The organism is Sporosarcina sp. P20a, from assembly GCF_002743175.1.
Lineage (GTDB): Bacteria > Bacillota > Bacilli > Bacillales_A > Planococcaceae > Sporosarcina.
The window spans coordinates 1-56,821 of the sequence record NZ_PDYT01000019.1 but is presented as its reverse complement, the minus strand read 5'-3'; the positions used below and the strand labels follow the sequence as shown (position 1 = coordinate 56,821).

Sequence of the window (56,821 nt, the reverse complement as noted above, 5' to 3'; positions counted from 1 at the left end):
AGTTCGCTCGACTTGCATGTATTAGGCATGCCGCCAGCGTTCGTCCTGAGCCAGGATCAAACTCTCCATAAGAGAAATTCGATTAGCTCGAGTTTCATTTGCTGGCATCAATTAAGATACTCATTTTGTTTGTGCCACCGGCAAGCCGACACACAAACTGTATTTCGTTAACGTTTTGCTGTTCAGTTTTCAAGGTTCGTGTTTTGTGCTTCTTGTAAAAGCAACTTCTCTAATATAACTCATCTTGCATTCATTCGTCAAGTCTTTTTTAAAATTCTTTTTTTCGAATGTGTTGTGCGCGTTGTTAGAACGTTTCTCCCAAGCGACATTTACTATAATAACATGACGCCAAAGAATAAGTCAACAACTATTTCAATAAAAGTTATAGAGCGATCTTGGAATCGCTCTACGACAGCTACCGAGCCCTTATAATACGGTACTCTCTATGGAATAGCAACTCATTTTTAGATGGTACTTGCGTAATTTCAATTAAATGCTTATCTACCAAATACTCGATAAAGAACTCTAGGTCCGAGGAATACAACGCTAACTCGTCCTGTTCATGCAATTGCTGGACGGTCCATGATTCCTTTTCACTCATGATAGTCAGCAAATGTACCGCAGCTTCATTTGTATAGTTATGGATGAAGAACTCACTTGCCAAGAACACTAAATCCAAACGTTTCCCTAGTTCCTCTTCACTGCCTATCAATTCTTCATATAACTTAAAAACAGCGGGATCTATTTTTTTCATTTGTGCCCAGACGGTATTTTCAGGTAAGACGTTGCGTTTAACGGCCACGAACCTTGCTAAGTGATGTAATGTATTGATCGCGTAAAGATAAGAATCCATATGTTGTTTTCTTTCGAAATGAATTTTCCCTTCATTATAAGCGCGAATCATTTTAGCCATTTCCATCCCCATCTTAATGCCCCTACCAAACAGCGGTTCTTCGGATAAACGTTCTTTCAGTCGTTCCGCATATTCATCACGGTCAAAGAATACTTTTCCGAGGATGAGCCAATCAATGATTTTCTTGTTTGTTCCTACAAGCAACCAATGTGTTAGTTGTCGTTCGCTAATGATGTGCATAGCCGCCTTACGTTTACCATCTGTATAGTGTTTGGTCTGAATGGGTATCTCATTGTTTGAGGTAATTATAAATAAGATTTCATCAAAGGTATCAGTTATCGGGTCGTCTTCTCTTTGATTGCCAATGAGGAGCACACTTAATGTCTCAGGTAAACTAGCTCTCTCTTGGTACACTGGCCGTAGCATTTGTTCCACTATCTCGCCTCCCAGCTTTCTATAAGATCATCTCGAATACTCTATTTCGACGAATTTCACACAAAATCCTTTATTTTAAAGGGAGTTTATACTGCAATTAAATAATAATATGATATATTAGGTGAGGATAGCGTTAGGAGGAAACTTAAGATGAAGCCTTACAAAAATAAAATAAATCGTATTCGATCATTTGCCTTAGCACTTATTTTCATTGGGGTTGTCATTATGTATGTCGGGATCTTTTTCCGTTCCAATGAAATTGTCATGTTGATCTTTATGTTCTTGGGAATGCTTGCAATTATCGGTAGTACAGTGGTGTACGCGTGGATCGGTACCTTGTCGACACGGGCTGTACGAGTACAATGTCCGAATTGCGGCAAGCATACTAAAGTGCTTGGACGGGTTGATATGTGTGGACATTGCCGCGAGCCATTAACACTTGATCCAAATCTTGAAGGTAAAGAATTCGACATCGCGTATAATAAAAAAGTGAAGCAAGAAAAATAATACAAAATAAAAGAGTGTAACCCATTAGGGGTTACACTCTTTTATTTCGCTTCAGTTTGTTGTGTTGCTGCGCAGTCAGGACATGTTCCATACACTTCTAGGCGATGTGAATTTACTTGGAAACCCGTTACATGCGCTGCAAGACGTTCTACTTCTTCCAGACCAGGATGGTAGAAATCTACAATCTTTCCGCAATCGTCACATATAATATGGTAATGATCATGTGTCACGAAATCAAAACGACTTGACGCATCTCCATATGTTAACTCCTTTACTAATCCAGAGTTTTGGAATACACGCAAGTTGTTATAAACTGTCGCCACACTCATATTAGGAAAGTCTTCTTCTAGCGCTTTATAGATTTCATCAGCAGTTGGATGTGAATGAGATGTGATTAAATACTCGAGAATCGCATGTCGTTGCGGAGTAATTCTCACACCACTTTCTTTCAATGTCACTAACGCATCTTTTAAGAATACTCCAGGCATCGTAATGCACCTCACTTCATAAGGATTACTTCTTTATAATCATTATAATTAGTTTACTCAACTATGAGGTGTATTGTCAACTATTCTGCCGATAACGCTATATTAATAGCCTTTTGCTAAATCCACTTGGTTGATGAGATCTCTGTTTCCCGCCACCCATTTCTCAAGATTAATATCCATAATATCTAAGGAACGTTTAATGTATTGATCGGAAAGACTGGTCATATGCGGGGATACCGTACAGTTCGGCAACTCCCAAAAAGGGCTATCTTTAGGTAATGGCTCTGTTTCAAAGACATCCAGTACCGCATGGCGGATTTCATGTTGTTTTAACGCGTCTAACACATACTGCTCTCTTACTGCGTCCCCCCTGCCCACGTTCATAAAGACAGCTGTCTCCTTCATTGCGCGGAAATGCTCTGGCTGATAAATCCATCGCGTTTGAGGAGTGCTTGGCAATATGGAAATCACATAATCGACATGAGGAAGCTTTTCGAGAATTTCATTCAAGGAAATCGTTTCTTTCATATAAGGATTTGAATGCCCTGAACGGTTACATCCGATCGTATGTACATGAAACGCTTGCAAAAGTCTTCCGATTTCTTCGCCAATCGCTCCAGTTCCTACTATTAATGCAGTGGAGTGATTCACTTCACCTGGTAAAGAGTCTAGCTCCCACTCTTTTTCAGCTTCTCTCTTATAAATACCTGGTAAACCCCTTTCAAGGGATAATAAATGAGCCAATACAGATTCGGCTAACGGCATTTTATGAACACCATGAGAATTGGTGACTAGAACATCTTGCGCCTGAAGTGCTTCAATCGGCAATGTATCGACTCCTACAGCCGCAACCATGACCCATTTCAGTTCAGTAGCTTTTTCGACATGTTCTGCTTTCAAATCTCCACCATCAGTCACGATTACTTCTATATCTTCTAACGACACTTCATCAATATTGGTTGTATACAGGAATTCGACATTTGAATACTTCTCTTTTAATTGCTCTTTAAATGAAGTTTTGATCTTAAATGTAAATAATATCTTCATAGTGATTGCCTCCTAGTTCGTCAGTTGCTCAAGTGTCGTAAGTGCATCTTCCACATGACCTTTCACACGAACTTTCCGCCATTCTCTCACTACGGTACCTGTTGGATCAATCAGGAATGTAGATCGTTCTATTCCCATATACTCTTTTCCGAAGTTCTTCTTTAGCTTCCAAACACCATACTTTTCAGCTACCGCATGATCTTCATCCACAAGCAAAGAAAATGGCAAGCAGTGCTTCGCGATAAACTTTTGGTGAGAAGCTTCATGATCAGGACTGACACCAAGTACTACCGCATTCAGCCCTTCAAAATCCGACTGTGCATCACGAAAATCACAAGCCTCTGTCGTACAGCCAGGTGTTGAGTCTTTCGGATAAAAATACAATACTACATAACTTTTCCCTTTGAATTGATTCAATGAAACCATTTCGCCATTTTCATTTGCTAGCGAAAATGCAGGTGCTTGTTTTCCTTCTAATTTTTCCATTAAGAATCCTCCTCTAATAAAAATGAATAGTACACTTCGATCTCTCTTTACTTATCGTATAGGAAGTTTTTGAATTTTACAATTTACCTATACTTCACTCTGAAGGTAGAGACTTCACTCCGATTAATGTTAAAATGGATAACGTATAATTGATTTGGAGGAATTAACTAATGAACCGAAAAAATTCAGAAGCAATCTACGCAGAAGCATGTGAACATATTGTGGGTGGCGTCAATAGCCCAGCCCGAGCTTACGGAGCGGTTGGCGGAGGTGCACCTACTGTTATGGAACGTGCAGAAGGCGCTTATTTCTATGATGTAGATGGTAATCGTTATATTGACTACTTAGGAGCATACGGCCCGATCATTACAGGACACGCGCATCCTCACATAACAAAAGCCATTACGAAGGCAGCGGAAACAGGTGTACTCTATGGAACGCCTACACGCCACGAAGTACAATTTGCAAAAATGTTAAAAGAAGCTATTCCAGGAATGGACAAAGTTCGTTTCGTTAACTCCGGTACAGAAGCTGTTATGACAACAATTCGTGTAGCAAGAGCATATACTGGTCGTACAAAGATTATGAAGTTCGCTGGTTGCTATCACGGTCACTCGGATCTTGTATTAGTAGCTGCTGGATCTGGTCCCGCTACTTTAGGCACACCAGATTCTGCAGGCGTCCCTTCTTCTATCGCGAAAGAGGTCATTACGATTCCGTTCAATGATCCAGATAGCTATAAAGAAGCGATGAAACAATGGGGCGATGAACTTGCTTGTATTCTCATCGAACCGATTGTCGGGAACTTTGGAATCGTCGAGCCGAATGAAGGGTTCTTGGAACTCGTTCATGAGTTAGCTAAAGAACAAGGCGTTTTGACTGTTTACGACGAGGTCATTACAGCATTCCGTTTTCATTATGGTGCAGCGCAGACATTACTCGGTCTTCAACCGGATTTAACAGCATTCGGAAAGATTATCGGCGGTGGCTTACCAATTGGCGCTTATGGCGGTAAAAAAGAAATCATGGAACAAGTTGCTCCATTAGGCCCCGCTTATCAAGCAGGAACAATGGCTGGAAATCCTGCATCTATGCTTTCAGGAATTGCTTGTCTGGAAGTGCTTCAAGAACCAGGCATCTATGAAGAGATGGATCGCTTAGGCGGTTTACTTGAAGATGGTATTCTGAAACTGGCTGAAAAACACAGTATCCAATTGACGATCAATCGTCTCGGAGGCGCACTTACATTGTTCTTCACAGATGTCAAAGTGGAAAACTACAAGCAAGCTGAAGCAACAGACGGTGAAATTTTCGGTCGTTTCTTTAAAGAGATGCTGAAAAACGGTGTCAACTTGGCGCCATCTAAGTATGAAGCATGGTTCTTAACTTCTGCTCATACAGAATCCGATATAAACGAAACTCTTGCAGCAGTAGATCGCGCATTTAAGGCGCTTTGAAATAGAACAATTGACCGTTTTATGCGTATATTGTAAAGTAAGCATAAAAGAGCTTTTAGGAAAGGAATTACCCAATGAAACTTGGTGCCCGCGTCTTTAAGACGGGTATTGCGATTGTATTTGCTCTGTTTCTCGCAAATTTATTAGAATTACCTACAGCAGTGTTCGCAGGTATTGCAGCTATTTTCGCAATCCAACCCTCTATTTACAGATCATACTTAACAATAGTAGAACAATTGCAAGGTAATTTAATCGGTGCCACTATAGCAGTCTTATTCACTCTCATCTTCGGGCCTCAACTAATCATTGTCGGTTTGGCAGCTGTCATCGTCATGACCATTATGTTGAAACTCGGCCTCGAAAAATCTATGTCACTTGCACTCGTTACGATGATTGCGGTGATGGAGGTTAAAGATGATGCCTTCTTAACATTTGCCCTTCTTCGTGTAGGTACAATTTTGGTAGGTGTACTAGCGGCATTCATTGTGAATCTAGTGTTCATGCCACCGAAATATGAAACGAAACTGTTTCAGGCGATTCATCAGGCACAGGACGAAATTATTCGTTGGACGCGTCTAGCTGGTCGTCAAGTGTCTGAACATACTGCTATGAAGAAATCGTTGAGTAAGTTAAAGGAACGTCTGATACAAATTGATCAGTTGTACTTATTATTTAAAGAAGAGCGCAGCTATTTCAAGAAAACTACTGCCGCAAAAGCGAGACGGCTTGTTGTCTATCGACAATTGATCGCTACAACTAGGAGTAGTTATGACGTTCTTAAAAGGATGCATATGTATGAAAATGAACTCATCAATCTTCCGGAGCATTTCCGAATGATGATTCAGGAGCGTCTAGAGTCATTACTCGTCTATCATGAACAACTTCATCTGAAATTCGTTGGTAAGCTAAAAGCGGATTTCGACGACGATGAAACACATAGTGAGTTTATGCAACGACAAGAAGTGATGAATATTTTCGTGAAGGAAATTGCGATCACCAATGAAGAAGAAGAGTTTTCTTCTTATCATTTACTTCATGTCCTCTCGTCCATCCTGAATTACGAGGAACAGCTAGAACATCTGGATACGCTGATCACTTCTTATCAAACGCGGTATGAAGATGAAGAGAACATTTTAGAAGATGAATTCTATTAATAAAACGGCACAAGACTATAATAGTCTTGTGCCGTTTTTATTTGTATAAATAGTTGAAGTTCATTTACCGAATGGTTCGCATTTCCGTTACAGTACACACGCTGATCCTGCCCATGTTCACCTTTCTACTTATCCCCCAAGTTCTTGACGATTGTATAAACCAGCGTATGTACCGTTTAGTTTCATCAATTCCTTATGGGTACCTGATTCTTTTAAATCACCGTGATCTATCACATAAATACAATCCGCATGCGTAATGGTAGATAGTCGATGAGCGACGATTAGTGTAGTACGATCGTGTGCTAAGCGTTCTAATGAATCCTGGATAAGTGCTTCACTTTCTAAATCCAAGGCGGAAGTCGCTTCATCCAAGATGAGCAATGCCGGGTTCTTTAGGAAGACGCGGGCAATGGAGATACGTTGCTTCTGTCCACCTGACAACTTCACACCCCGTTCACCGACCCTTGTATCATATCCTTCACTCAATGTTTCGATAAAGTCATGCGCATTTGCGGCTTTTGCTGCAGCGATGACTTCTTCATCAGTGGCATCCGGCTTCCCCATCAAAATATTACTTTTGACAGAATCACTAAACAGAATTGAATCTTGAAGTACCATACCGATCTGATCACGAAGCGATTTAACCTTTACGTCGCGGATATCATGGCCGTCGATGCGAATAGCGCCAGACGTCACGTCGTAAAATCGCGGGATCAAACTGATAATAGTCGATTTCCCACCACCACTCATACCAACAAGTGCGGCTGTTTCACCAGGGCGGATCTTCAAACTAATATTTGTCAGTACTTTCTCTTCTTCATATGCAAAGCTGACACGATCAAACTCGATCTTCCCAGCAATCGACGGTAATGCTTTTGCATCCTCTTTATCGACAACATCATACTTTTCATTCATTAATTCTAGTACTCTGTCCATCGAAGCAAATGATTGCGTTAATGAAGTGGATGAGTTAACTAGACGACGTAAAGGTGAGTATAGTCTTTCTATAAATGCAATGAAAGCGACCATCGTTCCGACAGTTAATGAACCGTTGATTACTTGGTAGCCTGCATAGCCAATGACGAGTAAAGGAGCCACATCGGTAATCGTATTGACGACTGCAAACGCTTTGGCATTCCAGCGTGTATGTTCAATTGCTCGGTCAAGGAATTTATTATTCACTTCATCAAAACGTTCCTGCTCTTTGTCTTCGATTGCAAAACTCTTAATAATACTTACTCCCGCCACACGCTCATGCAAATAACTTTGTACATCAGCGAGCGCTTGGGATCGTTTACGTGTTAATTGACGCAATTTCCCGAAGAAATGTTTGACACTGAATGCATAAAACGGAAATGCCAGCAATGTGACGAGTGTTAGCTCCACATCCAAAGTCAACATGATAGCAATTGCAATAATAATAGTGGCCAAGTCGAGCCAAACATTCATCAAACCAATCATGACGAAGTTTTTCGTCTGCTCTACGTCATTGATCACTCGCGAAATCACTTCACCCGCACGTGTATTGGAATAAAAGCGCAGTCCAAGCTTTTGTAAATGACTATACAGTGATTTGCGGATATCGAACAAAATTTTATTACTTACCAATTGTGCATAGTATTGACGATAATATTCCACAGGCGGACGGATCAAGAAAAACACAATGATCGTGCCGCCGAGCCAATAAAATAATTGCTGCGTTTTATCCGAATCACTCAACTTCGGGGAACCGATAATATCATCAATCACAATTTTAATTAATAATGGTAAAAATAGTGGAATAGCAAACTTCACAACACCAATGAGAACAGTGAAGACAATTTGCCAGTTATAAGGCTTTACAAATTGAAGATAACGTTTAATGCTTTCGCCCATCGTGTTCCTCCTACTAAAAAAACCTGACTTGCACGAGTGCAAGCAGGTCTAGATTTGTTCTTCTTGGATTTGCTTATAAAATTCAAAACGTGATGTCCAAACATCAATGAAATCAGGAGCAAATGGACCTTTCCTTTGTTTGATCCAACCAAGAAGCTTCTTTAAGTTATCCTGCAAGATTAAATCGATGACTTCTGGATAATTCATTTGACGTTTATGATCTGAATATTCGTCTTCATCGAGAATCAAATAGCTCATATCAGGAAACACTTTAACGTCCAAGTCATAATCGATATACTTCAAGTACTTTTCATCGTAAACGAATGGTGAACTCATATTAACGTAATAGTAGACACCATCTTCACGCAACATACAAATGATGTTAAACCAGTTTTCCGCATGAAAATAGCAGATGGATGGTTCACGTGTCAGCCACGTGCGACCATCTGACTCAGTCACGAGCGTGCGTTCATTACCACCGATGATAATATTGCGTGTGCCTTTTAATACGAGTGTCTCTTGCCAGACACGGTGAATTTTGCCGTTATGTTTGTAGCTGTGTATCTGTACTGTTTCTCCTTCTTTTGGAATCGCCATTTTTATACCACCTTTGAGCCTTGCCGCTCTTGCTATCTGTTCATTATACCAACAGCTTTCCTAAATTTAAAACGATTCAACCATCTATTTCGTAATTGTTTTAATACAGTAGGCCTACAGCTTGTTTTTTCACACAAGAAAACCGGTAGAAATGGCTTATAATAGCCTTTTCTACCGGTCGGTGATGCCCACGCTTAGTATGAACCTTTATTTTTGTTCGCACGTGCTCCTGAAGCATTTTGTTTGTTTGCTTCTGCTTTGTTAATTTGTTTCTTCACTTCATTAACATCTGTTTCAGATCCGAACTCCTCATTCATAGAGGACTGCATCGCGGATGAAGAAGACTGCATGTTCATCGCAGATTGCGCGTTTTGCTGACGTACTTGATTGACGTCCGTCTCGGAAGCGAACTCTTCATTCATCGATTGTTGCGCATTCTGTTTTTTCACTTGGTTCGCATCTGTTATAGATGGATCTTGCTGTGAATTACGTTTTGATTGATTTGGCATGTTTTATTCACCTCCGTACTCACTATGATGTCCTGTTAGTCGGAGTTTTATTCACGGTAGGTTATAAAGTTTTTACCATTCAAGCAAATCGATAATTTTTAGAACTGGCTTTGACTTTGGTAGTGCCAGAACTTCCTGTTTAGTGAAGAACTGCAAATCGCCTTCTGTATGTTCCTCTTCCAATTGTGCACGATATACATGAATATCCCATGTTATATGTGAAAAGACATGTAGGACATGTGGTAATTCTTGAAGTTTTTTTAATTTTAATCCATTCTCTTTTTCAAATGCTTCCACTGCAGAAGCTTCTTGAAGTTCAATCATTGGAAATTCCCAAAGACTGGCTAGCAGCCCGGTGCTGGGACGTTTCTGCAACAACCAATTGCCTTCTTCATTTTGAATCGCAAAGGCAGCTAGCGAAACATGCTTCATTTTCTGCTTTTTTATCTTAATTGGCAATTGTTGTTGTTTTCCCTCTTCAAAGGCGATACAAAATTCCCTAACAGGGCACAATAAACAGTGTGGATTCGGTGTACATATCGTTGCACCCAATTCCATGAGCGCTTGGTTGAAGGAAGATGGATCCTCTTCCGATATTAATTCCATCACGGCTTGTTCAAATATTTTTTTATTACGAGGCAAGGCGATATCTTCTTCAATTAATAAAATTCTCGACAACACCCGCATAACATTTCCGTCTACTGCATGTTCGGGTACTCCATAGGCAATACTCAATATAGCACCTGCCGTGTATGGCCCGACTCCTTTTAATGTAGAAATTTCTTTTCGGCTATTAGGAACTTTCCCACCATAGGTTTCTACGACTTCTCTTACACCTGACTGTAGGTTACGCACCCTGGAGTAATAGCCAAGTCCTTCCCACATTTTCAAAATCTCTTCTTCTGGTGCATTTGAAAGATCTTGCATCGTGGGGAACTTTTTAATAAAACGCTCATAATACGGTATGACAGTATCCACTCTTGTCTGTTGTAACATAACTTCAGAAATCCAGATATAGTATGGATTGTCTGTTCTTCTCCAAGGCAAGTCTCGTTTTTCAGCTTCATACCAAGTCAATAACGCATCTTGGAATGCTTTCTTTTGTTCAATAATTTGCATATGGACCTCGCTTCTTCATGTAAATACTTTTAGTTATAATAATAAAGGGTATATAATTATAAGTAGCATATAACTCTTTCGATTAAGGAGTGATAATTTGGATACAGGTACACATATCGCTATGGGTGTTGCGATCAGTGGATTAGCTCTTGCCGATTCAGTCGTGGCAACTGAACCTGCCACAATGGGCGCTGTTTTCGCAGGAATTATGGTCGGATCTTTAATTCCCGATATAGATACGGTATTGAAACTTCGAAACAATGCTGTCTATTTACGTAATCATCGCGGTATCACGCATTCGGTTCCAGCTGTTATGCTATGGCCGTTGCTGATTTCCATACTGCTGAATTTCTTTGTTCCCGGAGCCATATTCTTTCATGTCTGGGCTTGGACATTTTTAGCAGTGTTTACACATGTATTTGTTGATATTTTCAACTCATATGGAACACAAGCCCTTCGTCCATTTTCTCATAAGTGGGTAGCCATAGGAGTCATTAATACATTTGACCCCATTATATTTGGGCTCCATGTAATTGCAATCATGGCATGGGTGTTCGGCGCAGATCCCGTCTTTACAATGTCCACATTATATGTCGTCATCTTCTTCTATTACCTATTGCGCTTCGCAGTGAAGAGCGCAGTGAAGAATGCAGTCAAGAAGACGATTCCTAACGCGACGCATATATTTACCGCACCTACGATGAACTTCTTTCAGTGGCGAGTTGCTGCCACGACAGATGTAGACCATTATGTAGGACGAGCATACGGACGTTCCATTACTATTTACGAACGATTCGAGCGCGAAGTCATGCCGATGTCACCTCAAGTTGAAGCGGCACTAGAAGATCCGAACATGCAAGCTTTCACTTCATTTTCGCCTCTTTATCGTTGGTCGATTTCAGAAAAAGGACATATCTACGAAGTCCGTTTAATTGATTTGCGTTATCGAAGCAAAGGTTACTACCCATTCGTTGCAGTAGCACACGTCAATGAAGACTTAGAGGTAGTCAATTCTTATACAGGATGGATATTCTCAGAAGAAAAACTTCGTAAAAAGCTTAATTTTGCCCCAAATAACTAAAGAACGTTCGTGCATAATGCACGAGCGCTCTTTTTTGTTTATTTCCCGCTTTTTATATCTTTCAACATAGCAAGCGGCAATGCTTCTTCAGCTCTCTCGCCGCCTAAGCGATATCCCCATGCGAACAATCCTTTAAGGTAATCTACTTGAAAGAAGACCCCATCGTCTCCTTCAATTCGGTACATCTCGCCTGGCTTAATACTAGCCGGGTCTACAAGATAAGATTGTACAAGAACTGCCTTTCTTTGGTGAACTGCATATTCGCTAATCATCCCCATCTGTTCGGCTTTACGCGCTTTTTCCATTAGGTTAGCAATTTCACTACGCAGCTCGTTTTCATTCATATCACTATAACGTTTTTCAGTATCCATCTTCTTCATTCCTTTTCTGTTCAATAAATTGATCGATTTGACTGAGTGGAATGCCTTTTTGATACATTGATTGCTTCACACGTTGTCTAAGGTCGGATCCTGAGTATTTACTTTGGTATCGTCTCCATGCTTTCTCACCGAATGCAGACGTAATGTCGGACCATTCTTCTTCATCCCGCTCGATTGTTAAATTGCTGAGAACTTCTGAAATTTGCTGATAAGAAAAACCTTTTCTAGCCAATGAATTCTGTATTTTTTGCTTAACTTGTGCTGGTGGTTGTGAACTATTCGATCGCATCGTTTTTTCAGCCAGTTTCATGGCATTAGCCATTTGATCTTCCATTGTATATTCCTCCAATGCTTGAGTTTGCAGTTCTTTGGGTATACCTTTTTTATAGAGAGATTGTTGAATAGCTCTTGGACCCTTTAACGTACTATTTTTTTCCGTACGTACAAGCGCTTCCGAAAATGCTTCATCATTCAAGAAGCCGAGTCGTTTTAATTTCACGATAGCTTCTAGAACAACAGCTTCTCCATATTCTTTTTCAAGCAATTTCTTTTTAACTTCCATCTCACTCCGCATACGAAATGACAAAAAGTGTAATGCTCGGTTAAATGCTTTTTCAATTTGGTCTGAATATACAATCTCATCCGTAGACCAATCGTCCAATTCCATGCCTTTCGTGAGTTCAAATTTCACTAGGACTGTTTCATGGACACTAAATGCATATTGATCATCAAGGAAAATATTATAACGTTCGCTATCTCGTTTTTGTTGTGATATTTTGGTAATAAGCGGCACGTTTCCATCACCTACTTTATCTTAGTATACCGCTTCTAGTGGTGCTGGTCAGCAATAGTGTATTAATTTTCAAGAGAATGGAGGGAAACCATTATGAAAGTGGTTATTACAGGGGGAACTGGATTCATTGGCAGCATCTTAACAAAGAAGCTGCAGGATAATGGTCATGAAGTAGTGGTCTTAACACGTAAGCCTTCATCGCAGCATAATGGAGTTCACCATGTTCAATGGTTGACGGATCACGCCTCACCTGAGAATGAAATCGGGCAAGCAGATGCATTCGTTAATTTAGCAGGAGTGTCTATAGATGACGGCCGATGGTCTGAAGAACGAAAAAAGCAAATTTATGATAGCCGAATAACAGCTACACAAGAAGTGTTGCGTATGATACGAACACTCCCAAAGAAACCCCGTGTCCTAGTGAATGCAAGTGCGATCGGCATTTATCCTACATCGCTTACCGCTGAATATACCGAAAACTCCACTGCAGTAGGCGATGATTTTCTAGCCAAAACCGTCTATGACTGGGAACAACTTGCGGGACAGGCGAATGAAATGGGCGTACGCACTGTATATACCCGATTCGGCATTGTATTAGGTAAAGATGGCGGAGCACTTCCACTTATTAAGCTTCCTTATCAATTATTTGCCGGTGGAAAAATTGGTTCAGGCAATCAATGGTTCTCTTGGGTTCACGTGGAAGACGTAGCCAATGCCATTCTCTTCTCTATAGAGAATGATGATGTAGAAGGTCCTGTTAACGTAGTGGCACCGAGTCCAATGCATATGAATGCTTTCGGAAAAACGATTGGAAAAGTATTGCACCGTCCGCATTGGTTCCCGGTACCAAGTTTTGCAATGGAAGCTACATTGGGAGAAAAGAGTATTGTCGTTCTGCAAGGTCAACATGTAATACCGGAAAAGTTGTTGGCTAATGGATTTACATTTGATTACCCTTCCTTACGACCGGCGCTTGAAAACCTTTTAAAATAATATCAAATGTTTGTTGAGACGTTTTCACGTTTTGACAAACATTTTTTCATTACATACATACAAAAAGCGGATTGACACATGCTTAGTAAAAAGGAGTGACGCTTAATGACTCATCATTTGTCAGGAATTTTACTGGCATCTTGTTTGCTGATAGTTGGAGTGGTGATGAATCCCTTTACTGTCCAAGCAGAAGCTTTACATTGGGGTTTCAAGAAGGCTACTGAAGGAGTTCCCCCTTCTGCAGGAGCCGAACTGGATCAATTGCTTGATGATTACGGTGCAATCTATAAAGGGAAAGATGATAAAAAAGTCGTCTATCTAACATTCGATAACGGATATGAGAACGGCTACACGGAAAGCATTTTAGATACACTAAAGAAAGAGAAAGCACCCGCCACATTTTTCTTGACTGGTCATTATGTAAAAAGCGCCGGTGATTTAGTAAAACGCATGGTGAAAGACGGTCATGGTATCGGAAATCATTCATATGACCACCCGAACATGGCGAACTTAACTGAACAACAGATGGAAAATGAGTGGAAGAGGTTGGATGAAGTTGTCTATGCTACTACTGGACAAAAGAGAACAATCTACGCGAGGCCGCCAGAGGGGACATTTAATGCGAAGTTACTGCAAAAAGGAAATGACCTTGGGTACAGGCATATTTTCTGGTCTGTTGCATTCATTGACTGGCACCGAGATCAACGTAAAGGAAAAGCATATGCCTATAACGAATTGATGAATCAATTACATCCGGGTGCACTCATTCTCATGCATACCGTATCTCCTGATAATGCAGAGGCACTCCCCGATTTCATTCGTGATGCCAAGAAGCAAGGCTATGAATTCCATTCGCTGGATCAGTTAGTGAAGGAATATGAGAAAGGAAATGCGATTACACAATAAATGAGAGACCTTATCTGTATGTACACTACCAACAGATAAGGTCTCTAATTATTTGATTCATCTTCAGTTTGCATGTTTACATTCGTAGTTATCCAACGTGTTCACCGATGTTGGATTGTTACGGATCCCCTCCTTCGTTGTTATGTGTCTAGGATTCGATTCGTCTCTATAACTACGACCTCCTTTTCTTTTGATTAGACTTACTATAACAACTATTCTGTTAATTGTAAAGTGTTTTAATGAAAATTCTATTATTTTCTTTTTCTTTTGCTGTTTGCAGTACGTGCAACAAAATCAGATTGAAAAAGATAGTGTTTTCGTATACGATATCAATGATAGAAAGAGGTGTACGTATGGATAACTCACAAAATAACGAACAAGTCGTCGAACTGAAGAATCGATTCAATCAATTCATTGAAACATTAGAAGCGATTGAACCTGAACACACGGACCTCCAAGATATAGATCGTCTAATCATGTTACTCGATGAATTAGAAGAACAAATGGATAGTTCGAAAAAATAACATATACTAACGGGGGATTTTGAGATGTACATAGAGACAATTGAGAAGAGTATTTATGAACTGGTTTGTGAAACGTCCACAAACTTGCCAAAAGACGTTAGACGCGCAATCCTTTCTGCAAAAGAAAACGAAAATAAAGGCACAAGTGCTGCAATGAGTTTGGATACGATCGCAAATAATATCAATATGGCAGATGATAAACTATCTCCAATTTGTCAGGATACAGGCCTTCCTACATTCAAGATCAAAACTCCAATTGGGATAAACCAATTGGAAATCAAAGCGGCTATTGTACGCGCTTTGGAGTTAGCTACTGAAAAAGGAAAGCTTCGTCCGAACGCTGTAGATTCATTAACTGGCGATAATAGCGGCAATAACTTAGGAATCGGTCTACCGGTTGTTAAGTTTGAACAATGGGAAGAAGATTATATAGAAGTGAAGTTAATCCTAAAGGGCGGCGGATGTGAGAACAAAAACATTCAATACAGCCTCCCTACTGAATTAGAGGGCCTTGGCCGTGCAGGACGCGATTTAGATGGTATTCGTAAGTGTATCCTTCACTCGGTTTACCAAGCACAAGGACAAGGTTGTTCTGCTGGATTTATCGGTGTCGGAATCGGCGGCGATCGTTCATCCGGATATGATCTGGCGAAAGAACAACTTTTCCGCGATGTAACGGACGTTAATCCAATTCCTGATCTTGCGCAATTGGAAGAGTACGTATTAGAAAAAGCCAATCTTCTTGGAATCGGGACAATGGGCTTCGGCGGCGAAGCTACATTATTAGGATGTAAAATCGGTGTCATGCACCGCATTCCCGCAAGCTTCTATGTATCTGTAGCGTATAACTGCTGGGCATATCGCCGTATGGCAGTGAACATCAATGCAACAACCGGCGAAATCATGGATTGGCACTATAATGAAGGCGAGAAAATTGCATTCGAACAGCCAGCTGAAGAAGCAAAATCCACTGCACGTATCGTACACTTGCAAGCACCCATTTCAGAAGAAGACGTTCGTGACCTTCATGTTGGCGATGTGGTGAAAATTTCGGGCCGTATGTACACAGGCCGTGACGCAATCCACAAGCACTTAATGGACAATGACGCACCAGTTGATTTGAATGGACAAGTCATCTATCACTGTGGACCAGTTGTTCTAAAGAACGATGAAGGTAAGTATGAGATTAAAGCTGCGGGACCCACAACTTCTATGCGTGAAGAACCGTACCAGGGCGATATCATGAAGAAGTTCGGTATCCGTGCGGTGATCGGTAAAGGCGGAATGGGACCTAGAACACTTGCGGCTCTTAAAGAGCACGGCGGTGTGTACTTGAATGGTATAGGCGGGGCGGCACAGTATTATGCTGACTGTATTAAAGAGGTAGAAGGCGTCGACTTACTGGAGTTCGGTATTCCAGAAGCACTATGGCATTTACGCGTAGAGGACTTCACTGCAGTTGTCACGATGGACTCTCACGGTAACAGCTTACATGCTGATATTGACAAGTCTTCATTAGAGAAGCTTTCTCAGTTCAAAGAAAAAGTATTTAACTAATAAGCAAGCAGCGAATGTGAACTATCATTCGCTGCTTTTTTATGTAAATAAATAGATTGGCATGGATAAGTGATGGTGCGGTTATCCATCGTTACGCTGCGTTCCAGGCGGACGCGTTCGGGAGGGCTCGCGGTGAGCCAACTAGTCACTACGTTCCTTTAGTTGTCTCACCTGTCGAGCTGATCCTCCCCGAGTCGCCGCCTTCCACTCCGCTTCACTTTTGACTCGTTTTTAAATTGGAAAGTGTAGTTCAAATCTATTCTTGTACTTGATTTTGAACTCAAATTGTATTTGCACTTGAGCTTAACTTATTTAGAAGTGTGATCAAATTACAAATCTAACTTCAATACACAACAATAAGTATTATCTATTTACATTGCAAGGGATTGGAGCGGCAGGCGGCGACTCCCGATGGATCAGCCCGATTAGGTGAGACAACCGAAGAGAGTGCAACGAACTGGTTGGCTCACCGCGGGCCCATGGGAAAGCGTCCGCCTAGAGCGAGAGCCGTAGCGTAGGACGGCTTTTGCGAGCATAAGCGGAGCGTTGGGAGCACATCTTTGTACTAGAAATCCCCTCCTCAACACTAATGATAGCCTTACCCTTATAACTTTTAGCCCAATTTTCATTAATTAGCCATTTAAGTAACACTTCTCATTGAGAAATGATATACTGTAGATAATAACTATTACAACTTCATATTCATTCTATTTAGACGCCCGAAAAGTCGATTCTACTACTGTAGAGTCGACTTTACTGCTTTAATAAGAGCTTTGAAATTGAAATTCATTATCAATTAGGAGGAGAATACATGACAACATTTGCAAAAGAACAACCGCAACAGACGATTGACTGGTCTGCACGTCTTGAACTGATTGCGGCTATAGTATCTGGAATTATCATACTTGCCGCTTGGATTTTAGGGAAAAATGGAACAGAGTCCTTTTCTGTAACTCTGTATATTATAGCGTTTTTGATTGGTGGTTACGCTAAAGCGAAGGAAGGTATTGAAGAGACGATAAAAAACAAAGAACTGAATGTCGAGATGCTCATGATTTTCGCGGCCATTGGTTCAGGTATTATCGGATACTGGGCTGAAGGTGCAATCCTGATCTTCATCTTCGCAATAAGTGGAGCACTAGAAACCTATACACTTAAAAAAAGCCATAATGAAATATCTTCTTTGATGGAATTGCAACCTGAAGAAGCTTGGTTAATCCTTGAAGATGGTAGCGAGAAAAAAGTATCTACAGATTCTCTATCCATTGGAGCTATATTGCTCGTTAAACCTGGTGAACGAATTCCGGTTGATGGTGAAATCCTGAGCGGCATCACTTCGATCGATATGTCAGCCATCAACGGGGAATCAATCCCCGTGACGAAACAGGAAAATGATGAATTATTTGCAGGGACAGTTAATATTAGCGGCGCGATTCGCATGACGATGACGAAACCTAGTTCTGAGACATTATTCCAAAAGATTATTACGATGGTGCAAAATGCACAAAGCGAGAAGTCTCCTTCTCAACAATTTATCGAGCGCTTTGAAGGATCTTATGTAAAGATTGTGCTCGCTGCAGTTGTCATTATGATGTTCCTCCCCCACTTCTTATTTAACTGGGACTGGACTACAACCTTCTACCGTGCGATTGTCTTGCTAGTAGTCGCCTCCCCTTGTGCATTGATGGCTTCCATTATGCCCGCTACATTAGCGGCTGTTTCTAACGGTGCCAGAAAAGGGGTATTATTTAAAGGCGGAGTCCATTTAGAACACTTAAGTACATTGCAAGCATTTGCTTTTGATAAAACAGGTACTTTGACTAATGGAAAACCTATTGTGATGGATTTTATCGTTCGTGAAGGTGCTGACGTGAAAGAGACGCTTGCTTTATTTGCAGGTGCGGAGTCACTTTCCAATCATCCGTTGGCAAAGGCCATCATCAATTACGCGACAGAGCATGGTGTAGAACCTAAACGCAATCTTCATATTGAAGACGTTCCTGGATTCGGTATTAAAGCAGAAACTGATCAAGGGGACATTTTAATCGGTAAACCGAAATTTGTTGGCGAAGAGTTAGTAGAAGAATTTCAGGACAATGTGGCAGTATCACTTGCGAATGAAGGAAAAACGGTCATCTTCATGAGAGATGAACAAGGAATTGTAGCTCTAGCAGCTTTACAGGATACTTTGCGAAAAGAAGCTATTTCTGCGATTAAATCGCTGCAGTCTTTAGGTCTCCATACCGTCATGTTAACTGGGGATAATGAAAAGACCGCACAAGCCATCGCAAACGAAGTAGGTGTGGATTCCTACGTAGCGGAATGTCTACCTGAGGAGAAAGTGGTTCAGCTTAAGCAACTATTGAAGAAGCACGGTATGGTCGGTATGGTGGGAGATGGAATCAATGATGCCCCAGCCCTTGCTACCGCTACTTCCGGTATCGCGATGGGTGAAGGTACAGATGTGGCATTAGAGACAGCTGATGTTGTTCTCATGCAAAACGACTTGAATCGCTTATCATACGCTATTAAGCTTTCACGAAAAATGCAAAGAATCGTTAAACAAAATGTATTCTTTTCGATAGCGGTCATCTCGATCCTCATTATCGCAAACTTCATGCAAGTAGTGGATTTACCTCTTGGTGTCATCGGACACGAAGGAAGTACGATATTGGTTATATTAAACGGTTTGCGGATGCTTAATAAAATAGAGTAAAAAAAGTGAAGAAAGGAAATCCCTTTCTTCACTTTTTTTATACAATTTGTTGTTTATGTTCTTGACGATTTTTCACGACTGAATTGATTGTACCTCCAAGTATCAAAATGATAGCTGATAAGTATAACCACATAATTAATATGATAATTCCAGCGATACTACCGTACGTATTGGCATAGCTTCCAAAGTTACTAATATAGAAAGAGAATCCTAGTGAAGTAACGATCCATCCTATTGTTGCAAATATAGCACCTGGAAGTATTTCTTTAAAATGCAATTTCACACTTGGTACTAGCCAATATAGTAAAGAGAATACTGCAAAGATCAGGAATGGTGGAATGAGGAAACGTATCAAGTTCCATACAGTCAGGAACGTTTCTTCCAATCCTAGGAACGTGAAGATCACTTGCCCGATTGGTTGACCAAATATAGGTAACACTAATGCGATAATTACCGTCACAACTAACATAATAGTAAACGCAATGGACAATCCTTTAGAAACTAAAAAATTTCTATCATCTTCAACTTCATATGCATCATTCAAGCCTTTTGTTACTGCGCCCATACCTTTAGACGCGGACCAGATAGTAGCCAAGATTCCGACTGACAGCAAACCTCCACTTTTATTATCTAGTACCTCAGAAAGCGTCCCTTCAATTAGAGAAGCTGTACTTTCCGGCGCGTACTCACGGATAAACAAGAAGATTTGGCTTTGGTCTAACTGTAAGTAAGGTAGTAATGTGAAAAGAAAGATTAATAGAGGGAATAATGACAATAGAAAAAAGAACGCTAATTGCGAACCAGCTGCTGAAATATCCAATTCTTTCACTCGGATAATCAATTGTTTGAAAAAACCGCTCGTAGTAGTTGGATCAAAATCATCTTCTTCTCCGTCTTTTACATCTTTAATGAATCCTTTTACTCTTTCTCTTTGGGACTCCTCTTCATTTTCAGCATCAGAAGAAGGGGCACTTTTTTGTTTATCCAACTGATGTGTCCCCCTTTCATTTACTGATTCTACTGTTATGCTTTCTCTAATGATATTATGTTTTTTTTTTGAACCATCGGAGGCAACGAAGCGTTTCCTTCTGTTGAAACAGAAGATGCAGCTGTAGAATCGTTCTCGATAATATGCTGATAATCTGATTTGGAATCAGCAAGTGCTTCTTTTGTATCCGCAAACATTTCTTTAACTTGCGGAGTCAATGTCTTGATTTCATCGACCTGTGACTTGATGTAATTTACATCACCTTTCACTTGATCAACAAGAGTTTGTACTTTTTCTTTTTTCTGTTGGAACTCATTTTTCACGATATCCGGATTTTCTTTGTAATACAATGCTTTTTCATACGAGGATCTTGCCGTAGTGATCGTCTGCTGTCTTGTTGCTCTATCCAACATACTCACTGCAGCTCCAAGTAGCGCCCCGCCTAATACATATCTTCCAAATTTACTAGAACCCATACATGTTTCGCCTCCTTATTCACGATTACGTCTCACTTCATTATACCCATATTGCAACTTACCAAACAATCTTTGTTACACTTTATTCAAAAAAAGCTTGACGAATCGTTCTATTTTTTAGATTATTAACAATAACATGTTAATATCAGAATCTACTGAAAGGGGTTGGTCCTCGTAATCTTGGGAACATATACAAACATCACAGAGAAATTGGGGGGATGAAATGGAGAATATCGAGAAGTTCTTGACTACCGCGTCCGATTTAATATGGGGACCGCCGTTGCTCATTTTATTAATTGGTACCGGAATTTATTTAACACTGCGTTTAACATTCATTCAATTACGATTACTGCCCTATTCACTGAAACAAGTTTTTTCACGGAAGCATGATAAAAAAGCAGATGGTGACATTTCACAGTTCCAGGCTCTAATGACTGCGATGGCCGCCACAGTTGGTGTTGGTAATATCGTCGGAGTTGCATCCGCTGTTGTAGCTGGTGGACCGGGTGCGATTTTCTGGATGTGGCTAGCTGGATTCTTCGGTATGGCTACAAAATACAGTGAGGCAATCCTTGCCGTTAAATACCGCGTTAAAGATTCCAATGGATTAATGGCCGGTGGACCGATGTACTATCTTGAACATGGTCTAAAGCAAAAGTGGCTTGGTGTACTATTTGCGATATTTGGCGCACTAGCTGCGTTCGGAATCGGTAACGGAACACAATCTAAAGCAGTAGCAGACGTAATGAAAAGCACATTTGAAGTACCCCATTATATTACAGGGATCGCTTTGGTTTTATTCGGCGCACTTGTTATTCTTGGAGGTATCAAATCAATCGGTCGTGTAACGGCATTTTTCGTACCGATCATGGCATTATTCTATTTCATTGCCGGAGCGATCGTTATGGTATTGAACTTTGAACAAGTTCCAGCTGCATTCGGCCTTATCTTCACAGATGCATTCACTGGCCAGGCAGTTGCAGGTGGTGCTATCGGTACAGTGATTCGATTTGGCGTTGCACGTGGGCTCTTCTCCAACGAAGCGGGTCTCGGTTCTGCACCAATCGCTGCAGCAGCTGCACGTACAGATATGCCCGGACGTCAGGCTCTTGTTTCGATGACGCAAGTATTATTCGATACGTTGATCATTTGTTCAATTACAGGTGTTACTATTGTTATGAGTAATCAATGGCAAGATAAGTCAATTGACGCGGGTGCTTTGACGGCCCAAGCATTTGGCTCCTTCCTCGGTAATACAGGACCCATTTTAGTCTCTATTGGACTAGTATTCTTTGCCACTTCCACTATTTTAGGATGGAGTTATTACGGCGAGAAATGCTTCCAGTATCTATTCCCTAATCGTGTGGCTGTACTAGCATATCGTGTAGTATTTGTAGCATTTATTTATGTGGGGGCCACTGCATCACTTGATCTAGTATGGATCTTAGCGGATGTATTGAACGGATTAATGGCGATTCCAAACTTAATTGGATTGCTAGGCTTGTCCGGAGTAGTTATTATGGAAACTAAACGTTTCAAGAAGAAAATTGACGAAGAACGCGAAGAAGCTCGCAAGTAACACTTCGCAGTGCAGTTGACAGCTTACCGCTTTCATGAAATGATAGTTTTCATAAGAGGAAAGGCGGTAAGAATATGGATTTGTCTGCTAAATCACCTGAGAATGTCTCATACATGATTGAAAAGATTAAAGAAAAACTACGCATGGTAAATGTCGATGCGATGAAACCCGAAAACTTTAGTACAGAACAGTATGATGATTTGTACTATATGTACGAAATGGTTATGAAACGTGAAAATATCACGCCGAATGAAATGCAAGCAATTGCCACAGAACTTGGTTCTATGCGCAATTAAAAAAGCGACTCCACTTGGAGTCGCTTTTTTATTGCGCTGTGATCTGCGTGCCATCTTTTAAAACAAGTGGTTGAATGAGCACTTCTACTCTTCGGTTTTTACTGCGATTTTCTATCGTATCGTTCGGAACAATCGGCTTATACTCTCCATATCCTTTCGCACTGAAAAGATTCGGATCGACTTCATTGTCCGCGACAATGATTTTCAGGAACTCTACAGCACGCATAACGCTTAATTCCCAGTTAGATGAATACTCTGCATTGTTGATAGGAATGTCGTCTGTATGACCCGTAATGACCACCTGACGCGGTCTATCAAGTGTCAGCAGCTGAGAAATATCGTTCGCCAGTCTTTTATACTCAGGATTGATCGTTGATCTGCCGGATTTAAACAATACACTGTCTCGAATCGTTAACAACAAGCCTTCATTTGTCATTTCAGTATCAAATTGATTTTCTAGTTCATTCACGGCAATATACTCGTCCAAATCATCTTGCGTTTCCCCCAAGGATTGCTGATCTTCCATATAGGAGGAGTTTTCATCTTGCTCCCCTACCGAGTCATCCGGAACCGGGGTAGTGGTTGGCGCGCTCTCACTCATGATCCCACTACCACTTTCAAATATTTCACTAAATACTTTAGAGACTTCAGCAAATCGTCCCTCGTCTACTGAACTAGTAGCAAATAATACGATGAATAATGCCAGTAATAATGTCAGTAGATCGGCGTAAGGTAATAGCCAGGACTCATTAATATGTTCTATTTCATGTTTCTTTTTCTTACGCTTCTTCGCCAACTTTACCAGCTCCTTCGCTGCCATCAATAGCTAGCTTCTTCCGGTCTTCTACAGAAAGATAAGATGCCAATTTTTGTTCGATGACACGCGGTGCTTCCCCTTCCAATACGGAAAGAATTCCTTCGATTACCATGGTTCTCTGGCGGACTTCTTCTTTTGACTTACGTACAAGTTTATTGGAAAATGGATGCCATAAAACGTATCCTGTGAAAATACCAAGCAATGTCGCAATGAATGCAGCAGAAATCGCATGTCCTAACGCATCGATATTATTCATATCTTTTAGTGCGGCAATCAGACCTACAACAGCTCCTAGAACTCCAAGTGTAGGGGCATATGTACCAGCTTGTGAGAAGATTAGTGCTCCGACTGAATGCCGCTCTTGCATAGCCTCAACTTCTTCGCTTAATACATCACGAATATAGTCGGCATTCTGTCCGTCAATTGCCAAACTCAATCCATTTTTCAAAAACGGATCATCAATTTCATCTGTTTTTGCTTCCAAAGCAAGTAGCCCTTCCCGACGAGCAATATCAGCCCAAGAAGAAAATAGACGAATTAATTCTGCATCGGATGCAAGCTTTTGCTGCGTAAAAATAATTTTAAATAATTTGGGTATCTTTTTTAATTCATTCATCGGAAATGCGATGACTACAGCGGCAATCGTTCCTGCTATGATGATTAGGATCGCAGCCGGGTTAAGTAACGCATCGGGTGTAACCCCTTTTAGCGTCATTCCAATGAGGAGTGCTGCAAATCCTAATACTAAACCTATAATTGTGGACAAATCCATGTATAAAGCCTCCAAATACTGCATTCTTCTTATTATTTCGGTCATTTTATGACGTTGTTTAGGGATTACTGCCGACTATTCTTAGGCAGTCACTAGTATTTCATCCTATTTCAATTGCTTTATCGTTGCGAACTGTGATCTTCACTTGTTAGAATTGTCACAATACGTAAAAAGGAGATGTCATGATGAATCAATTTCAAGATCAACTTTCCAATTATGCCGACTTAGCTGTTAAGGTGGGTGTAAATATTCAACAGGACCAATATCTATTCATCAGCGCTTCTACAGAAAATACTTCATTTGTTCGATTGATCGTTGAAAAAGCGTATGAGGCAGGTGCACGACAAGTCTTCGTAGACTGGGCTGATGATGTAGTCACACGTCTGCGTTATGAAAAAGCACCAGCGGATTCTTTTTCCGAGTTCCCTACGTGGAAACAGATGGAACGTGAACAGCTAGCAGAAAAAGGTGCCGCTTTCATGTCAATCGTATCTCAAGACCCTGACTTATTAAACGGTATCGAATCTAGCAGAATACGCGATAATCAAAAAGCCGCTAGTACTGCTCTTAGCAAGTTCCGCCAAGCTATGCAGGCAGATAAATTCAGTTGGACAGTCATTGCTGCACCTTCAGCAGCATGGGCAGCTAAAATCTTCCCTGAACTATCTACGGAAGAACAAGTTCCTGCTCTATGGGATTCTATTATACGTGCTGTAAGGGCTGATCAGCCTGATCCAGTGCAAGCATGGAAAAAGCACAATGAAAACTTGCATGAAAAAGTAGATTATTTGAATGGTAAACATTACCGCAAACTTCAGTATACAGCTCCAGGCACTGACTTAACAATAGAATTACCAGAAAAGCACTTATGGTGTGGAGCTGGTAGTGTCAACCAAGCTGGGCATGAGTTCATGGCGAATATGCCGACCGAAGAAGTCTTTACGGCACCATTAAAAACTGGAGTGAATGGCTCTGTTACTAGCACTAAACCACTTAGCTATGCAGGAACAATCATTGATAACTTCACGATTCAATTTAAAGAAGGTAAAATCACAAACGTTACAGCTGATCAAGGCGAGGAAATACTGAAACAACTTGTCGATACGGATGGAGGCTCACAATACCTTGGCGAAGTGGCATTAGTACCGCATGACTCACCTATTTCCAATTCAAATGTGTTATTCTATAATACATTGTTCGATGAAAATGCTTCGAATCACTTGGCTATTGGAAGTGCCTATGCATTCTGTCTTGACGGTGGGAAAGAAATGGATTCCGAACAACTTCAAGCTAACGGGTTGAATCAAAGCTTGACACATGTCGACTTCATGATTGGATCTGAAAAGATGGATATTGATGGGATACTTGAAGACGGAACAGTAGAGCCTGTCTTCCGTAATGGCAATTGGGCATTCTAAATTCCGTCACTTTTCATTCAAAGTTTACAGTAGCTCTTAATTTTTTCTTGGAAATCGTGTATAATAGATAAGAGAACATAATACATTTCAGAAAGAGGGGCTTTCAAATGGCTTTAATGTATACAACAGTTATCGGTTACATGGTTGTTCTTGGACTTGCATCCTTGTTTACGATGCACTTCTTATCTGGATCAATGGACTCAAACGATTCCATTACTGTTGATCCAAAACCAGAAGGCAGAAACTAATTTGCTTTTATTCCAGTCTTAACAGACATGGATTTAATGATTAGAGTTGCCTAACAAGGCGACTCTTTTCTTTTACATACTATAAACAGTACGGGGGAGATCATAACCATGACATCATTATCCGAAATTATGATTTATAACAAAACGTTCGTCGAAGAAAAAAAGTATGAAGAGTTTTCCACTACGAAATTTCCGAATAAACGGATTGTCATCCTAACATGTATGGATACAAGATTAATCGAGCTCCTCCCTAAAGCGATGAATTTGAAAAATGGTGATGCTAAAATCATTAAGAGTGCCGGCGCAATCATCACGTCTCCCTTTGGCGGTTTGATGCGAAGTATTTTAGTGGCAGTTTATGAATTACAAGCTGATGAAATATACGTAGTTGGCCATCATGATTGTGGCATGAGCTCCATCAATACCGATCACATTATAGGCAATATGATTGAGCGCGGTGTAGATCCAAACATGTTCAAAACATTGAAGTACTCCGGAATCGATATGGAGAAATGGTTGCACGGTTTCAGTGATGTAACAGAAAGCGTGAAAAAGAGTGTGGACGCGATTCGTAATCACCCTCTCATCCCAACCGACGTAAATGTACATGGACTTGTTATCGATCCCGGAAACGGCAAGCTGGACATTATTGAAGATGGTTACAAAGTACAGGAAGTCTCTCAGTAAAATAACTTTATGAAAAATCGGCCTCTTCTACTGAAGGGTCGTTTTTTTGTGTTTTTATGATGTGGGGTGTGGTGCGGCGGTTATAGAGTGGTTGGGGCGAATGTATGAGCGGTTTGTAGACTTCATAGAGCGTTTGGCCGGCGGGATAGAGCGGATCAACATGAACTATGAGCGCTTAAACCGGATGTATGAGCGGTTGGCGGGCGTGATAGAGCGGATCAACATGAACTATGAGCGGCAACGGACACATCCACACTGCCATACCACCTCAAAAAAACTATAAAAAACCAGCATCTTCTATTCGAAGAGCCGGCTTTTCCATATAGTTATCCACTTTTCCAAAAGGGTCTTACCCTTTCAATAATCCTCTTCCACAATGGCATACATATAATGATCTTCCCACACACCATTAATAAATAGTAATTGGCGTAACAATCCCTCACGCTGAAATTGTGCTTTTTCCAACACTTTGACTGAACCTACATTACGAGGAGATACATAGGCTTCTACCCTGTGTAAATTCACTTTTTCAAACGCAAACTGATTAATGAGTGAGACCGCTTCCGTGCCGATGCCTCTTCCTGCTTGCCGCTGATCAATGGAATACCCCACAAAACCACTGGAAAACGGTAACCGTTTGATGCTGTACAATGAAATCTGACCGATGATTAAACTTGTTGCTGAATCAAAAATACCGAAATTATACTCCCGTCGATCACGCATTTGATAGAGAGATTCTCGAATTTTATCTCGTTGCATTGCTACTGTGTAATACGTATTATCGTGCCTTGGTTCAAATTCCGTCCAGTACTCCTTATTGGCAATTAGCAGCTGGGTGAATTGATACGCATCATCTTCTGTAAGTATCCGTAGGTAGCACTGCTCCCCTTCGAGTAAAATCATTTGTCCTCATCCTTTTCGAAGCATTCTGTTCTTGCCTTCTACTTTATCCAATCGATATGAATGAAATGGAGATTCAGTACCAGTTACCTGAATTCATTAGTTCTTATTATAGATTTTTTACATCTACAAGACAATAGAACGCCACATTTTCTCATTTGTAAAGGAAAATTCATACTTTTCCCCTCCATCGATCCTTATTCTCTGTATACTGTTGGTCAGGAGGATTTTATCATGCTAAGAATTATTTTGATGGTACTTTCGCTACTCATCATGATTGGAACTCATATCGCTGCAAATTTAATCCCACTTAACGGACTGACTACTTGGGAAATTGCTAATCGAGTACCGGTTCTATTCATGCCTGCAGAGTACGTTTTTTCAATTTGGATAGTGCTAGATCTATTACTTGTCAGTTGGCTATACATGTTTTTCAAAACATCAGCTAGACTTTCTTCATCCGTTGCCAATCTACGTGCAATTTCTTTCTCAGTCAGCTGCTTTTTAAATATCGCATGGCTTTTATTATGGCATTATAGTTATTATTACTGGGCCATCGTCAGCGTAATTGCTTTGTTAATTTGTTTACTCGTGCTGTATTTCAGTTACGCCAAAATAGAGGGAACGAATCGCGAACGACTTCCGATTTCCGCTTACATGGCATGGATCTTCATCGCTGTCATTGCAAATTCTAACTATGCTTTCAAATTCCACGATTGGACAGGATGGGGTTTGAGTGATCCACTATGGACAGTACTGTTCTTAACTCTGACTGCAGCGATCGCTCTACATTTTATGTATCATTACCACGACTCTATGTTTAATTTAATTATCATTTGGTCTTTCATCGGTATTGCAATAAAAAATGGAACTGATGAACTATTTGTTTCAACAGCCGCTTTATTTCTTTCCGCAGTTATCGGTTTTATACTATTTATGGGGCAGCGTTTTTCAAAGCCTACCCAATTATAACACGGTGCCAATTGGGCAACCGTGTTTTTTTTATGATTATACCGTAAACTAGGGTATAGGTTAGAGTATGGACTATCATGCTAGAGAGTGGAGGTTACGCTATGTCAAATTCAAAATTATTGTCTTCACTTAGTTATTTCAGTGTATTTTTCGCTCCCCTTCTATTGCCGATCATCATTTACTTCGTTGCAGATGAATTCGAAGTTCGTCGCCATGCAAAAAAGGCACTCATTTCACATATCGTCCCTATGGCATTACTAATTGCTGGGTTTATCATCATGTCCTTTTCGATATTTTCCTTTAATGTCGATACCATTACCAATACAAACAGCAATATGATGTTCTGGGGATTCGTTCCTATGCTATTCATCATTCTATATAGTTTATTGTTTGTAAGCGTCTTGATTTGGAATGTGTATCAAGGTGTAAAAGTCTTGAAGTAAGTAATGGAAAGAACAAGCTAATCATTAAAAAAACATCGATAAAGTATGATATAGTAGAATTGAATAAATTGTACGGAAGAAAGGACTTGTGAACATGATTGTAAAAAATGATGAAGAATTAGCGGGGTTACGGGCAATAGGTAAAATTGTTGCGGAGATTCGTGAAACGTTGAAAGATGCTACAGTACCTGGCATCACAACGAAAGAACTTGATGATATGGCAGGTCGTCTGTTCACTGAAAAAGGTGCAGTTTCTGCTCCTATCGACCAGTATGACTTCCCGGGCTATACATGTATCAGCGTCAACCATCAGGTAGCGCATGGCATTCCAGGAAGCTACGAGATAAAAGACGGTGATCTCGTGAATATAGATGTTTCTGGATCAGCTGGCGGCTATTTTGCAGACACTGGGATTTCATTCGTGGCAGGTACACCTGATGAGAAAAAGCAGAAATTATGCGACGTAGCAAAGTCAGCTTTGGACCGCGCGTTATTGAAAGTAAAAGCAGGTTCTAGTCTGAATCAAATCGGTAAAGCTGTAGAGCGTGAAGCAAAAGATAATGGCTTACATGTGATCAAAAACTTAACCGGTCATGGAATTGGTACGGCCCTTCACGAAGAGCCTCAACATGTTCTGAATTATTATGACCCTTGGGATAAAACGTTATTGAAGGATGGTATGGTTCTGGCAGTGGAGCCATTCATTTCACAAACGGCTGAGCAAGTGGTTGAACTAGATGACGGTTGGACTTTTGTAACGCCTGATAAATCGCTCGTTGCACAGATTGAGCATACGATAGTCGTGACGAAGGGTCAGCCTATTATTTTGACTCAGCTTGATTGATGATAGAAATGAGTATGTATGGATGTTTCCGTGCATGCTCATTTTTTATACTTACAGAGCGTGTAGAGATCTAACCTGCTATAGTAAAAGAAAAACTGAAGGCCACCTCCCTGATAAGAGAGTAGTCTTCAGTCTTTTTGCATCGTCGTTTGGATGATACTTTTTTGTTATTTCTTTTTCTTAACTTTTGGCTTTGATTTCTTTGGTGCTGCTTTTTTCATGTCGTCGACTGTCTTGGAATTTCCTTCGATCAGTTGTCCATTGTACCAAACTTTTTGGACTGTTTTGATACCCTTGGAAACTTTACGGTAGTCGCGTTCTTCTGGGTAGGATAGAAGTGTGAGGACTTCTCCGTCTGCTCCTGCACGGCCTGTTCTTCCTGATCTATGCACGTATTGTTCGGCTGTATGAGGTACGTCGACATGGATGACGTGCGTTAGTCCTTCGATGTCCAGTCCTCGTGCCGCTAAGTCTGTAGCGATAAGGATGCGAATAGTACCTTTTCTGAAGTCTTCCAATGTTTTCTGACGGTCAAGTTTTTTCATGTCAGAATAAAGGACTGCGATCGGTGCATCATTGTAGAGTAGTTTTAGTTCTTTCATGCGTAATTGATCCACATTATTCATGAATGTTAGCGCCCGTACGCCTGATAATGCAGAAATCCCTCGTAGTATGTCCGTCTTTCTGCGCTCATCTACTTTTACGTATGAATGAACCACTTGACCACTATTTGGAATTTCATCTGAATTGACTTGCAGTCGGATTGGATCTTTCATCAGCTGCTTGGCAACGAGTTCGATTTCATCCGTAATTGTAGCCGACACAACCGCTAACTGACGTTCAGGGTTTGCTGCTTCAATCAAGCTTTTTACCAGTACGCGATATTCGCGCGACAAAAGCTGATCCCCTTCGTCAATGACTAAGTATTGAATATCATACATTTTTAGTTTTCTTTCTCTTACTAGTTCATTTAATCTTCCTGGTGTGCCGACTACGATCGTCGGTTTTTTCTTTAGCTTTTCGACTTGACGTTGCATGTTTGCACCGCCAATTAGCTGAGTTACCGTTACGGAAGTTCCTTCAACCAATTCACGTATCACATTAACGATTTGCATGGATAACTCTTGTGATGGTGTAATTATTAACGCTTGTGTCTTCGGTAGATTGCCGTCGACCATTTGAATCACAGGTAATGCGTAGGCTAGTGTTTTACCTGTCCCTGTTGGTGATTCAGCTACTATGTCTTTACCAGACAACATCTCGGGTATCATTTGAGACTGAATCGGCATAGGCTGTTTAAATTTCCATTTTGTGCGTAAAGATTCATTCAGCTCGTCTAAAAAATTCATTCGGTTCACTCTTTTCTGTAGTTGAGGACTTCAACCGGTTATTTTTTTTGAAGCTTCTTTTTCAACTTCTGAATTTTAGGCACTACTTTCACAAACATGTTATAAATAAACGGTTTGTACACTTTATCAATTTCACCGATAAATTCTGTCACTCCGTCTACCTGACAAAAACTGTTTTTAAAATTATATAATCCATCTTGCTCACTGTCGAGTACGAATACTCCACCAAGATCATACTGTTCTGCACCTATCTCCAATCCCCACTTCATCATTTCATAGTTCATTAAATAACTAGGATTTAGATTACGCTTCGTGTTGGAGCTACCCGCATATAAGTAATATAATTTTCCGTTATAGTTAATAGTTACAGCACCAGCTAAATAGTCGTCTTCGTGCTTGGCTATATAGATACGTAAATCATCGAATGCTTCTCGCATTTTAACGAAATAATCATATGAACGAATAGAAATTTGATTTCGAACAGACATTTCTTCATGGATTTCAAAGAATTTCTTTAAATATTCATCACTGCGTGAATAAGATACCTCCACACCTTTACGTGCTGAACTTCGGATTTTACTTCTCGTTCTGCTACGGAACTTAAGCATCAAAGAATCTTCATCTTCGTCCGTCAATTTAACAATCATATTATAGCGAGGCTGGATTAAATCTTCTTTACCAGCGCCTTCGTTACGTACCATATAACCTGCATCACGATATAACTTGTCCAATTCATCTGTATATAGCTGTTCAGGATCCATTTTTAATGCAAAGGCTTTATGTTTTTTCACAAGCACTTCTGCCTCTTGAATCAATTCTTCAACCAGCTTCTGATCATGTAAATCGCAAATAGGTCCACGTGGTGCATATAGTAATGAAAAACCGCCTGGTACCTTACGTATCAATAAGGACATAGCGGCTACAATTTCTCCGTCCCGTTCTACATATACTTGCTCGTTACCCCAGTCATCTTTTACATGCGCCCAATTGGGATCTTGTGTAATCGAACGAAACGGAGAATTTCTCATAAACGTTTCATATCTTTCAACATCTTTTGCATTACTTTTATCTAAAATCGGCACTGCTCGAACACTCCTTACGTTACTATAGCTCCATACAATTTCCGTTTTAAACTTTTGAAAATCTTTAAGAACCGTATAGCCACAGCTCTATTAAGTGTATCCTACTGCATTTTTCAAGTCAAGAATCGAAGGGTATACACCTGCCATTTAACAACGAAGCTTGAAAATTAAGTAATATATTACTATTAAATGAGACAAACTATTTCGTTATCAATCGGAATAGCCTATACTATAAAAAGGGTAGAAAGGTTCACATAAAAATGCAAAAGGGGGATTACATATTGAAAGGTTCAGTACGCAACAAATTGATAGCGCTTGCAGCACTAGTTATTTTAATTCCATTAGTAGCTGTTGGTGTCGTCAATTACTTTGTGGCGAAGCAAGAGCTTGAGACTGTCGGGGAAATGGGATTACAGAACGGGACATACGCTGTCCTAGATTTGATCGATGAGCTCAATGTTCAAGTAGAGAACGGGACAATTAGTTTAGAAGATGCCCAAGAACGGGCTAAAGAAAAAATCATGGGACCTATGGCCACAGATGGTACTAGATCTTTAGACAATCCAGCGAAATACGGGGAGAACTTCTACTTTTATGTAGTGGATGACGAAGGCACTTTGCTAGTACATCCACAGAAAGAAGGAGAAAGTCTCTATGAAACCAAAACAAAAGATGGACGTTACTTCATTCGTGAAGTAATTTCAGAAGCTAAAAACGGAGGCGGTTATGTACAATATGACTGGCCGCTACCAAGTAACTTGAATGTAGAAGCACCAAAAATCACGTACGGCTTAGAAGATCCTAAATGGGGATGGATCGTAGTGGCCGGAACCTATTTAGTAGACTTTAATGCTGGAGCAAAAAATGTTTTATGGTACACCTTAATTTCAGTAATTATTTCTATAATTGTAGGAGTTACATTATTTTCGATTTTCTCAGGACGTCTGACATCATACATTAAAAATATCCGCCTCATTACAGCTGAAATTGCGCAAGGTCAATTGTCAGGTGAAGATATTCCAATCCGTTCACGTGATGAGCTTGGCCATTTAGCTGAAAATGTGAATACGATGAAAAATAATCTGAATGAGATGGTCGGTCACACAAGACTTTCTTCAGACCGCATGCGAACATCATCCGAAACACTGAGCGCAATCACGGAAGAAGCAACAGCATCTGCTGACGAGATCCACAGCGCTATTGCTGAGGTATCTTCAGGGGCTGTATTGCAATCAGAAGAAGCAGATATTGCGATCACAAAAGTGGGGCAATTATCTACACTGATTTCCAACGCAGCAGCGCAATACGAAAACGTTGTGACGGAGATGCGCAGCATGAACGATCTACAGAGTTCTGGTATGCAAAAGGCCGAGAATTTAGAAGAAAACTCTCAGAATTTCAACATCGTCATTAACGATTTACAAGGTAACTTCTCACAACTTGTATCTAGAATGAATGAGATACAAGCCATCGTCCAAACGATTTCATCGATTTCAGAGCAAACGAATTTACTTGCATTAAACGCTAGTATTGAAGCTGCTCGCGCAGGGGAACATGGTAAAGGATTCGCTGTAGTAGCCAACGAAGTACGTCATTTATCTGAAGACACGAACGAGGCAACTACGAGAGTTCGCGACCTCCTCGTGCATATTCGAAAAGATACGACGACTGCTGAAAACCAAATGAAACACACATTAGAATTGACGAGTAATCAAGAAGGCACCATTATGGAAACTAAACATGCTTTCGAACAACTATCCGATTCCATTCTCAACATCACATCACTGTTGAAAACTATGGAAAATGATATGAACAGTATGGATGAAAATCGACAACACGTTGTTCAGGCAATTGATCAAATTGCCGCTGTCGCGACTGAATCCGCAGCAGCTACCGAACAAGTCAATGCATCTATTGATGAACAAAAAGCTGCGATTAGCACGATTATGCATGCTTCTCTCGACCTTCATACAGAAGCGGAGAATATGCACGACTTAGTAGACCGATTCAGCTAATAACTTAATAAGAATAAAATATCCCTGCGCAGATGCGCAGGGATTAGTTTATTCTTCAACAGCGTTTTTATACTTCTTGTAGTAGTTTATTTGACGCATAAGTAAATACAACTTACGCTTCATATGCTTATCTTTATTGTAAAATAAAGGATTTCCGTACTTTCCTGCTTTGATCAGAGATCGAATCTCCTTTTCCATAGGCGGATTATCAACAAACTTTTTCAATACCGCTTTCGGTACGACAGTGAATAGGAAATGGTCATCTAGATATGTTAACGGCTTTTCCTTACCGTATACTAAGTCATCGACCAAATACTTCGCCATATTCTCACCGCACTGTGTAATGTAATAACTTGAACGTCCTTGACGGATATTCACTTCAAACGCTTTGAATTTACCATCGCGTTCATCGTATTTCAAATCGAAGTTTCCGTAACCGACATAGCCAATTGCTTCAAGGAAGTTGGCTAGTTTTGTCATAATTTCTTTATCATACCGCGTAATCAGCGCTGTATAGTTTCCGATGGCAGTCATCGCACGTTCTTGTAATACCACCTGCGCCAATGTGATTAACTGTGCTTTACCATGCTGATCTGCATAATATACAGCATCCCACATATACGTATCATCACCAGGAATGAAATCTTGGATGATCAGATCTTCTGTATATCCACTTGCTTTTACCATTTGAATAATTCGATTGATTTCCTCATATGTATCGACCTTATAGATCTTCTGCAACCCTTCAAACGGATGGCGATAGTATTGAACTCCGTCGCTCGGCTTGATGATGACCGGGAACAGTACTTCTTCCGTAAATGGTTCATCGGATAAACATGAATGAAAGTATGTAGAAGGTGTATCTATCCCATGTTCAGCACATAATTCATAGAAATTCTTCTTAATATACACGGCATTCATAATTTCTTCATTGATATAATTGAACAAGAAATCTTCTTGCAAAGCTTCTCGTTGCTCAATAATCAGACGGACATATAAATCGTCTGTACCGACAAGCACTAATTTTTGATCAGCTGTTCTATATTTTTTAGCAATTTCACGTAAAAACTGGACGAATATTTCCGGATCATGCAAACCTGGATTTAATTCTTGGATATCTGTAATCGTACTATAGCTTGTGAACGGCAATGGTTCTCTACCTACAATTACAGGTTTAATGCCATATTCTTCATGAAATGAAATCGCCATATTATAGGCGTTAATATTAGTTCCGACAATAATCGGGATAAAAGAATGCTTACTCATATATTCCTCCAACAGACGTTTTTCCATTTAGTGTAGTTGCACCGAATTCGTAAGTCAAGAATGGACGTTTTCCACTAACCATACGTTTTATAAACTTCATCATGCGTAGTATATAATTCCCAAGGATAAACTCGTGGAGCTTCCGAAGTAAATTGTAGCTTTTCCTTTGTTGTCGGATGTTCGAACTTCAACTTGTGTGCCCATAACGCAATCTGTTCGCCACGTTTATTCATTGAACTACCATATTTCTGATCACCATAGAGCGGGAGGCCTTCTGTTGCCATTTGTACCCGAATCTGGTGTGATCGTCCTGTATGTAGACGTACACTTACTAAGCTTTGATCAATTTTACTGTCAAGTACTTGATAATCCAAACTGGCCACCTTCCCCTCCGGATGATTCGGCTTCACACTGTACACTTGATTTTTTTGACGATTCTTGTATAAATAATGCTGAAGAGTAGATTGTTTTTTCCGAGGCACACCACGGAGAACTGCTAAATATTTACGTTCAATGATACCGCGACGAAGCTGATCGGATAGACGGGATGCCGCTTTGGAAGTTTTAGCAAATACCATTACGCCGCCAACGGGACGATCAAGACGATGTACTAAGCCAAGATATACCTTTCCCGGCTTTTGATAACGTCTCTTAATATCTTGCTTTAAAATAGTTAATACGTCCAAGTCCCCGCTCTCATCTTTTTGCACCGGTACATTGACCGGTTTTTCAACGACTAAGAGATGGTTATCTTCATATAATATAGGGATCTTCATTTTATGGATTCCTCTTTTTTTATTAAATCCAATAATGCCTGACAACCTTCGAGCACCAAGTCGTATGTTTCTTGGAAATCACCAGTGAAGTACGGGTCTGGAACGTCTTTTTGATGACTAGTCAAATCCAAAAAACGAAGCACACGTTGATGATTATGATCACCAAATATGTTATGAATATTTCGGATGTTTTCTGCATCCATTCCGATAATATAATCAAATTCCTCCGCATCTTTCACGTTCAATTGACGTCCGGCCATCCCTTCTGCCGAAACTTGAAATTCTGCCAGTTTGGACAGCGTTCCTTCATGGGGCGCTTTCCCGACATGCCAATCACTTGTTCCTGCGGAGTCTACTTCGATGCGCCCTTGCAATCGTTCATCATGAATCATCTTACGAAATACTCCTTCGGCCATAGGTGAGCGACAAATATTCCCCAGACAAACGAACAATACACGTATCATACAACTCTCTCCCTTTACTAGTATATTTCTACTCTAGTATACATCATTCGATAAGTTCCTTCATTCTATGTATAATAATTGGCGATAATTCCAATCTTCCTGAAGTACAACTCCTACTCAAGAGAATTAAGTCGTAGTTTATATTTATTAGTATTTCATGCTACAATAGGACTTAAATACCAATAGACAGGGCATGATATAGAAAAAGGAGGTCTACCCAATGCAGATTGTTTTTGAAGCAACCTGGGAAGCTACTTTATCGGACAAACAAAAACAGGCTTTTATTCTTCAATATGAAACTAATAGATCAGTACATGAAGAATTTACAGCTACACCTATACTGTTAAAACGAAAACGCAATGGAGGATTAGTCGCCACTGTATTCTTGCAAAATAATCGTGATGAATTATTATCTATTCGTGAGGCTATAGTATGTGTAGTGAATGAACGCAGAGATATAGTAGCTGAGGAGACTTTTTCATTGTCCCTCGATATTCCACCTTTTACCGCAACACCATGGTCTTTCATCTTCTTACCTACTTATGTACATTCTATTGAAGAACCTACTGACGGATGGAAAGTCATCATAAAGTAATATAAAAAACAGCTGCTCCATTTATGGAACAGCTGTTTTTTCATGCTAATTCAACATTATGATGAACTTGTTGTACATCTTCTAAATCATCAAGCGCATCAATCATTTTTTCAAACTGCTCCTGCGTTTCTTCATCTAATGAGATTTCATTCTGAGCAATCATGGACAACTCGGCTACGGTAAAGTCCGTAACGCCTGCTTGACGGAATGCCTCTTGTACTTCATGGAAATGGGTAGGGTCAGCGTAAACTACTACTTGCCCATCTTCCTCCTCAATATCATTTACATCGACATCCGCTTCCATCAATAACTCTAATACTTCATCTTCCGTTTTGCCTTCAACACCGATAATAGCAGCAGGATCAAACATGTAAGCTACAGAACCACTCACCCCCATGTTGCCTCCATTTTTACCGAATGCCGCACGTACTTCGGAAACCGTGCGATTGACGTTATTTGTCAATGCGTCCACGATGACCATAGAGCCGTTCGGACCAAATCCTTCATAACGAAGTTCGTCGAAGTTTTCCTCACCGCCACCTTTTGCCTTTTCGATTGCACGGTCGATGATCGCTTTCGGTATGCTGTATGTTTTTGCACGCTCGAGTACGAATTTCAGTGCTTGGTTGGATTCAGGACTTGGATCCCCTGATTTTGCTGCTACATATATTTCACGGCCAAACTTTGCATAGATTCTACTTGTGTTCGCATCTTTAGACGCTTTCTTTTCTTTAATGTTATTCCATTTACGGCCCATTGGGTGCACACTCTTTCCTTTAGTTATAATGATTTACTACTACTATTTAGTATACCAATTGCATTTTGACATGAAAAGTAAAAAGAAAAATGTTGTGAGATAAATAGAGATGAAACGGTACTGTTGTCCTACGTTTTATTCGCTTGGGGCAACAGTATGTTACCCGATTGTGAAACGCGTTTGATGGGAACACTAGGCGGCTGCGGGTCTTTGGCACTTTTCGCCGGGGCCGTTGCTCGACTGGTTGTCGGGGACTGAAGTTAGTAAGTATCTGCTTTCTGGACCCGCGCAGGCACGTGGGGGATTGCCTACAGCCAGGAGCCAGCTGGCGATAGAGCTGCCAGTTGTCTCATGGCCATGGCCTACCCCGCAGTTGTGCCTGCGCTGCTGAGTGGTATTTATTTAGGTTGTGGTTCTAAGAATGATAATTAGTGTACCTTCCCCCACCTAGAAATGCATTTGGCGGAAAGACTATGCGGCTGCGGGTCTTTTTCACTTTTGGTTGGGGGCCTGGCTCGACTGGTTGTTGAGGACGGAAGTTAGTGAGTGTCTGCTTTCTGGACCCGCGTAGGCACGTGGGGGATTGCCTACAGCCAGGAGCCAGCTGGCAAAGTGCCGCCAGTTGTCTCATGGCCACGGCCTACCCCGCAGTTGTGCCTGCGCTGCTGAGTGGTATTTATTTAGGTTGTGGTTCTAAGAGGAGGAAGATCTGCGACTTGGTAAACTGATTTTGTGCTATTTGAAAAAGAAATATATGAACTGCCCTACACCCACTCCAACAAAGGCGCCTGCTGTGGTAGGCGTAGCGAGGAGACAAAGACAGACGCACTTCCTGTCTCTGGCTCCTCGCGAAAGCCATCCACCAGCGCGGAAGTGGCGACAATGGACTTGCCACTTACATTGCCAGCTAAACCACAACCTCCCGATCAAACAAGAAAAAGCACGTGCTAGAACCACAACCCAACGCCGCTTATTACGCACCCTTTACAGAAATATAATCTGATAGCACTTTCACGACTAAAACACCTACCTGAACTGCCCTAACCGCATTCCAACGAAGGCGCCTGCTGTGGTAGGCGTAGCGAGGAGACAAAGACAGGCGCACTTCCTGTCTATGGCTCCTCGCGAAAGCCATCCACCAGCGCCGTAGTGGCGACAATGGACTCGCCACTTACATTGCCAGCTAAACCACAACCTCCCGATCAAACAAGAAAAAGAAAAAGCACGTGCTAGAACCACAACCCAACGCCGCTTATTACGCACCCTTTACAGAAACCTAATCCGATAGCACTTTCACGACTAAAAACACCTACCTGAACTGCCCTAACCGCATTCCAACGAAGGCGCCTGCTATGGTAGGCGTAGCGAGGAGACAAAGACAGGCGCACTTCCTGTCTATGGCTCCTCGCAAAAGCCATCCACCAGCGCCGAAGTGGGGACAATGAATTCGCCACTTACACTGCCAGCTAAACCACAACCTCCCGATTAAACAGCAAAAAGAAAAAGCACGTGCAAGCACCACAACCCCCATGCCGCATATTACGCACCCTTATCAGAAACATAATCCAACTAACAAACCGCCATTATTTACACGTATAAAAATTCAATCCCTACTATTCTAATTTGCATTGACTATTTTTAATTGTCTGTTAAACTGTTAATAATATAACAGTTAACGGGGGGATGGAATGATCACATTTGAATCGTGGAAAGATGCGCCGGTCTTATCAGAGTTTCCGGCAGACTCCGAGACAAAAGGAGCTTCTGAAGTACTGCAATGGGCTTATGATCACTATGGAGAAAAGCTAGTCTATGCTTGTAGCTTTGGTATCGAAGGAATTGTATTGATCGAACTGATTTCACGCGTGAAACCCGATGCCAAGATTGTTTTTTTAGACACCAATTATCATTTTAAAGAGACATATGACACGATAGAAAAAGTGAAGAAGCGTTATCCTCAGCTTCAAATTCATTTGCAACAGCCTGGATTGACTATTGAAGAACAGACAGATCAATATGGCCTTGATCTCTGGAAAAACAATCCAAACCAATGCTGTGATTTGCGTAAGATTAAACCATTAGAGGAAGCGATTGCCCCTTCCACTGCTTGGATATCAGGATTAAGACGTGAACAATCTGAAACGAGAAAATCTACCGAGTACTTGAATTTAGATAACCGTTTTAAAAAGATTAAAGTGTGTCCGCTTATTCATTGGACATGGAAAGATGTTTGGCGTTTCGCCCACACACATGAACTGGATTATAATATACTTCATGATCAAGGATACCCGAGTATTGGGTGCGCAAACTGTACAAAACCAGCGTTTACTGAAGAAGATATGCGCTCTGGACGCTGGACTGGTAGCGGCAAGACAGAATGCGGACTGCACACGTAAATTTTTTTAGTCTCAAAACCTAGTATTTCTATATGACTTATTAAAATGAAAAGGATAGGTGTTCAAATAATGACAACAATACAACCACATGGCGGTAATTTAGTTAATTTATACGATCCCACTCTCTCCATTGAGGGACTGCATAAAACAGTTTCAATTGATGCTACATCAGTAAGTGATTTGGAATTAATCGCAACGGGTGCATACAGCCCGTTAACTGGTTTTTTAACTTCTAAAGATTATCATGCAGTTGTCAATGATATTCGTTTAGCAGACGGTACAATATGGAGTTTGCCGATCACACTACCCGTTAAAGATAGTTCGGCTTACTCCGTAGGCGATACGATTCTACTCGATTATCAAGGCGATATTTACGGCACACTTGAAATTACGGATATCTTCGAACCTGATCAACAAATCGAAGCTGAGAAAGTTTATAAGACAGCTGACCGTGCACATCCAGGTGTTGCCAAGTTACTCGATCGCGGCCATATCTATCTTGGTGGACCGATCAAACTGATCAGAAGAATAGAACAGAAAGATTTCGCTGAATTTTATTTTGATCCTTCTGAAACTCGTCAAGCATTCGAAAATAATGGCTGGAAGACGATCGTCGGATTCCAAACGCGTAATCCTGTGCATCGTGCACATGAGTATATTCAAAAAACTGCACTTGAGATTGTTGATGCCCTTTTACTCAACCCGCTAGTTGGCGAAACAAAGTCTGATGATATTCCCGCTGATGTACGGATGGAGAGTTATCAAGTATTACTCCGTGACTACTACCCTGAAGATCGTGTGAAGTTGGCTGTCTTCCCTGCTGCAATGCGTTATGCAGGACCACGTGAAGCCATCTTTCATGCCCTTGTACGTAAAAATTATGGTTGTACACACTTTATCGTCGGCCGTGACCATGCAGGTGTTGGAGATTATTATGGCACGTACGAAGCACAAGAAATCTTCTCGAACTTTACAGCGGAAGAAATCGGCATCACATTACTGTTCTTTGAACATAGTTTCTTCTGTAAAGCTTGTGGCAATATGGCAACGCCTAAAACTTGCCCGCACTCTAGTGAGGACCATGTCATCCTTTCGGGAACTAAGGTACGTGAGATGTTGAAAAACGGCATCTTGCCTCCACCAGAATTCAGTCGTAAAGAAGTGGTTGATGTATTGATTAATGGATTACAAGAAAAAGAACTAGCGAAGTGAGGGGAAACGATATGGCAAAGAACATTGTATGGCATGAACAATTAATATCGAAAGAAGAACAACGTAAAAAAAATAAACATCATAGCGCAGTACTCTACTTCACTGGACTATCCGGTTCAGGTAAATCCACGATTGCCAATGCAGCCGCCCGTCGGTTGCACGATCTTGGCGCTAACACCTATGTACTTGACGGCGATAATGTCCGTCATGGCTTAAATAAGGACCTCGGCTTCTCTGATGAAGCACGCAAAGAAAATATTCGTCGCATTGGCGAAGTTTCGAAATTATTCATTGACAGTGGTCAGCTCGTATTCACGGCATTTATCTCCCCTTTCCAAGAAGACCGAGACAGCGTCAGACGTTTGGTGGAAGAGGATGAATTTGTTGAAGTATATATCAGTTGCCCTCTTGATGCATGTGAAGAACGTGATCCAAAGGGATTATATGAAAAAGCACGTGCCGGTGTCATTCCTGAATTTACCGGGATTTCATCGCCTTATGAGGCTCCAGAAAAACCTGAACTTACATTAAAAACGGATCAATATACTGTGGAAGAGTGTGTCGAGCAATTAATCGGCTACTTGCGTGATAAAAAATGGATTAATTAAGGAGTGAGTGGAATGGGTAAAGTTTGGCTAGTCGGAGCGGGTCCTGGAGATCCTGATTTATTGACCGTCAAAGCGGTGAAAGCTATACAGCAAGCGGATGTAATTCTTTATGACAGACTGATCAATCAAGAAATTTTAACTTATGCGAAGCCTGATGCGGAATTGATTTTTGTAGGCAAGCTTCCGAAGCATCATTTCGTCCAGCAGGATATGATCAATTTCTTATTGGTTAAACATGCGAAGCAAGGTAAACAAGTCGTACGTCTGAAAGGCGGCGACCCATTTATATTCGGTCGTGGCGGTGAAGAAGCAGCGTTTGTGGTGAAGCATCACATCCCATTCGAAGTGATCCCGGGCATTACGTCCGGAATCGCAGCTCCTGCCTATGCAGGTATTCCCGTTACTCACCGTGATTACAGTGCATCATTTGCAATCGTCACGGGCCATCGTAAGGAAGGTGCCGAAGAGGCTGAGAAATGGCAGGCCCTCGCCAAAGGAATTGATACACTGGCAATTTACATGGGTGTCAGCAATCTTCCCTATATCCAGAAACAATTAATTCAACACGGCAAAGATCCCAACACACCCGTTGCATTCATTCATTGGGGTACTACAGAGACACAGCGCACAGTTACTGCAACACTTTCCACCATGACAGACACGGCACGTCTTGAAGAAGTCAAAAACCCTAGCATGATTGTTATTGGTGAAGTGGTCCGCATGCGTGATGAATTGCAATGGTTCGAGGAATCGAGCGAAGAACGTCGTTTGCATGAGACGATGGTATGAGAGCGATTCTATATATTTGCCATGGTAGCCGCGTAAAGAAAGGACAGCAGGCTGCTTTGGCCTTCATTGAGAAGACGATGGAAACCGAAGCGGCCCCTATTCAAGAAGCGTGTTTCCTTGAACTCGCTGATCCGTCTATCGCAGTAGGTGTCGCACGCTGTATAGAACGGGGTGCAACAGAAATTATTGCTATCCCCTTTCTATTATTGCGTGCGGGCCACGCCAACGTGGACATTCCTACAGAACTACAAGACGTCATGATGAATTACCCTGATATTCCTGTTTACTATGGTGATCCGATTGGCGTGGATGAACGTATGGTTGATGTGCTAATCGAACGATTGCATGAAACGACAGAAGTAATCCCTAACGATGCATCCATTTTATTAATTGGAAGAGGCAGCAGTGACCCTGCTACTAAAGAAGATTTTGCGAAAATCAAAAGAATATTCCAAGAGAAAACCATGCTTCAAAATGTTCATGTCGGCTATCTAGCAGCTTGCGAGCCTTTTTATGAAAATGAACTTGAACGGCTACTAGAACACCAACCTAAAAATCTGTATATTTTACCGTATTTATTATTCACCGGTATTTTAATGAAATCAATTGAACGAACACTAAAGAAAACCAAAACAACAACCGCTATTCATCTCTGCCCCGAACTAGGCTATGATCCAGTGATTCATGCGATTCTGAATGAAAGGGCTAATGAAGCAGCAGAAAGGAAACGTGATCTCTATGTTCCCTATCATGCTTGAAAACATGGATAGATCAAATATTTTCTTAGTCGGTGGCGGGCACGTCGCATATCACAAAGTACTCAATTTGCATCGATTTGGGATTCATCCCACCATTATCAGCCCAGAGTTTCATCCGTCTTTTGCAGACCTTGAACAGCAAGGGAAGGTTACACTCATCACGAAAGAAGCAGAATGGGAAGATGTTGCGAACGCTTTTCTTACCCTGCTCGTAACAGATAACGAAGCGGTGAATGATCACCTTGCCAAGCAATTGAAAGATGCAGGAAAACTAGTCGTTCACGCTTCCAATCCGTCTTTAGGCACTGCACAGATTCCCGCTGTTACTACACGTGGTAAACTGATCATCAGTGTATCAACAAGTGGCTCAAGTCCTTCATTGGCCAAAAAGATCCGTGACGAAATTGCTGAAACCTATGATGAACGATATGAGGAGTATCTGGATTTCCTCGCTACTGTTAGACATTATGTGAAGCAGTATGTAGCGGATCGTGCAGAGCGCAGAGCATGGCTGAAAGAAGCTATCGAGCCTATTTATCTCCATAACACAGAAGAGCGTCAAACATTTCTGAACGAACTACAGCAAACCTCTCCTTCAGAACAGCTCGTTAATTAAAAATGAAATAAAAAAGATCCATAATTCACTTACGAATTATGAATCTTTTTATATAGTTTTCGATCGATTACTTGTTCATGTAAGATTTAATTTCTTCTTCAGACATAGAAGAATCACATTTAACGTTTACTGTGTCTCCATTTGTGTAGATGAAACCAGGTACTGTTGGAATGTCGTACTCATTACGGAAGGCAGAAACACCTTTCATATCAGCGTTTTCAATACTGTTAACGTAATAGATGTGGGTATCCGTTTCTTTGGCTACTTTGTTGAGTTTCTCAACGAAGATTTGGCAGTAAGGACATACGGATTTACCGACGTAGATTACAGCCTCGCCGTTCCCTTTTACTAGTTCGTCTGCTCTTGCTGAATCAATTTTATCAAAACTAGCTATATTTTCTTCATAACTCATTTATGATCAATCTCCTTTCTTTGTTAGTAGTAGTATACCGCATTGTATAGCGACTCAAACAAATCTGCTTATGGGTTCTACGTCCACATACTTTTTCAAGGAACTTTTTACACTATCTAATCAAACGGATAGGTGTGGACGATATTCCCCATCCATCCTGTCGTCATTATAGCCTGTGTTATCGAAGACTCAATCAAGCCTAATTCATTTACTTGAACAGTCCTGTTGTTTTCCAAAACCGTTTAAGATATAGCTTGTACCTACTACTATATTCATAAACAGATATGTCGTCATGCACTGGAATGGCCATCAAGCCTGTAGCTACGTAATCATCTCCTTGTCATGGATGATCCAGTGTCACATGCCCAACTCTTACTCCTTTTACATCCGCGATACAATGTTTGATACCCGTTGGAATACGATCAATGATAATCCCCCTATCTCTAACTTTCTTAGATTCATGGAAGTTCATATTATTCACTCCAAGTTAAAATTATATTTAAGTAAGGGTTTAGTTTTAAATTGTTTTTCTCTGTTTTAACAAAATAAAAAAAGGCAGCAAAGTTCTACTACCTTTTCAAACTTGATTAATGACCTAAATAAGCTTTCTTAATCGTATCATCTTGCAATAATTCTTTAGCAGTACCAGAAGCAACTACTTTCCCATTTTCAAGTACATACCCACGATCTGCTACTTTTAAGGCTTGTCGCGCATTTTGTTCAACAAGTAATACAGTCGTACCTGCTTCATTAATCTCTTTAATAATTTTAAATATATCAGCAACGATTATCGGTGCTAGACCCATTGAAGGTTCATCTAGTAAAAGAAGCTTTGGTCTAGACATAATCACTCTGGCAATCGCTAACATTTGTTGTTGTCCACCTGAAAGTGTACCACCGTATTGCTCTTTTCTTTCTCTTAGAATCGGAAAGCGGTCCATCACCTTTTCGATATCCGCGCCAACTTCTGAATCGCTTCGGTGATATGCACCCATTTCCAAGTTTTCTAAAACAGTCATTGTTGCCAAAATACCTCTACCTTCTGGAACAAGTGCTAAACCATTTCTTAAAAGCTGGTCTGGTCGACGGCCTGTAACATCTTTCCCTAAATAATGGATTGTACCTTCTTTAGGTTTTAAAAGCCCTGCGATGGTATTCATCATCGTCGTCTTGCCCGCACCATTGGCACCTAAAATCGTTACGATTGTCCCTTCTTCTACAGCTATATCTATGCTTTTTAACGCTTGAATTTTACCATAAAAGGTACTGATATTATCTAGTTTAAGCAAGCTCATCTTCCTCCTCAACCCCGAGGTAGGCTTCAATTACTTCTTTATTGTTTTGAATACTGCTCGGTGTACCTTCTGCAATTTTTTTACCAAAGTTCAAAACGATAATTCTATTACAAACACGCATCACTAGTGGCATATCATGTTCGATCAGTAGCACTGTAATATCTAATGTTTGGATTTTTTTAATTAAATTAAATAAATCATTCGTTTCTTTTTCATTCATACCAGCTGCTGGTTCATCAAGAAGAATTAACTTTGGTCTACTCGCTAAAGCTCTTGCGATTTCTAATCTTCGCTGCGCACCGTATGAAAGGTTTTTTGCAATTGTTTCCTTGTCATCCGCTAAGCCAACAACTTCTAGTATCTCATCTGAAGTCGCCAAGACTCTAGCTTCTTCTGCTTTTTGAGCTTTCGTACGAAAAACACTTTGCATCACATTAGTCTTTAGTCTGCAATGATTACCTACCATAACGTTTTCACGTACTGTTAAGTCAGAAAACAGACGGATATTTTGAAATGTACGGCAGATACCTTTTTCTGTGATTTGATGAGGCTTCAGATTTGAAAGTGGATTACCAACAAACGATATTTCACCGGAACTAGGAGGATACATAGCTGTAATCATATTAAACATCGTCGTTTTTCCAGCACCATTAGGCCCAATTAAACCAAGAATTTCGCCTGCTTCCACTGAAAATGAGACATCGGTTAAAGCTTGGATACCACCGAAGTTTTTACTGATCTTCTTTATTTCCAGTACCATGCTTTTCCTCCCCTTTCTTCTTAGGTTTCAATCGTTTAAATCGGTTCACCATATTCACATCGATAATTCCTTGTGGACGGAACGCCATCATAAGAACCAGAAGCGCGCCATAAATCATAAATCGATATTCGTTGATAAAACGTAGGAATTCCGGCATTGCAGATAAGAACACAGCTCCGAATATGGATCCCCATATAACTTCACTTCCGCCAAAGATAGAGAATATTAATATTTCTACTGCTCTGTGATAATCAAAGTCTGATGGGCTAATGTACGCCATTAAATGGGCATATAATGCGCCTGCAAATCCTGCTAACATTGCGCCCTGACCGAAAGCTAACACTTTGTAATAAGTAATATTAATACCCATTGCTTCTGATGCTTCTTCATCCATTTTAATAGCGGAGAAAGCACGTCCAATTCTAGAATTATTTTGTCTTACAAAGAACCAAATGACTGAAATCGTTATAATAAGTAAGACAAAAAAGACAGCTAAACTTATGAATTGGTTATTTTTCAACCCAAACATATCAGGTTCTATTCCTATACTTTTACTTAAACTAAATATTTCTCTTCCAAGATGTGGAATGCCTGATAAGCCAATTGCACCGTTTGTTAAACCATCCCAGTTAATGAAAAGGACTCGAACGACTTCACCAAACCCAAGTGTTGCAATAGCGAGATAAACACCTTGTAATCTTAAAGCTGGTATACCAATTAATGTCCCAACAATCCCTGTAAAGATCGCAGCTATAATGACACCGAGTACAAGTGGCATATTATAATGTAGCGTTAGAATAGCTGTTGTGTACGCGCCTATACTCATAAAACCTGCGTGACCCAGTGATAATTGTCCCGTTCCAAGCGTTATGTATATACTAACAGCCAGAATAATATTGATTAAAATAAAAGAACTAACTTGTAGATAATACGGGTTTATTAATTCGCCTAACATCTAATCAACCCTTTCTTCCAGTTGTAGCTGTTCCAAAGATTCCTTGTGGTCGTACGATTAAAATAACAATGATTGCAATAAACGCAACAGCATCGCGATAACCTGAATCTCCATAGGCTACGATAAATGTTTCAGCCATCCCTAAAATCAAGCCACCTACCATGGCCCCCCTTACATTACCTAAACCACCTAAAATAATAATAGCTAATCCTTTAAGTCCGAAAGATAAACCCATTTGAGGGTTAACAGAGTTGAAAGCTATTCCAACTAAAATCCCAGCGATTCCGCCCATTGCCGATGCAATAATAACGGTTTGTGTTATCGTTCTCTTCGTATTTACACCGAGAAGACTTGCTACTGCCAAGTTTTCTGCACTTGCACGTAATGCTTTTCCTGCCTTTGTTTTAGATAACCAAAAAGTAAGTCCAAACATAAGTAAAATAGCAATAACGAAAATAATAATTTGAACGTAATAAACAGTGGTTGATCCTAAAACGAATTTTAATTCTGAAAGTGATGTGCGAAATGGTTGGTTGCCTGAACCAAAAAAGTGATGTGCGACGTTCTCAAGAAAAATAGAAACACCGATTGTACTTATTAAAGGCGCAAGATGTGAGACACCTTCTTTTCCTCGTAATGGTCTTAGCGCAAATGTTTCCAGAAAATAGCCTAAAATTCCTGTCACTACAATGGCAACAACAAATGCAATATATAATGGCCAACCTAATATATTCGTGACGACGACGCCCATAAATGCTCCGAACATAAAGATTTCACCGTGCCCCATGTTCACTACGTTTAATACACCAAATACGAGAGTGTAACCTAACGCAACAATGACATAGATACTCCCTAATGTTAAACCATTTATTAATTGTTCAATTAGCAATAGTCCTCCTCCTCCTTCTTCATTTTTGACTTATATAATTAATCTTATTTTTCGTAAGTCATTTAAGAAAATAAGAAGGCTGGGAAAACCCCAGCCCCTCTCCCTATAAATTATTCAAATACTACGTATTCGTCACCTTCAATAATTAAAACAGTTGGTTCCATAATAATGTCGCCATCTTCATCAAATGACATATTTCCTAGAACGCCTTCAAAATCTTTGATTTCAGCAAGCGCATCACGAATTGCATCACGATCAGCTTCACCAGCATTTTTAATTGCTTCAGCCATTACATAAAAACCATCATATGCTTGTGCTGCAAACTGGTCTGGCTCCATACCGTAAGCCGCTTCATAATCTTCAACAAACTTTTTAACTTTCTCGTCGTCTTTCTTAGAGAACCAAGGAGTTGCAACGATTAAACCATTTGCAGCATCACCAGCAATTTTAATGACTTCCGGTGAGTTAAAACCATTACCGCCAACAAATGGTACATCAATTCCCATTTTGCGGGCTTGATCAAGAATTACTGCACCTTCATTATAAAGAGCAGAAGCTAAAACTAAATCTGGGTTAAGGCTCTTAATTTTTGTTAATTGGGCTTTATAATCAGATTGTCCTAACTGGAAAGTTTCTGTTGTTAAAACTTCTAAATCTAAATCTTCAGCAACTTGCTTCATCGTGTCATATCCAGCTTTTGTGAATACATCATCGTTTCCGTATAAAATAGCAACTTTTTTCGCGCCATATTTATCAATAGCTTTCTGCACAGATGCAGGAATTGCTAATGTCTCAGGAATCGAGTTTCTGAATACATATTCTCCAAGTTGTGGAATACCTTCAGCAGTGTTTGATGTACCTAGAATGGAAACACCGTTTAAATCTGCTTCTGGTCCAACAATTTGCATTTCAGTACTTAAAGTAGGTCCAATAATTGCATCTACATTTTCTGAGTTCATTAATTTTTGTGCAACTGATAATGCTTCCTCTTGTTTACCAGCAGAATCTTCAATCTTCAACTCGATGTCGACTTCTCCTAGTTCAGTAATTTCTTTGTGTGCAAGATTGATTCCGTTTGTAATCGCTTCACCATAACTAGCACCTGGACCAGTTAAGTATGAAATAACGCCTACTTTTGCTTTTACAACATCATCAGAATCTGCACTTTCTGTATCATCTGTTGATGAGTCTCCACATGCGGCTAACATTACTAATGTGAAAGCCATTAAAACTGTAAACAAGAGTTTACTTCTTTTACTCATTCTACCCAGCCCCCTATTTGATTGAAATTTCAATCATCGAGAATTACACAACTCTCAATAATTTGTTAGTTATACCATTTGGCATGTTCATTTGTCACAACTCTAGTTATCCTATGACTTATCGAATATGAGCTTCTGTTTTTACGTGACAAAATAGTGATATAACTAATATTTTGATTATACTCTATTATTAATAATATAGGGTATAATTTTTTCAATATTTAAAACTAACAATCGTATTATAAATATTCATTTCTTAATTGCCTTTTGAACAGCTCGTTAATTAAAAATCAAAATAAAAAAGATCCTTAATTCACTTACGAATTAAGGATCTTTTTATATAGTTTTTGATCGATTACTTGTTCATGAAAGATTTAATTTCTTCTTCGGACATCGATGAATCACATTTCACATTTACTGTGTCTCCATTAGTGTAGATGAAGCCAGGAACTGTTGGAATGTCATATTCATTACGGAAAGCGGAAACACCTTTCATATCTGTGTTTTCTATACTGTTAACGTAATAGATGTGGGCATCCGTTTCTTTAGCCACTTTGTTTAGTTTTTCAACGAATAGTTGGCAAAAAGGACATACGGATTTACCGACATAAATTACAGCTTCTCCGTTACCTTTTACTAATTCCTCTGCTTTTGCCGAATCGATTTTATCAAAACCAGCTACATTTTCTTCATAACTCATTTATGATCAATCTCCTTTCTCTACTTTCACTAGTATACCAACTTGTGTAAATACTTAAATAAATCAGGCTTGTGCGTTGTCCGAGAATCCAGTTCATCATCAAAGTAGAGAGGGATTGAAGCAAAAAATAGTGTGATGCACAGGCACCCTTTTTACTGATGACCTGGTTTTTTTCCTATTGCAATAAGTTCATTAATTGTCTCAATTAACTGAGGAAGTTCGCCCATTGTCTTAATTGTGAAATCTGCACCGTTCTCGATAAAAGTTTGTGCTACTCTAGTAATCTCTGCTTCTTTATCAGCTTGCGCGAGCCCAGTAAATTCTTCTATACTTAACCCCATTTCAGAGCTTCCAACAATAACACCGACTGACCATAGACCTGCGTTAACGCCTTCTTTAATATCTGAAACCGTGTCACCTACTTTGATTGTTCTCCATCCCGCCGATAATTTCAGCCTCTCCATAGCTCGATAAACCATATAAGGGTACGGTCGACCGACTGAATCCGTTTCATCAGCTGTTACATAAACATCCGGGCGATAGCCTTTTTTCTCAGCATTCGGCACAACGACATCCATCATCGTACTTGTATATCCAGTTGTCGAGCCAATTTTCAAGCCATTTCCACGTAATACTTCAATCGTTTCTATTACCTCTGGAATCGGATCCGTATAGTCCTTTAAAGAAGCCATCAATGCAGGCTCAAATTCCGCATATAAGTTTTCAACATCTTCTTCTGTAAATGATCTATCATGTTTTTCTTCCCATAAAGCAGAAATTCTTGGCATTTCTAGCATTTTACGAATATGATCGATTTTCAGCATTCCCATTGGGCGTCTTGCCTCTTCCATCGTTACCTCGACATCAGCATTTTTAAAAATAGATATAAAAACATTTACAGGTGCAAAACATCCAAAGTCTACGGTTGTTCCAGCCCAATCGAAAATAACACCGTCAATTTTAGTCATTACTTCACCACTTTCATATAATTTTCTATAATTGTACATAAGTCTTGAATATCTTCTTCATATATTTCACCAATATTGCCCATGCGGAATGTATCCACATCTGTCAGCTTCCCAGGATAAATAACATAACCTTTCGTTTTCACATATTCATAAAAGTCTTCGAACTCAAATTGGTCGTTCGGAAAAAGAAATGTTGTAATAATGGGTGATTGTTTTTCCTCCGAAATATAAGCATGTATATTTGCTTTTTCCAATCCCTCTCGTAACAACTGGTTATTATGTTCATAACGAGAAAATCGTGCTGCAATACCGCCTTCATCAATTAACTCCTCAATTGCTTTCGCAAATGCGGCTACGACGTGTGTTGGCGATGTATAACGCCATTTCCCATCTTTGTCCATCTCTTTCCATTGGTCATATAAATCGAGCGACAAACTGCGTGCATTTCCTTCACACGCCAGCAGCTTATCTAGCTTAGCAATGACAAATCCGAATCCGGGTACACCTTGAATACACTTATTGGCGCTGCTGATTAAATAATCGATATTGAGCTTAGACATATTAATTTCAACGCCACCAAAGCTACTCATCGCGTCAATGATCAACGTCTTTCCGCACTCCTCTGAGATGTTTGAGATCATCTCTAAAGGATTTAAAATGCCTGTCGTCGTTTCACAATGTACCATCACAATATGCGTGATTTCCTGATCGACTTGTAAAATCGTTCTAATCTCATCCTCCTTGGGATGTTCATCGTAATCGACACTATATTCAACATAGTTTATTCCAATATAATTAGCCATTTTCACAATACGCTCTCCGTAAGCACCGTTCGTTATGATTAATACTTTATCCAATTGTGATATTGCAGTTGTCATGACGGATTCAACAACGAACGTCCCGCTTCCTTGCATCAAAACCGTTGTATAGTCCTCATTTGAAACTGATGCAAATTCCAAAAGCCGCGCTCTAATTTCTTGAGTGATTTTCTTATAATCTTGCTCCCACGTACAACGGTCAATAAGCATTTCTTGTTTAACTGAAGTTGTTGTAGTTAATGGACCTGGCGTTAATAGTTTATAAGTATTCATCATTGGACACTCCCCATAAATTTAGTTGGCTGATTTGAATAAATCTTGGTGTTGCTGTAAAAGCTCGACTGTTAGTGGTTGTTTAAAATGCTTGGAATAAGCTGGTTTATTCGTATCTGATACAGTTTCACCTTCATATAGCGCGACTGGATAGTGCGTAATAAGCTCTTTTCGTGCATCTTTAACAATGACCTCAGCCATTTCCATCGCCAATTTTGTTGTTTCATCATACTTATCGACGACAGCAACTGTTTCAGTCAGCGAGAAATTCCCTTCGATTGGATCGATATATTCAATCGGTAAACCAGAATCCTTGGCCAGTACTGCTTGATACCGCAAACCAAATCCAGCCGCAACTTCTCCAGCCTGTACTTTTTTAATTGGACCTGAACCTGAACTCTCAAGATGTGGACCCGTATTGGCGATTAAATTACGAAGAACTGTTTTCCCCTCTGCTTCCCCGTATTCACTCATAATCGCTTGGACGAATAACCAACCTGTTGAAGAGTCCATGATATTTGGAATCGACACCAACCCTTTGAACTCTGGTTTTGCTAAGTCTTTAATTGAAGTTGGCATAGGTAAACCCTTGTCTTTTAATACTTCCGTATTGGCGAAAATTGCTCCAGTATTGGCTAAAACCGGCGCATAGTAATTAGGATGTTGTTCCAACGCATTCGTCTCAAATGTTAAGTCTGCAAACATCTCATGTTCTTTCTGAGCACTTTCAACAAAATAAGAGCTCATCGTTAAGATATCCGCCTCGATCTTATCGCCCTCTACCATTAGTTTTCCACCTATTTCAGATGTCCCTAATGACTGAAGTACGTACTCTTTTTCGTATCCAGCCTCATCTAACGCAGCTTTCATCGCTTCAGAAGCCGCTTCATCGCTATTCGTATAAATGACTACTTTTCCTTCCTCGGCATTACCAACGCTACATGCTGCCAACATCATTATTGAAATGACTACTAGCAATATTCCTTTAATTTTTTTCAATTTCGAATCCCCCTTACACATGATTGAATTTCCTTTTTTGAAAATAATCGCAAAGCAATTTTACAAATAGGTTGGTCGCGAATATTAGCAAAGATAAAATGAAAATCTCATTGAACGCTGCAAAGTATTGCAATTCTTTAATCTTGCTCGCAACGAGCGAGGTTTTCGCTGAGACTAAAAAGATAATCCCACTAATCGTGACCATTGAATTGATAAAGTAATAGCTAAACATTTCAATTACCGTTGACGATGCATTAGGAAGAATGACTCGATAAATCGTCTTCAACCAACTATCTCCTAATAACGCGCCAGTCGTTTCCCACGAAGGATTCATCTTCGATAAAGCATTTTTTGCCATTAAATAAGGTGTAGTGAAATAATGGACTAAATTACAGATAATAATAATGAGAAAGGTTCCTTTTAAACTGCTGTTATTGAAAAATAGTAAATACGATAAGCCGAGCACCATCCCCGGAACCGTGTTCGTCATCATTGAAATGATGTCGATCGTCGCTTTCCCTTTTACAGCTGTACGAACATTGAGCACCGCCGAACTAAATGCCACCGTTGTTCCGATGATTGCTGTGAATAAAGCAACAAATAGTGAGTTTTTATAAACTGTAAGTAAACTACTTGATTCGAATGCTTCAATTAAATGCTTAGATGTAAATGTAAGATCATAAGGAAAACTTACTAAAAACGGTGCAATGAACATTACGGCAAAAACTGAAAGCATACTTCCTAAAATAATAGTTGAAACAAAACAAAATCCTATGTCTCTACCTTTATGCTGGAATAATTCAATGTTTGAAGTCTTGTCGTAATGAAAGTTGAGTTTTTCAAGATAATTTAACAATAGTATTCCGAACACTGCTGGAACTAACATCAGAACTGCAATGACAGCACCATTATTAAAGTCTGGGATCGCACCAAGCATCACTTGATATAACTGCGTTGCCACAACAGAATACGTCCCGCCGATCGAGGCCGGAATTCCGAAATCTGTAAAACTCAAGATAAAAGATAAGATAAAAGCGCCGCCTATAGTCCCAAGTAATGGACGAACAATAGTGTTTTTAAAACTTCTGAGTGAACCATCGCCCATCAGCTTAGAAACGACGATAAACTTTTTATCAATGTATTTAAATGAGTTATTGATTAATAGAAAGGCTGCAGGCAAAGTGTAAATGATATAGCCGATGAGCAGCCCGTTAAATCCATAAATCGTAAACAGATTTTGACCGATAATTTTTGTTAGCAGCCCTTCATTACCGAACGAATAGATAATCGCGAATCCATAAGTAATCGTAGGCAACAACATAGGAAGAAGTATGCCCACTTTAATTGCAACTTTTAATGGCTTATAGATTCTTGTACAATTTATCGCGTAAGCTAAGGTGAATGCTAAAACGGTCGTAATGACAGCAGTCAAACTTGAAATTTTAATGCTGTTCCCAAAGGATTCCATTAGTTCTTTATTTGACAGGACTGAAAGATAATTCGTGAGTTTAAATCCTTCAGCAGTTTCAAAAGAACGGAAGAACAAAATACCTAATGGTGCGACTAAAAAAGCGATAAAAAAGAGTGAGATTGCAATAAAGATAACCCGTATTGCCGGTTTTCTATTAGGCATATTTTTCACTGAACAAATCATAAATATTTTGTCTTTTAATATGTAATTGTTTCAAAATAAACGATTCAACGAATTCATTGCTCGGCTGATTGATAATTTGCTGTGGTGTACCGTACTGAGCAATTGTCCCCTCGTTAATGATTAAAATCTTATCGGACATCGTTAAGGCTTCTTCAGGATCATGTGTCACAATGATGGTGGTTAAGTTAAATTCTTTTGCGATTGATTGAATACGCTGTTTAATGGACTCTTTAATCACACCGTCCAGCGCACTTAACGGCTCATCTAGTAATAAGATTTTAGGTTTCATCACCAATGTACGTGCAATAGACACTCGTTGTTTTTGTCCGCCTGATAATTCACCAATCTTTTTTGTTAAGTGAGGTTCTAGGCCTAAGAATTCTATGTATTCCTGAAGTTCTTCTTTAGTCACGAGACCTTTCCTGTTTCTTAATCCGTATACAATGTTTTCGTAAGCGGTCAAATTAGGAAAGAGTGCATAATCCTGAAATACGATATTGAATCCACGATCCTTCATCGATACATCGCTTAAATCCTTATTAGCGAAAAGTATTTTTCCACTGTCCATCGTCGTTAAACCTAAAATAATATGCAGTAGAGTTGATTTACCACTTCCACTTGGACCTAATAACGAGACGATTTCTCCAGCTTGAATATCCAAATTGATATTCTCTAGAACGACTTTGTCTTCATACTGTTTGCTTATATTTTGTAATCTCAGCAAACGTCTCACCTCCCGTAAACACATCCTTAGTATATCTAGCGATTGTTAAGACAATACGGAGTCTTTGTAAATATTGTGTAAACCTTTGTAATGATTCGATTAGAAGATGGGTGCTTGTGTATGACATAAATAAGACGCGACTCTGAATAGTACATAAATCCAAAGGTATACGTGTATTGTCTATTATAAAAAGACAATAAAATAACACGCTTCATTCAAATGATTGAATGAAGCGTGTCTTTTGTAAATACATATAAATTGTACTTTATTTAGGGCAATATAATTGTTTTTAAAGTTTATACTTGTTCAACAATCGCACCCTAGAAAGATCAGCTTTTGAACCCGTTGATCTGCGCTGCAGCCGGACGCGTGTCTTATGGGCGGGCGGTGAACCACACTCCTCGCTTCGCTCGCTAGGTGTTTCACCTGTCCCGCTGATCCTCCCAGAGCCATTCCTGTCTGGTCAGTGAGGCCCTATTGAAAAAGAAAAGTCCCCTTGTTATCATTCAGGG

The 56,821-nt window shown here is 40.2% G+C and carries 59 protein-coding genes and 1 rRNA gene; 25 read left to right on the top strand and 35 right to left on the bottom strand.

Translation table 11 applies throughout. From position 1 onward, the window contains the following. Both CSV72_RS13235 and CSV72_RS13230 read right to left on the bottom strand, forming a co-directional pair. Window positions 1-72, bottom strand: a 16S ribosomal RNA gene (locus CSV72_RS13235); the annotation flags it as partial. Window positions 73-415: 343 nt separating this feature from the next. Further along, the gene (locus CSV72_RS13230; RefSeq protein WP_369802921.1) at window positions 416-1,279 is read right to left on the bottom strand and encodes a nucleotidyltransferase-like protein; all 864 of its coding nucleotides are present in this window, start codon (window positions 1,277-1,279) and stop codon (window positions 416-418) included. A 159-nt stretch (window positions 1,280-1,438) separates the two neighbouring features. On the opposite strand from CSV72_RS13230, the gene CSV72_RS13225 reads away from it, so the two are divergent. Continuing rightward, window positions 1,439-1,795, top strand: a complete 357-nt coding sequence (locus CSV72_RS13225; protein ID WP_099678731.1) for a YgzB family protein — start codon at window positions 1,439-1,441, stop codon at window positions 1,793-1,795. A gap of 41 nt (window positions 1,796-1,836) precedes the next feature. On the opposite strand, the gene perR is transcribed toward CSV72_RS13225, so the two are convergent. The 3 genes from perR to bcp all read right to left on the bottom strand — a co-directional run bounded on the left by perR (window position 1,837) and on the right by bcp (window position 3,816). Then, window positions 1,837-2,283: a peroxide-responsive transcriptional repressor PerR gene (gene perR / locus CSV72_RS13220; RefSeq protein WP_099678730.1), complete on the bottom strand. Its 447-nt coding sequence runs from the start codon at window positions 2,281-2,283 to the stop codon at window positions 1,837-1,839. A gap of 102 nt (window positions 2,284-2,385) precedes the next feature. Next, window positions 2,386-3,330: a D-2-hydroxyacid dehydrogenase gene (locus CSV72_RS13215; protein ID WP_099678729.1), complete on the bottom strand. Its 945-nt coding sequence runs from the start codon at window positions 3,328-3,330 to the stop codon at window positions 2,386-2,388. Window positions 3,331-3,342: 12 nt separating this feature from the next. Beyond that, entirely contained in the window at window positions 3,343-3,816 is a 474-nt protein-coding gene (gene bcp / locus CSV72_RS13210; RefSeq protein WP_099678728.1) for a thioredoxin-dependent thiol peroxidase, read from the bottom strand. A 170-nt stretch (window positions 3,817-3,986) separates the two neighbouring features. Here bcp and CSV72_RS13205 point away from each other — a divergent pair, with 170 nt between their 5' ends. Both CSV72_RS13205 and CSV72_RS13200 read left to right on the top strand, forming a co-directional pair. Then, window positions 3,987-5,273 (top strand): glutamate-1-semialdehyde 2,1-aminomutase, encoded by a 1,287-nt coding sequence (locus tag CSV72_RS13205; protein WP_099678727.1) that lies wholly within the window; start codon window positions 3,987-3,989, stop codon window positions 5,271-5,273. Window positions 5,274-5,347: 74 nt separating this feature from the next. Further along, window positions 5,348-6,427: an FUSC family protein gene (locus CSV72_RS13200; RefSeq protein ID WP_099635118.1), complete on the top strand. Its 1,080-nt coding sequence runs from the start codon at window positions 5,348-5,350 to the stop codon at window positions 6,425-6,427. Window positions 6,428-6,556: 129 nt separating this feature from the next. Here the strand turns inward: CSV72_RS13200 and CSV72_RS13195 are convergent, their stop codons facing one another. The 4 genes from CSV72_RS13195 to mutY all read right to left on the bottom strand — a co-directional run bounded on the left by CSV72_RS13195 (window position 6,557) and on the right by mutY (window position 10,527). After that, window positions 6,557-8,302 carry an ABC transporter ATP-binding protein gene (locus tag CSV72_RS13195; RefSeq protein WP_099678726.1) on the bottom strand — a complete coding sequence of 582 codons (1,746 nt, stop codon included), beginning with the start codon at window positions 8,300-8,302 and terminating at the stop codon, window positions 6,557-6,559. Window positions 8,303-8,350: 48 nt separating this feature from the next. After that, window positions 8,351-8,899, bottom strand: coding sequence for a nucleoside tri-diphosphate phosphatase (ntdP, locus tag CSV72_RS13190; RefSeq protein WP_099635120.1), 549 nt, complete (start codon window positions 8,897-8,899; stop codon window positions 8,351-8,353). A 194-nt stretch (window positions 8,900-9,093) separates the two neighbouring features. Next, window positions 9,094-9,408: a gamma-type small acid-soluble spore protein gene (locus CSV72_RS13185; RefSeq protein WP_099678725.1), complete on the bottom strand. Its 315-nt coding sequence runs from the start codon at window positions 9,406-9,408 to the stop codon at window positions 9,094-9,096. A 72-nt stretch (window positions 9,409-9,480) separates the two neighbouring features. Beyond that, window positions 9,481-10,527 (bottom strand): A/G-specific adenine glycosylase, encoded by a 1,047-nt coding sequence (gene mutY / locus CSV72_RS13180; protein ID WP_099678724.1) that lies wholly within the window; start codon window positions 10,525-10,527, stop codon window positions 9,481-9,483. 97 nt (window positions 10,528-10,624) lie between these two features. On the opposite strand from mutY, the gene CSV72_RS13175 reads away from it, so the two are divergent. After that, complete coding sequence (locus CSV72_RS13175; protein WP_099678723.1) at window positions 10,625-11,608, top strand: metal-dependent hydrolase; 984 nt, start codon at window positions 10,625-10,627, stop codon at window positions 11,606-11,608. Between the two features lie 38 nt (window positions 11,609-11,646). Here the strand turns inward: CSV72_RS13175 and CSV72_RS13170 are convergent, their stop codons facing one another. Next, window positions 11,647-11,979 carry a YfhH family protein gene (locus tag CSV72_RS13170; protein ID WP_099635124.1) on the bottom strand — a complete coding sequence of 111 codons (333 nt, stop codon included), beginning with the start codon at window positions 11,977-11,979 and terminating at the stop codon, window positions 11,647-11,649. Further along, on the bottom strand, window positions 11,969-12,781 hold the full coding sequence (recX, locus tag CSV72_RS13165; protein ID WP_099635125.1) for a recombination regulator RecX: 813 nt from the start codon (window positions 12,779-12,781) through the stop codon (window positions 11,969-11,971). The genes CSV72_RS13170 and recX overlap by 11 nt, the downstream gene beginning before the upstream one ends. A gap of 93 nt (window positions 12,782-12,874) precedes the next feature. On the opposite strand from recX, the gene CSV72_RS13160 reads away from it, so the two are divergent. The 5 genes from CSV72_RS13160 (at window position 12,875) to CSV72_RS13140 (ending at window position 19,477) form a co-directional block, all read left to right on the top strand. After that, complete coding sequence (locus CSV72_RS13160; RefSeq protein WP_099678722.1) at window positions 12,875-13,774, top strand: TIGR01777 family oxidoreductase; 900 nt, start codon at window positions 12,875-12,877, stop codon at window positions 13,772-13,774. Window positions 13,775-13,879: 105 nt separating this feature from the next. Beyond that, complete coding sequence (locus tag CSV72_RS13155) at window positions 13,880-14,680, top strand: polysaccharide deacetylase family protein (RefSeq protein ID WP_099678721.1); 801 nt, start codon at window positions 13,880-13,882, stop codon at window positions 14,678-14,680. Between the two features lie 353 nt (window positions 14,681-15,033). Continuing rightward, window positions 15,034-15,204, top strand: a complete 171-nt coding sequence (locus CSV72_RS16920) for an SE1561 family protein (RefSeq protein WP_099635128.1) — start codon at window positions 15,034-15,036, stop codon at window positions 15,202-15,204. Window positions 15,205-15,228: 24 nt separating this feature from the next. After that, a complete protein-coding gene (locus tag CSV72_RS13145; protein WP_099678720.1) occupies window positions 15,229-16,761 on the top strand; it encodes a fumarate hydratase in 1,533 nt (510 codons plus the stop codon). 811 nt (window positions 16,762-17,572) lie between these two features. Next, window positions 17,573-19,477, top strand: a complete 1,905-nt coding sequence (locus CSV72_RS13140; RefSeq protein WP_099678719.1) for a heavy metal translocating P-type ATPase — start codon at window positions 17,573-17,575, stop codon at window positions 19,475-19,477. A gap of 37 nt (window positions 19,478-19,514) precedes the next feature. On the opposite strand, the gene CSV72_RS13135 is transcribed toward CSV72_RS13140, so the two are convergent. Together CSV72_RS13135 and CSV72_RS13130 are read right to left on the bottom strand one after the other, a co-directional pair. Beyond that, the gene (locus tag CSV72_RS13135) at window positions 19,515-20,465 is read right to left on the bottom strand and encodes a YihY/virulence factor BrkB family protein (RefSeq protein ID WP_099678718.1); all 951 of its coding nucleotides are present in this window, start codon (window positions 20,463-20,465) and stop codon (window positions 19,515-19,517) included. Window positions 20,466-20,500: 35 nt separating this feature from the next. After that, window positions 20,501-20,941 carry a hypothetical protein gene (locus tag CSV72_RS13130; protein ID WP_099678717.1) on the bottom strand — a complete coding sequence of 147 codons (441 nt, stop codon included), beginning with the start codon at window positions 20,939-20,941 and terminating at the stop codon, window positions 20,501-20,503. Window positions 20,942-21,164: 223 nt separating this feature from the next. Here CSV72_RS13130 and CSV72_RS13125 point away from each other — a divergent pair, with 223 nt between their 5' ends. Together CSV72_RS13125 and CSV72_RS13120 are read left to right on the top strand one after the other, a co-directional pair. Then, on the top strand, window positions 21,165-22,520 hold the full coding sequence (locus CSV72_RS13125; protein WP_099635133.1) for an alanine/glycine:cation symporter family protein: 1,356 nt from the start codon (window positions 21,165-21,167) through the stop codon (window positions 22,518-22,520). 74 nt (window positions 22,521-22,594) lie between these two features. Further along, window positions 22,595-22,816, top strand: coding sequence for a DUF1128 domain-containing protein (locus CSV72_RS13120; protein WP_099678716.1), 222 nt, complete (start codon window positions 22,595-22,597; stop codon window positions 22,814-22,816). A gap of 28 nt (window positions 22,817-22,844) precedes the next feature. Here CSV72_RS13120 and motB read toward each other — a convergent pair whose 3' ends face one another. Both motB and motA read right to left on the bottom strand, forming a co-directional pair. Beyond that, entirely contained in the window at window positions 22,845-23,612 is a 768-nt protein-coding gene (motB, locus tag CSV72_RS13115) for a flagellar motor protein MotB (RefSeq protein WP_099678715.1), read from the bottom strand. After that, the gene (gene motA / locus CSV72_RS13110) at window positions 23,596-24,405 is read right to left on the bottom strand and encodes a flagellar motor stator protein MotA (protein WP_099635136.1); all 810 of its coding nucleotides are present in this window, start codon (window positions 24,403-24,405) and stop codon (window positions 23,596-23,598) included. Before motA ends, motB begins: the two co-directional genes overlap by 17 nt. Before the next feature lie 185 nt (window positions 24,406-24,590). Between motA and CSV72_RS13105 the strand changes: the two genes are divergently transcribed. The 3 genes from CSV72_RS13105 (at window position 24,591) to CSV72_RS13100 (ending at window position 26,758) form a co-directional block, all read left to right on the top strand. Then, window positions 24,591-25,823 (top strand): aminopeptidase, encoded by a 1,233-nt coding sequence (locus CSV72_RS13105; protein WP_099678714.1) that lies wholly within the window; start codon window positions 24,591-24,593, stop codon window positions 25,821-25,823. 107 nt (window positions 25,824-25,930) lie between these two features. Then, the gene (locus tag CSV72_RS16915) at window positions 25,931-26,071 is read left to right on the top strand and encodes a hypothetical protein (RefSeq protein ID WP_199168577.1); all 141 of its coding nucleotides are present in this window, start codon (window positions 25,931-25,933) and stop codon (window positions 26,069-26,071) included. 108 nt (window positions 26,072-26,179) lie between these two features. Beyond that, the gene (locus CSV72_RS13100; RefSeq protein ID WP_099678713.1) at window positions 26,180-26,758 is read left to right on the top strand and encodes a beta-class carbonic anhydrase; all 579 of its coding nucleotides are present in this window, start codon (window positions 26,180-26,182) and stop codon (window positions 26,756-26,758) included. A gap of 357 nt (window positions 26,759-27,115) precedes the next feature. On the opposite strand, the gene CSV72_RS13095 is transcribed toward CSV72_RS13100, so the two are convergent. After that, window positions 27,116-27,661: a GNAT family N-acetyltransferase gene (locus tag CSV72_RS13095; protein ID WP_099678712.1), complete on the bottom strand. Its 546-nt coding sequence runs from the start codon at window positions 27,659-27,661 to the stop codon at window positions 27,116-27,118. Window positions 27,662-27,892: 231 nt separating this feature from the next. Between CSV72_RS13095 and CSV72_RS13090 the strand changes: the two genes are divergently transcribed. The 3 genes from CSV72_RS13090 to map all read left to right on the top strand — a co-directional run bounded on the left by CSV72_RS13090 (window position 27,893) and on the right by map (window position 29,917). Next, the gene (locus CSV72_RS13090) at window positions 27,893-28,630 is read left to right on the top strand and encodes a hypothetical protein (RefSeq protein ID WP_099678711.1); all 738 of its coding nucleotides are present in this window, start codon (window positions 27,893-27,895) and stop codon (window positions 28,628-28,630) included. 101 nt (window positions 28,631-28,731) lie between these two features. Next, window positions 28,732-29,073 (top strand): magnetosome magnetite crystal formation protein family, encoded by a 342-nt coding sequence (locus CSV72_RS13085; RefSeq protein ID WP_099635141.1) that lies wholly within the window; start codon window positions 28,732-28,734, stop codon window positions 29,071-29,073. A gap of 94 nt (window positions 29,074-29,167) precedes the next feature. Then, a complete protein-coding gene (gene map, locus CSV72_RS13080) occupies window positions 29,168-29,917 on the top strand; it encodes a type I methionyl aminopeptidase (protein ID WP_099678735.1) in 750 nt (249 codons plus the stop codon). A gap of 167 nt (window positions 29,918-30,084) precedes the next feature. Here map and CSV72_RS13075 read toward each other — a convergent pair whose 3' ends face one another. Both CSV72_RS13075 and CSV72_RS13070 read right to left on the bottom strand, forming a co-directional pair. Continuing rightward, window positions 30,085-31,266 (bottom strand): DEAD/DEAH box helicase, encoded by a 1,182-nt coding sequence (locus tag CSV72_RS13075; RefSeq protein ID WP_099678710.1) that lies wholly within the window; start codon window positions 31,264-31,266, stop codon window positions 30,085-30,087. A 38-nt stretch (window positions 31,267-31,304) separates the two neighbouring features. Further along, window positions 31,305-32,348 (bottom strand): lipid II:glycine glycyltransferase FemX, encoded by a 1,044-nt coding sequence (locus tag CSV72_RS13070; RefSeq protein ID WP_099678709.1) that lies wholly within the window; start codon window positions 32,346-32,348, stop codon window positions 31,305-31,307. Window positions 32,349-32,629: 281 nt separating this feature from the next. Between CSV72_RS13070 and CSV72_RS13065 the strand changes: the two genes are divergently transcribed. Further along, window positions 32,630-34,363, top strand: coding sequence for a methyl-accepting chemotaxis protein (locus CSV72_RS13065; RefSeq protein WP_233191287.1), 1,734 nt, complete (start codon window positions 32,630-32,632; stop codon window positions 34,361-34,363). 48 nt (window positions 34,364-34,411) lie between these two features. Here CSV72_RS13065 and CSV72_RS13060 read toward each other — a convergent pair whose 3' ends face one another. From CSV72_RS13060 to CSV72_RS13050, 3 genes are all read right to left on the bottom strand, one after another. Further along, the gene (locus tag CSV72_RS13060) at window positions 34,412-35,629 is read right to left on the bottom strand and encodes a carboxylate--amine ligase (RefSeq protein ID WP_099635146.1); all 1,218 of its coding nucleotides are present in this window, start codon (window positions 35,627-35,629) and stop codon (window positions 34,412-34,414) included. A gap of 74 nt (window positions 35,630-35,703) precedes the next feature. Then, a complete protein-coding gene (locus CSV72_RS13055) occupies window positions 35,704-36,405 on the bottom strand; it encodes an RluA family pseudouridine synthase (RefSeq protein WP_099678707.1) in 702 nt (233 codons plus the stop codon). Further along, window positions 36,402-36,869 (bottom strand): low molecular weight protein-tyrosine-phosphatase, encoded by a 468-nt coding sequence (locus CSV72_RS13050; RefSeq protein ID WP_099678706.1) that lies wholly within the window; start codon window positions 36,867-36,869, stop codon window positions 36,402-36,404. Before CSV72_RS13050 ends, CSV72_RS13055 begins: the two co-directional genes overlap by 4 nt. Window positions 36,870-37,089: 220 nt before the next feature. Between CSV72_RS13050 and CSV72_RS13045 the strand changes: the two genes are divergently transcribed. Next, a complete protein-coding gene (locus CSV72_RS13045) occupies window positions 37,090-37,464 on the top strand; it encodes an SLAP domain-containing protein (RefSeq protein WP_099678705.1) in 375 nt (124 codons plus the stop codon). Between the two features lie 40 nt (window positions 37,465-37,504). On the opposite strand, the gene CSV72_RS13040 is transcribed toward CSV72_RS13045, so the two are convergent. Continuing rightward, a complete protein-coding gene (locus CSV72_RS13040; protein WP_099678704.1) occupies window positions 37,505-38,221 on the bottom strand; it encodes a YebC/PmpR family DNA-binding transcriptional regulator in 717 nt (238 codons plus the stop codon). 1,688 nt (window positions 38,222-39,909) lie between these two features. On the opposite strand from CSV72_RS13040, the gene CSV72_RS13035 reads away from it, so the two are divergent. From CSV72_RS13035 to CSV72_RS13010, 6 genes are all read left to right on the top strand, one after another. Then, window positions 39,910-40,617, top strand: a complete 708-nt coding sequence (locus tag CSV72_RS13035; RefSeq protein ID WP_099678703.1) for a phosphoadenylyl-sulfate reductase — start codon at window positions 39,910-39,912, stop codon at window positions 40,615-40,617. A 69-nt stretch (window positions 40,618-40,686) separates the two neighbouring features. After that, window positions 40,687-41,829: a sulfate adenylyltransferase gene (gene sat / locus CSV72_RS13030; protein ID WP_099678702.1), complete on the top strand. Its 1,143-nt coding sequence runs from the start codon at window positions 40,687-40,689 to the stop codon at window positions 41,827-41,829. Between the two features lie 11 nt (window positions 41,830-41,840). Then, window positions 41,841-42,437 (top strand): adenylyl-sulfate kinase, encoded by a 597-nt coding sequence (gene cysC / locus CSV72_RS13025; RefSeq protein WP_099678701.1) that lies wholly within the window; start codon window positions 41,841-41,843, stop codon window positions 42,435-42,437. Window positions 42,438-42,449: 12 nt separating this feature from the next. Further along, window positions 42,450-43,226: a uroporphyrinogen-III C-methyltransferase gene (cobA, locus tag CSV72_RS13020; RefSeq protein ID WP_099678700.1), complete on the top strand. Its 777-nt coding sequence runs from the start codon at window positions 42,450-42,452 to the stop codon at window positions 43,224-43,226. Continuing rightward, entirely contained in the window at window positions 43,223-43,984 is a 762-nt protein-coding gene (locus tag CSV72_RS13015; RefSeq protein WP_099678699.1) for a sirohydrochlorin chelatase, read from the top strand. Before cobA ends, CSV72_RS13015 begins: the two co-directional genes overlap by 4 nt. After that, window positions 43,977-44,600 (top strand): NAD(P)-dependent oxidoreductase, encoded by a 624-nt coding sequence (locus tag CSV72_RS13010; protein ID WP_233191285.1) that lies wholly within the window; start codon window positions 43,977-43,979, stop codon window positions 44,598-44,600. Before CSV72_RS13015 ends, CSV72_RS13010 begins: the two co-directional genes overlap by 8 nt. 67 nt (window positions 44,601-44,667) lie before the next feature. Here the strand turns inward: CSV72_RS13010 and CSV72_RS13005 are convergent, their stop codons facing one another. From CSV72_RS13005 to CSV72_RS12950, 13 genes are all read right to left on the bottom strand, one after another. After that, window positions 44,668-45,012 (bottom strand): DUF6568 family protein, encoded by a 345-nt coding sequence (locus CSV72_RS13005; RefSeq protein WP_099634730.1) that lies wholly within the window; start codon window positions 45,010-45,012, stop codon window positions 44,668-44,670. A gap of 340 nt (window positions 45,013-45,352) precedes the next feature. Further along, window positions 45,353-45,484 carry a hypothetical protein gene (locus CSV72_RS17175; protein ID WP_255407600.1) on the bottom strand — a complete coding sequence of 44 codons (132 nt, stop codon included), beginning with the start codon at window positions 45,482-45,484 and terminating at the stop codon, window positions 45,353-45,355. A 115-nt stretch (window positions 45,485-45,599) separates the two neighbouring features. Next, window positions 45,600-46,301, bottom strand: a complete 702-nt coding sequence (locus tag CSV72_RS13000; protein ID WP_099662369.1) for an ABC transporter ATP-binding protein — start codon at window positions 46,299-46,301, stop codon at window positions 45,600-45,602. Further along, a complete protein-coding gene (locus CSV72_RS12995; RefSeq protein WP_099678697.1) occupies window positions 46,294-47,067 on the bottom strand; it encodes an ABC transporter ATP-binding protein in 774 nt (257 codons plus the stop codon). The genes CSV72_RS13000 and CSV72_RS12995 overlap by 8 nt, the downstream gene beginning before the upstream one ends. Next, a complete protein-coding gene (locus tag CSV72_RS12990; RefSeq protein WP_099678696.1) occupies window positions 47,039-48,022 on the bottom strand; it encodes a branched-chain amino acid ABC transporter permease in 984 nt (327 codons plus the stop codon). Before CSV72_RS12990 ends, CSV72_RS12995 begins: the two co-directional genes overlap by 29 nt. A 4-nt stretch (window positions 48,023-48,026) precedes the next feature. Further along, window positions 48,027-48,911, bottom strand: a complete 885-nt coding sequence (locus tag CSV72_RS12985; RefSeq protein ID WP_029055115.1) for a branched-chain amino acid ABC transporter permease — start codon at window positions 48,909-48,911, stop codon at window positions 48,027-48,029. 110 nt (window positions 48,912-49,021) lie between these two features. Beyond that, window positions 49,022-50,173, bottom strand: a complete 1,152-nt coding sequence (locus CSV72_RS12980; protein ID WP_099678695.1) for an ABC transporter substrate-binding protein — start codon at window positions 50,171-50,173, stop codon at window positions 49,022-49,024. Window positions 50,174-50,528: 355 nt separating this feature from the next. After that, window positions 50,529-50,873 carry a DUF6568 family protein gene (locus CSV72_RS12975; RefSeq protein ID WP_099678694.1) on the bottom strand — a complete coding sequence of 115 codons (345 nt, stop codon included), beginning with the start codon at window positions 50,871-50,873 and terminating at the stop codon, window positions 50,529-50,531. Between the two features lie 152 nt (window positions 50,874-51,025). Further along, a complete protein-coding gene (gene phnX, locus CSV72_RS12970) occupies window positions 51,026-51,841 on the bottom strand; it encodes a phosphonoacetaldehyde hydrolase (protein ID WP_099678693.1) in 816 nt (271 codons plus the stop codon). After that, on the bottom strand, window positions 51,841-52,932 hold the full coding sequence (phnW, locus tag CSV72_RS12965; RefSeq protein ID WP_099678692.1) for a 2-aminoethylphosphonate--pyruvate transaminase: 1,092 nt from the start codon (window positions 52,930-52,932) through the stop codon (window positions 51,841-51,843). The genes phnX and phnW overlap by 1 nt, the downstream gene beginning before the upstream one ends. Window positions 52,933-52,953: 21 nt before the next feature. Next, window positions 52,954-53,931, bottom strand: a complete 978-nt coding sequence (locus tag CSV72_RS12960) for an extracellular solute-binding protein (RefSeq protein WP_199170107.1) — start codon at window positions 53,929-53,931, stop codon at window positions 52,954-52,956. Window positions 53,932-53,944: 13 nt separating this feature from the next. Further along, window positions 53,945-55,564 (bottom strand): ABC transporter permease subunit, encoded by a 1,620-nt coding sequence (locus tag CSV72_RS12955; protein ID WP_099678734.1) that lies wholly within the window; start codon window positions 55,562-55,564, stop codon window positions 53,945-53,947. Beyond that, on the bottom strand, window positions 55,557-56,309 hold the full coding sequence (locus CSV72_RS12950) for an ABC transporter ATP-binding protein (RefSeq protein WP_099678691.1): 753 nt from the start codon (window positions 56,307-56,309) through the stop codon (window positions 55,557-55,559). Before CSV72_RS12950 ends, CSV72_RS12955 begins: the two co-directional genes overlap by 8 nt. Window positions 56,310-56,821: the final 512 nt, after the last annotated feature.

Coding starts and splice junctions, on each gene's coding strand:
- CSV72_RS13230 (WP_369802921.1), bottom strand. CDS start 1,279: ATGCTACGGCCAGTGTACCAAGAGAGAGCTAGTTTACCTGAGACATTA.
- CSV72_RS13225 (WP_099678731.1), top strand. CDS start 1,439: ATGAAGCCTTACAAAAATAAAATAAATCGTATTCGATCATTTGCCTTA.
- perR (WP_099678730.1), bottom strand. CDS start 2,283: ATGCCTGGAGTATTCTTAAAAGATGCGTTAGTGACATTGAAAGAAAGT.
- CSV72_RS13215 (WP_099678729.1), bottom strand. CDS start 3,330: ATGAAGATATTATTTACATTTAAGATCAAAACTTCATTTAAAGAGCAA.
- bcp (WP_099678728.1), bottom strand. CDS start 3,816: ATGGAAAAATTAGAAGGAAAACAAGCACCTGCATTTTCGCTAGCAAAT.
- CSV72_RS13205 (WP_099678727.1), top strand. CDS start 3,987: ATGAACCGAAAAAATTCAGAAGCAATCTACGCAGAAGCATGTGAACAT.
- CSV72_RS13200 (WP_099635118.1), top strand. CDS start 5,348: ATGAAACTTGGTGCCCGCGTCTTTAAGACGGGTATTGCGATTGTATTT.
- CSV72_RS13195 (WP_099678726.1), bottom strand. CDS start 8,302: ATGGGCGAAAGCATTAAACGTTATCTTCAATTTGTAAAGCCTTATAAC.
- ntdP (WP_099635120.1), bottom strand. CDS start 8,899: ATGGCGATTCCAAAAGAAGGAGAAACAGTACAGATACACAGCTACAAA.
- CSV72_RS13185 (WP_099678725.1), bottom strand. CDS start 9,408: ATGCCAAATCAATCAAAACGTAATTCACAGCAAGATCCATCTATAACA.
- mutY (WP_099678724.1), bottom strand. CDS start 10,527: ATGCAAATTATTGAACAAAAGAAAGCATTCCAAGATGCGTTATTGACT.
- CSV72_RS13170 (WP_099635124.1), bottom strand. CDS start 11,979: ATGGATACTGAAAAACGTTATAGTGATATGAATGAAAACGAGCTGCGT.
- CSV72_RS13160 (WP_099678722.1), top strand. CDS start 12,875: ATGAAAGTGGTTATTACAGGGGGAACTGGATTCATTGGCAGCATCTTA.
- CSV72_RS13155 (WP_099678721.1), top strand. CDS start 13,880: ATGACTCATCATTTGTCAGGAATTTTACTGGCATCTTGTTTGCTGATA.
- CSV72_RS16920 (WP_099635128.1), top strand. CDS start 15,034: ATGGATAACTCACAAAATAACGAACAAGTCGTCGAACTGAAGAATCGA.
- CSV72_RS13145 (WP_099678720.1), top strand. CDS start 15,229: ATGTACATAGAGACAATTGAGAAGAGTATTTATGAACTGGTTTGTGAA.
- CSV72_RS13140 (WP_099678719.1), top strand. CDS start 17,573: ATGACAACATTTGCAAAAGAACAACCGCAACAGACGATTGACTGGTCT.
- CSV72_RS13130 (WP_099678717.1), bottom strand. CDS start 20,941: ATGGGTTCTAGTAAATTTGGAAGATATGTATTAGGCGGGGCGCTACTT.
- CSV72_RS13125 (WP_099635133.1), top strand. CDS start 21,165: ATGGAGAATATCGAGAAGTTCTTGACTACCGCGTCCGATTTAATATGG.
- CSV72_RS13120 (WP_099678716.1), top strand. CDS start 22,595: ATGGATTTGTCTGCTAAATCACCTGAGAATGTCTCATACATGATTGAA.
- motA (WP_099635136.1), bottom strand. CDS start 24,405: ATGGATTTGTCCACAATTATAGGTTTAGTATTAGGATTTGCAGCACTC.
- CSV72_RS13105 (WP_099678714.1), top strand. CDS start 24,591: ATGAATCAATTTCAAGATCAACTTTCCAATTATGCCGACTTAGCTGTT.
- CSV72_RS16915 (WP_199168577.1), top strand. CDS start 25,931: ATGGCTTTAATGTATACAACAGTTATCGGTTACATGGTTGTTCTTGGA.
- CSV72_RS13100 (WP_099678713.1), top strand. CDS start 26,180: ATGACATCATTATCCGAAATTATGATTTATAACAAAACGTTCGTCGAA.
- CSV72_RS13095 (WP_099678712.1), bottom strand. CDS start 27,661: ATGATTTTACTCGAAGGGGAGCAGTGCTACCTACGGATACTTACAGAA.
- CSV72_RS13090 (WP_099678711.1), top strand. CDS start 27,893: ATGCTAAGAATTATTTTGATGGTACTTTCGCTACTCATCATGATTGGA.
- CSV72_RS13085 (WP_099635141.1), top strand. CDS start 28,732: ATGTCAAATTCAAAATTATTGTCTTCACTTAGTTATTTCAGTGTATTT.
- map (WP_099678735.1), top strand. CDS start 29,168: ATGATTGTAAAAAATGATGAAGAATTAGCGGGGTTACGGGCAATAGGT.
- CSV72_RS13075 (WP_099678710.1), bottom strand. CDS start 31,266: ATGAATTTTTTAGACGAGCTGAATGAATCTTTACGCACAAAATGGAAA.
- CSV72_RS13060 (WP_099635146.1), bottom strand. CDS start 35,629: ATGAGTAAGCATTCTTTTATCCCGATTATTGTCGGAACTAATATTAAC.
- CSV72_RS13055 (WP_099678707.1), bottom strand. CDS start 36,405: ATGAAGATCCCTATATTATATGAAGATAACCATCTCTTAGTCGTTGAA.
- CSV72_RS13050 (WP_099678706.1), bottom strand. CDS start 36,869: ATGATACGTGTATTGTTCGTTTGTCTGGGGAATATTTGTCGCTCACCT.
- CSV72_RS13045 (WP_099678705.1), top strand. CDS start 37,090: ATGCAGATTGTTTTTGAAGCAACCTGGGAAGCTACTTTATCGGACAAA.
- CSV72_RS13040 (WP_099678704.1), bottom strand. CDS start 38,221: ATGGGCCGTAAATGGAATAACATTAAAGAAAAGAAAGCGTCTAAAGAT.
- CSV72_RS13035 (WP_099678703.1), top strand. CDS start 39,910: ATGATCACATTTGAATCGTGGAAAGATGCGCCGGTCTTATCAGAGTTT.
- sat (WP_099678702.1), top strand. CDS start 40,687: ATGACAACAATACAACCACATGGCGGTAATTTAGTTAATTTATACGAT.
- cysC (WP_099678701.1), top strand. CDS start 41,841: ATGGCAAAGAACATTGTATGGCATGAACAATTAATATCGAAAGAAGAA.
- cobA (WP_099678700.1), top strand. CDS start 42,450: ATGGGTAAAGTTTGGCTAGTCGGAGCGGGTCCTGGAGATCCTGATTTA.
- CSV72_RS13015 (WP_099678699.1), top strand. CDS start 43,223: ATGAGAGCGATTCTATATATTTGCCATGGTAGCCGCGTAAAGAAAGGA.
- CSV72_RS13010 (WP_233191285.1), top strand. CDS start 43,977: ATGCTTGAAAACATGGATAGATCAAATATTTTCTTAGTCGGTGGCGGG.
- CSV72_RS13005 (WP_099634730.1), bottom strand. CDS start 45,012: ATGAGTTATGAAGAAAATATAGCTAGTTTTGATAAAATTGATTCAGCA.
- CSV72_RS17175 (WP_255407600.1), bottom strand. CDS start 45,484: ATGAACTTCCATGAATCTAAGAAAGTTAGAGATAGGGGGATTATCATT.
- CSV72_RS12995 (WP_099678697.1), bottom strand. CDS start 47,067: ATGGTACTGGAAATAAAGAAGATCAGTAAAAACTTCGGTGGTATCCAA.
- CSV72_RS12990 (WP_099678696.1), bottom strand. CDS start 48,022: ATGTTAGGCGAATTAATAAACCCGTATTATCTACAAGTTAGTTCTTTT.
- CSV72_RS12980 (WP_099678695.1), bottom strand. CDS start 50,173: ATGAGTAAAAGAAGTAAACTCTTGTTTACAGTTTTAATGGCTTTCACA.
- CSV72_RS12975 (WP_099678694.1), bottom strand. CDS start 50,873: ATGAGTTATGAAGAAAATGTAGCTGGTTTTGATAAAATCGATTCGGCA.
- phnX (WP_099678693.1), bottom strand. CDS start 51,841: ATGACTAAAATTGACGGTGTTATTTTCGATTGGGCTGGAACAACCGTA.
- phnW (WP_099678692.1), bottom strand. CDS start 52,932: ATGAATACTTATAAACTATTAACGCCAGGTCCATTAACTACAACAACT.
- CSV72_RS12955 (WP_099678734.1), bottom strand. CDS start 55,564: ATGCCTAATAGAAAACCGGCAATACGGGTTATCTTTATTGCAATCTCA.